Origin of the sequence: Gluconacetobacter tumulicola, assembly GCF_014174215.1 — a bacterium.
Lineage (GTDB): Bacteria > Pseudomonadota > Alphaproteobacteria > Acetobacterales > Acetobacteraceae > Gluconacetobacter > Gluconacetobacter tumulicola.
Genome location: NZ_JABEQL010000023.1, coordinates 1 through 57,246 on the forward strand (window position 1 = coordinate 1; position 57,246 = coordinate 57,246).

The following is a 57,246-nucleotide window of genomic DNA, read 5'->3' on the forward strand; positions in this document are numbered from 1 at the left end:
CCGCCCCGCTCAATCATCTCCTCGACGCACACCCAACGCCCAAACCAAGGGTGCCAGGGGTAGAGAACCTCCCGCTCGTCGGTATTATGGGTCTTGCAGAGTAGCGCTCTATAACGGGCAGCGTCCGCACTCGGCACTGGCTGGACGCACGCCCGATGAGGCGTATCATAAGGTGCCGACGCCATCTGGTCCGGGGTTAACCCCGGCCCAGATGGCCAACAGCAACGCCGTCAGAAGGGCAGCATGACAATAACAGGGTATAGCTTATTCATCCCCAAAAGCTGTCCGAAAAACGGGGCCACCTCTATGCAATGCGGGTTTTCGTCACTGGAGCAACGGGCTTCATAGAGTCTGCCATTGTTGATGAACTGGTCGCCGCCGGCCATGAGGTGACCGGGCTTGTCCGCTCGATGGAGGCGTCCCAAAAGCTCGAAGCGCGCGGGGCGAAAGCGCATCGCGGCACGATCGAGGACCTGGACAGTCTTCGCAGCGGCGCGGCTGCTGCCGATGGCGTGATCCACACAGCCTTCTATCACGCCTTTTCGCACGCGAGCCTGCGCACACGGCTGCGCGTCATTCTCGGTGGAAGCCCCTCGAACATCGTCAAACGGTTCATGGAGGCTGCGGTCGAAGCCGATCGGCGCGCGATCGAAGCGCTGGGCGGTGCTCTTCGAGCCGGCAGCCGGCCTCTGATCACAGCCTTTCCAACGATGGCGATGACACCCGGTCACGCAGCTGTCGAGACAGCGAGTGCGGATTCCCATGCGGTTGGCGGCCTCAGAGCGAGATCCGAAGAGGCAGCTCTCTCCTTGGTTAAACGCGGTGTCAGGGCCATGATCATTCGACTGCCACCCTCGGTCCATGATGAGACCAAGCAGGGTCTTGTTACGCAGCTGATCGCCACCGCTCGCAAGACGCAGCTATCGGCCTATGTCGAAGACGGTAAGAATCGCTGGCCGGCGGTGCACCGGCTTGATGCTGCGCACCTCTTCCGCCTCGTGCTCGAAAAGGGCGAGAGTGGCGCCCGCTACCACGCCGTCGCGGAAGAAGGCCTGCCCTTTCGCTATATCGCCGAGGCTATTGGTCGCGACCTCGGCGTCCGAGCGGAAGGATTTTCGTTTGCCGAGGCCGGCAAGCATTTTAGGTGGCTTGCACACAAACGTGTACTCGATCTCGGTTGCGGTTCGGGATTATTGACGCAGAGAGTGGTGGCAGCGACGGCCTTGCGACATTGTTGTTCTTCAGCACGGCCAGGACGTCGTTGATCCCGATATGGTACCGGTTCAGTGCATCCGGATCGAGCAGGAGCTGATATTCCTTGGTTAACCCGCCGAAATTGCTGACCGCCGCCACCCCTGGGATTTGCATCAGCGTCGGGATGACGACCCAGTTCTGGATGTCCGACAACTGCATCAGGTTCAGGCTGCTGGAACCCAGCGTGTAGCGGTAGATCTCGCCGGCGGGCCCGTGACCGGGCCAAGGGCCGGGGTGACGTTGGGCGGCAGGTTGGCCTGGGCGATCTGTTCGGTCACGCGCTGTCGCGCGAAATAGCCGTCTGTCCCGTCGCGGAAGATCAGGGTGATCAACGACAGGCCGAAAGTGCTGCTGGACCGGCTGTCGATCAGGCCCGGGACGCTGGCCAGTTGTCGCTCCAACGGCGTGGTGATCTGCTGCTCGACCTCCGCGGCAGCCAGGCCGCCCGCCTGCGTCGTGATCATGACATTGACGGAACCGAGATCCGGATATGCCTCGACCGCGATATCCCGCCACGCCAGGGTAACGAAACAGGCCAGCAGTGCCATGATCATGAAGACGATGCGGCGCTGGCGCAGGCACAGCCCGACGCAGGGCGATCGTCCTCAATTCTCTATGCACTGTCCTTTGACCATCTTCGATGGAACCATAGCCACGATGACGGGTACCTGCGAATCCATCCTTCGAGATGGCGGTTGATCGCCGACATAATTGAAATTTCGTCTTCCCTCTGGTCATCGGACAAATTGATCTGGAGTGCGGGTTCGCAAATAAGACGAAAACGTGCAGGACCGGTTCGTACGACGCTGACGGGAACGATGTTTCTATCAAAGCGTAATGCGAAATGCGCAATGGCGGGTGCGGTCCATGCCGGCCTTCCAAAAAAAGGAATCTTTATTCCATCGTTCATTTTTTGGTCGACCAGAAAGCCAACCGTACCACCGGCGGACAAATGTGCGATAATCGCTCTGGCACCATGACGACCCTTGGGGAACATTTTGCTTCCCCGGCCGGCACGTTTCCTGATGTCCTGAATCAGCCCGTCGATAACGGGGTTCCTGGTCCTGCGGTACACTCCACCCACTGGCAAGCCAAGTGCGCCGGCGATCGGGAGGATCATTTCCCAATTTCCCAAATGCGCCGAAAAAAATAGTGGTGGATTTCCCTTGCGCCATGCCTGCTCGATAAACTCTTCTCCGACGATCTCCCAGCCTGGGCCATCCTGTGTACGGACAAGGTTCGGCAGATGTGGAAACTCGGCAACGAGGCGGCCGAGATTATCCCATGCATCACGCATGATGGCGTGTCGGGAGGATTCGGCCATCTCCGGAAATGCGATTTTAAGATTATTAAGGGCCACATGGGACACTGCGAGGGTAGGACCGATGGCCCGTGCGAGAATGGCCCCGAAGTGGGAACACATCGTGGGCTCCAAACATTGGAGCAGGCGAATGGCGCCGCCCAATGCCAGCCCTTGCAAACGCTGTAGCGACCGGGTGACGCCGACATCGCTCATTAAGGTCATGATTGGTCACGCGTCGCGAAACGCTCTTGAACATCTCGGCCCCCATGATGATTGCCGCATATGAGACGATAATTGACTGGCATCCAATTGCCTCATTCGGTTAGAGTTAAAGGACGTCAAGAGTAAAGCGGACGAATCCGCGGGAGACGTCGGATAAATTCTCATCAAGGGGCCTCACCATGACATGGCGCGTTATGTCATGGTGGCATGTCCTGGAATCGTCCTGAGGTCAGTTAAACGATTTCTGAACTCTGTATTATGAATATTGCATTGTGGGATGCATTGGTATCTTGCGATATATACGGTTATTGAAAGGAGTATATAAATACAAAAATATTAGATCAGCGTTCATTATTTCATGGAGATGACATTCTGATTCGCAGCGGCGGCGAGGTCGTCAGGTTTAACTTTTCCCTGGATACCCTCTTGTATGAACGCCGCTCGGTGTTGAGTCGTCATTGCGCGCAGGCTTGCATATTCGTCGAGAGAATTCCTTTCGACATCATCGGTTACGGCGAGGGTGTCCGCCCTTCCGTCCACGACACCCAGGCCAGATGATGCGCCCCTGACCACGGACACCACGCCCGCGCTAACGAAAGTCGTCGGATTCAGGACAATTCCCGCGAGACTTCCCGTGGCATCACGTACATTGGAAAATCCCATAAGAGGCAATTGAACATCCGGACCAGGTCCTATGCCCCAGACACCAAGTGTCTGGCCGAAGTCGGCGTTGTGGTATGGCATTCCCCATAGCTGGGCAAAATCGAAGATCCCGAGGACTCCTACCGTCGAGTTTATGGTAAACCGTTCAAGGGTATTCCAGGAGCGGCTGAAGTTTCCCTGCAGGACATCATTTACAAGTACCTTCGGCTCATTGAGATTGGTGGAAAAATTATGAACTCCATGTTTGACGCTGCCAGGCACATTGGCCGCATATGTCCGCGCCACCGGACGCAGCACATGATGATCGACGAAGAGATTCCCGCCGAATACGGTACGATTGGTCGGCTCGGCCGGATCATTCGCGGCGAGGTCATTTTTATTGTGCGCGCACCCGGCGACGAACATTGCTGGAACGAAAAACAAGATATACTTGGAAGATCTGACTTGTGGTACCTGCATGACGAACCTGTTCCTTCGGATTATGTTTGCGCCAGTGCGTCGTATCCTTGGCACTCTACCGGATCGCATCCAGTTTTTGATGTCAGCTTTTTTTCAAGAAAGGTGTATTGTGTAAGCTCCGACATAAAACTGAAGCAACCTTGACATCATTTTGGGACAACTTCCTGCTAAAAGGGGCGCATGACGAACATGACCCACCTTCTGATCGTAGACGATGACGAAGAAATCCTGTCGCTTCTAACTCGCTTCTTCGAAACTTACGGGCATGAGGTCAGCGTCGCTAGCGGCGGACGTGAAATGTTCGCCGTATTGGAGACGGCATCGATCAACCTCGTTATTCTTGACCTTATGATGCCCGGCGAGAATGGCCTCGAACTCTGTGCGGAACTGCGCCAGAAATCACAGGTTCCCATCATAATGCTGACCGCTGTTGATACCCCGACCGACAGGGTCGTCGGACTTGAACTTGGAGCCGACGACTACATTACCAAACCGTTCGATCAGCGTGAGTTGCTGGCACGAGTCAAGGCAGTCTTGCGTCGCATAGAGCCGATGCGGCAGCTGACAACCCAGACACGACCCTTGCTGTTATTTGGTTCCTGGCGCCTGGACATTGCACGCCGGGAATTGAGGACGGCAAAAAATATACTGATCCCGCTGTCCGGGCGGGAGTTCGATTTGCTGCTTGCGTTCGCCGAGCGCCCCCATGAGGTCATGAGCCGCGATCAACTCCTCGATCTGGCCCATGGGGAGCGCCATGATGCCTTTGACCGTTCCATCGATACTCAGGTAAGCCGGTTGCGACGCAAGCTTGAGCCGAATGCGAAGGATCCAGCTATTATAAAAACCGTTCGGAGTGGCGGATATATATTCACTTTGGACGTGCGGCCGGGATGAAGAACTTGCTCATGCGTGATACAATTGCAAAACGTCTGGCCTTGACCGTCCTGCTCGCGGTGTCGGCCTCGGTTTGCTTGTACATATTCTTCATCAATACCGCGGGGGTTTGGGCTGGGCCGGATTTGAGCGAGACGGGACTGGAAGGGCAGGCGGCAACGCTGGTACGGATATATTCGGCTATTCCGCGTGACCTGCGGTCCCAGATCGCCGATGCGGCGACAAATGATGTGTTCAGGGTGGAGTGGCGTCCGGACATTCCCTCATCTCCCAGGGAAAGCGCCTCGTCATCCGTCCAGGCTGCGATGCGTCGCCTTCTCAATGATCCCGAGCGTAAAATCGTGCTTCATCAGACACCGCTCTTCGCACGAACCATTCCGCACGACAGGATTTTCGGCACGGACGCCTACGGTATGGCCATATCTCTTTCCGACGGATCCTGGCTGATCTTCAAGCTGCCGAAACGGCGATGGGGTATGGGGCCCTGGATGCGCTATACTCTGATAGGCTGCTTCGTCCTTGTTTCAACAAGTGCGGTTTCATGGTTAGCCGCACGAAATCTCGTTCGCCCGTTCGAGGTCTTTACCATCGCGGCCCGCCGTTTCGGCACAGATCCAAACGCACCGCCGATGATCGAGCGAGGTCCAAGAGAGCTTCAGGCGGCGATAGCATCGTTCAACGCGATGCAGACCCAGATTCGTCGATTCATAACGGATCGTACGAACATGCTTGCCGCTATATCACATGATCTCCGGACGCCATTGACACGGGTACGTCTGAGGGGCGAATTCATTAATGATCTCGATCAACGGCACCGACTCTTTCGCGATGTCGACGAGATGCAGACAATGATCGACTCGGCGCTTGCTTTCTTTCGCGATGAGACGTTGGCCGAGCAGTCCACGACCTTCGCACTGACGGAGTTGCTGCAAGTGATTGTAGATGACCTTGTCGATCAGGGTCGTGACGCGAAGCTTAATGAGGCAGAGCCTGTTGTCTATAGCGGCCGGCCAGTTGCTCTCAAGCGGGCATTTGGAAATATTATTGAAAATGCTTGTGCGTATGGAGAGGAGGCTGTGGTTTCCATAGAAGCGAGCGACCATGGAACCATGGTTGCCGTCCGGGATCGGGGACCAGGTATTCCGGAAGACCATATCGGGAAGGTCTTCTCGCCTTTCTACCGCGTCGAGCTTTCGCGCAACCGCAAAACAGGTGGTGTCGGATTGGGGTTAACATCGGCTCGCGCCATCGTCCATGCCCATGGAGGCGAAATTAAACTGCTCAATCACGAGCAAGGCGGCCTACAGGTTCTCATTGTTCTTCCGTAGGAAGATGCGGGTCGTATTCAGAGGAGGCCGTTATGCGGAAACATTCTTCCCGTCGAGAAGTTTTCATTACATTCATCGGCATTGCATGTCTGACGGTAACACGTTCGGCATTTGCAACCGATTCCGCGCTTTCCGCGAAGATGTTCGTGAAGACGCTTGGCGGTCAATTGGTCGACATTATTAACAGCGATATGTCGCCTTCAGAAAAGAAGACGCGGATCCGCCCGTTCCTGGATAGGATGGTGGATGTGGATGATGTCGCCCGCTACTGTTTGGGCACATATTGGCGGACTTCGACACCCGAACAGAGGCGGCATTACCTGGATCTGTTTCATGCAATGTTTACGAATTCGATCGCCGACAAGCTTGGTGATTATCGCGGGGTGACGTTCAGTATAGGTCGCGCTTCACCCTCCGGTGAAGACATGGCTGTGGAGACAGTTATTGTTCGCCCCAACCAGGCCAGCGCCAACGTCCTGTGGATTGTCAATCAGGCGAGTGGCGGTCCAAAGGTCGTGGATATGATCGCTGAAGGTGTCAGTCTACGCCTGACGGAGAGACAGGATTACGTCTCCTATATCGAGCGCAATAACGGCAATATAGATGCGCTGATTCGGGCTCTGACACGCCAGATCGAGCGGCATGGATAATCTGATGGCCGTACAACGCGAATGCTTAGATGTTTAGTACCGGGATTTGATGGTGCGGATTTTGTATGAACCGTGATGGTTCTTTTTCCCACTGCTGGCAAATGAATTCATATGGAGTGAGGCCTCGCAGCGTTTTGAGCCTTCGGGCGAAATTGTAGGCAGCGACGAAATCGGTGAGGTGCTGGCGCAACTGGTCATGCGTTTCGTAGTAGAAGCGCTTGACTGTTGCCTCCTTGATTGTGCGGTTCATGCGTTCGACCTGACCATTCGTCCATGGATGTCGAGGCTTTGTCAGACGATGCTCGATATTGAGATCAGCACAGGACAGTTCAAAAGAATGGCAACGGAACAGGACGCCGTCGGCCCGCATGGCCTTGATATCTTCCGATGTCCATCCATTGCCAGCCGGATCGGTGAAATGTGTGCCGTTATCAGTCAGCACGGTGTGGATGCGATAGGGGACTGCAACGGCCAGGGCGCGCAGGAAGTCACCGGCGACGCGACGTGTTGCTCTCTCGTGCAGTTGGGCGAAAGCAAATTTCGACGTCCGGTCGATCGCCACAAAGAGATAAAGACGCCCCATTTCGGTGCGGACTTCAGCGATATCGATATGAAAATAGCTGATCGGACAGGTCTTGAACTTCGACCGTTTCGGCTTGTCGCCTTCGATATCGGGCAGGCGCGAGATGCCGTGGCGCTGAAGGCAGCGATGCAGCGAAGAGCGCGTCAAATGCGGGATCGTCACCTGTAGCGCGTAAAGGCAGTCGTCCAGGGGCAATAACGTATGGCGGCGGAACGCCAAGACGATGGCTTCCTCCTCAATCGATAAGACCGTCGAATGACGTGCCCCCCTTTTTGTATCCACTCAAAAGGAGACTTCCCGTTCTTTTATGGCTTGGGGTTGATGGGATGGCAAGTGTCTCGGGGGCATGCCCCCGAGACACTTGCCTGGCTACCTGATCCGGCGTCCTGCCATCCAGTTGGGAATGGGGACGCACCGTATTGTAGTCTTCCCGCCAATCAGCCAGAACTTGTCGGGCATGGCTGAGGGACGTGAACAGCGTTTCGTTGAGGCATTCATCCCTCAAGCGGCCGTTGAAACTTTCGACAAAGCCGTCCTGCTGCGGTTTCCCCGGAGCGATATAATGCCACTCGATCTTCATCTCATCGGCCCATTTCAGGATGGCATGGGATGTGAACTCCGTACCGTTGTCGCTGACAATCATGAGGGGTTTGCCATATCGTTCCACCAGGGCCGTCAATTCCCGCGCCACACGTCCCCCTGACAATGACGTGTCGGCAACCAATGCCAGGTTCTTGCGGCTGAAATCGTCGATAACAGCCAGAATGCGGAATCGGCGACCACAGATCAGGGCATCCGAGACAAAATCCAGGCTCCAGCGCTGCCCGGGTTCCTGGGGGATGGTCACGGGAGCGCGCGTTCCCAGCGCCCTCTTGCGGCCACCCCGATGGCGGACTTTCAGACCTTCCTCCTGGTAAAGGCGGAACAGCTCCTTGTGATTGGGGCTGAACCCTTCCCGCGCCAGAAGACAGCCCAGGCGGCGATAGCCAAAGCGGCGTCTCTGGCACGCCAGATCCCGTAGACGTTGACGCAGGGCAGCATCGTCCGATCTGGTGGAAACATACCGCGCAACACGCCTGGCAAGACCAACAAGGGCACAGGCACGGCGCTCACTCAGGGCCAGAGCCTCCTGAATATGTCGGACCGCCTGCCGCTTCGCGACAGGCGTCACCACTTTTTTCCAACGATCTCCTTCAGCGCCGCGTTATCCAGCATCGCATCCGCCAGAAGACGTTTCAGGCGGCTGTTTTCATCTTCCAGCGCCTTCAGCCGTTTGGCCTCGGACACCTCAAGGCCACCATAGCGGGTCTTCCATTTGTAGAACGTCGCATCACTGATCCCGTGTTTGCGGCAAAGATCAGAGACCTTCAACCCAGCCTCCTGTTCCTTCAGAACCCCTATGATCTGCTCTTCCGTAAAGCGACTGCGCTTCATCCGTCCGTATCCTTCTCGATCGGACTCTACTTTTAAATGGTTACATTTCCGGGGGGCACGTCACGTCGAGCGCGCGATTTCGGCCCGGACAGATGGAGTGGTGCGGGCTTGCGGATGGATCTGGTGCATCAACGATCGCTCCAGGGGTCAGCGTCAAACCAGGGGGCGTAGGCAGCAATAGCCCATGATACCTCATCCCAATGACGTCTCACAACCTGCCAGCTAGGCGGCCAAGCACTTCAAGTTTACGCCAAACAACGGCAAACGGGTTGTGCCGATCGAATTCACCGTCAGTCCCGGCGCAGATTGCCGGTTGGTGTTCGATGTCAAATCCGGTAACGGGGAGCCTGGCCGTCTCACCTTCGAGCTCCAGACAATGCCGGGCGAAATCTTGAATGAGATTTCGCTGCGCGGAGAGAGTGCGAGAGGTTATCGCAGGCGGGGCGGCTGTCCACTGCGCCAATCGCAGCGAGACAGAAAGCCCATGGCCCGCAGGCCATCAGAAGGTTTCCCTCGGGAAGCTTTCACTGCCATTGAGAAAATTCGTCTTCTGTCAATGCAAGTTTCGTCATCCGACCCTCGGTCGCAGAACGTTGTGCCGCGTCGATGACGGCCATAACGGCGAGCGCATCTCTGGGGGACACGGGATTTGGCCCCTGTCCCCGTATGGCGCGTGCAAGGTCACGATAGAAGGTGATCTGGGAGCCCATGGGCGACGAGAGCGTTTCCTGCCGTCCATCTCCGTGGAAAACGGTCAGCGGATCGTCGTCGCCACCGACCCCGTCGGCGTCTGGCGCCATGCCTTCCTTGAAACGATCTTCCTGAACGTCGGCCTCTTGCTTGAGAACGGAACCTGCATCCCCGTGAACGAGAAAACGCGGTACGCCCCCTTTGGCGACGAGACTGCCACCAAGCACCACCCGCAAGCCCGGATAGCGCAAAATAGCCTCAAACCAGTCGTCGGTCTTCGCGCCGGAACGCAGGGTTGCGATCTCTGCCGTGACAGCTTCGGGCAAACCGAAAAGCTGCACGGCCTGATCGACGAGGTGTGGCGCGAGATCGAACCAGAGGCCGGAGCCATCGCCACTCGTCTCACGCCAGTTCCGATTCGGTACAGAAACAAAACGTATCATCCGCGACGCCAGTTCGACAACGCGACCGATGTACCCCTCTTCGATAACACGCCTGATACCCAGAAAATCGCTGTCCCAGCGTCGGTTCTGGAAGACCGAAACGCTCTTGCCATGTTCGTCTGCGATGCGGAGAATCGACCTAGCCTCTTCGAGAGACAGGACAAAGGGTTTGTCCACCAGAACGTGTTTTCCTGCGCACAGAGTCGCTTCCGCCAGAGGGCGGTGCGTCTGATTGGGCGACGCGATGACGATCAGGTCAAGATCGTCCCGTGCGATCAGTTCATCCGCGCTGCCGACGCCTTCGACGCCGGGCAGATCCGCCCTCACCTGTTCCGGGCGTGAGGATGAGACAGCTACCAGTTCCATGCCGTCCGTGGCCAGAATCATGGGTACGTGAAAAGTTTTCGAAACGAATCCGTAGCCGACTATGCCAGTCCTGACAGGTTCATTCGCCATAACGATATCCTTCCCGTTTTCAGCCAAATTCATCGTCGTATTTCGCCGGCCTATAACGTAAAAGCTGCCCGGAATCGTTCGAGCGCCTTCTCGCTGTCCTCCGATGCCCAGGCTTCCAGACCGATCGTCCCACCATAGCCGAGCCGACCCAGTTCGCGCGCGATCGCCGGGTAATTGATTTCTCCGGTTCCCGGTTCGCAGCGTCCCGGCACGTCGGCGACCTGTATTTCCCCGATATAGGGCAATGCTTCCCGAAGCAGGCCGATCAGGTTCCCCTCCCCGATCTGGGCGTGATACAGATCGAGCATCAGGCGACAACCGGCTCGGCCCACGCTTCTGACAAGGGCCAGACAATCTTTCGCCTTGCCGAACGGCACGCCGGGATGGTCCACCGCTGCGTTCAGGTTTTCAAGGACAAAAACCACGTCGTTCGCTTCACCGAGATCGGCGAGCCGATTGAGAGTGTCACGGGCCCTGATCCACATTTCCCCGGTTTCGCCCCAACACGGGGTGACAGGAAGGCCCTGCGCGTTCAGCCCTGTTCCATGCAGGTTCAGACGGGGAATACCCAGACGTCTGGCGACTGGGATCGAGCGTGCGGCGGTCGCCAGAAGTTCTTCGGTGCCGGCCTCGTCGGCAAGACGCCCGTGGATGTAGCCGGTCATCGAGGAGAATGTCGCACCGGTACCGGCAAGCGCATCTATGTCATGCCGTGTCCAATCCCAGATCTCGACCATGAAGCCCAACGCATCGATCCGGCGCACACGCTCGACGAAAGACAGTTCCTGGAAAAGCATTTCCGCGCAGGCGGCCAACGAAAACGAAGGTATCGATGTCATGGCGTATAAACCTTCATACATACATGAACGGACGGGACGGTCCGGATTTTGCCTCGTCAGAAAAATCCTGAAGCAAAGCCGACACACGGCATCGTAATGCGAGCGATCCTGTAGCGGAGACTACAGGCGCGGCGCATACCCTTTGAGGATGGCGGGCACACGCGTTTGCATCGCCATCCTGTCTGGTTCCCGATACTGAATGTCAGCGGCGGTGGCGTCGACCATTCGTCTCGCGTCTGTCGGATGGAGGAGCGGATGATCGGGACCATTCTTTCCGTTTCTCATCAGCGAGTCCGAACGGTTCCGGGCATAATCGCTCTCAATAAGGCAAATGCGCCTGATCGGGGTCCATCGAGAATTTCCATTCCCGACGAGGTCCGCCCATCACATTCAGGTAATAGAGATCGAAGCCGTGCGGAGCGCCAACGGGGTGGTATCCTCGTGGAACGAGAACGACATCATGGTTTGCGATCGCCATGGTTTCGTCCAGCGAGCCATCCTTGGTGTAGACGCGCTGGAGCGCAAAGCCGCTGCCGCGTTTGAGCCGGTGATAATAGGTTTCCTCAAGGTAGGTTTCATGAGGAAAGTCGTCCGTATCGTGCTTGTGCGGAGGATAGCTCGACCAGTGTCCGCCCGGCGTTATGACCTCGACGACGAGCAGCGTTTCCCCCGGGGCGGTGTCGGGGAGAATATTGCGGATGAAACGCTGGTTCGTTCCCGTTCCGCGCGAGATTTCTCCAACCTCTTCGGGCAGTATGGCGCGGGCTGGGAATTTCCCGGTGGCGGGCGACCGGCACACGGCGAGTTCGATCGGTGTTTCAGCCACGACGCTCCATGCGCTGCCTGGCGGCAGATAAACAGACCATGGGAGACCATCGAAGGGGCTCATCCGTTCCCCCATGAGACCGAAATTCTGCCCTGCGCCGCTGATGCGTGCCTTGCCGCTTATCAGAACGAGGCAGGCTTCCATTCCTTCCGTAGCGCCTTCGGTTGTCTCGTTTTCCTCAAGCGAACGCACCTCGAAATCGATGAATTTCCATCCAGCACTTTCGGGAGTCACGGTTACGATCCGCTTGAGGTCATCTCGTGGGTACGGATGAACAAGAAGGTTCGATGTCATTGCCTGTGTCCTGTCTGAATTAAGACATCATGAAGGTAATTTCGTCCCATACGGGCGTACAGGAGCGGCTGGGCCAGATCTGGGTCCTGCTCGGCTTCGAGCACGATCCAACCGGAATACTCCGGCAGTTCGCGCATGATTCGTGCAAAATCGATGCACCCGTCCCCCGGCATGGTGAATACGCCGGAAAGCACGGCGCGCAGAAAGCTGTAATCGGCCAGATCCGCCTGCGCCCGCTTCAGCGGCCGGACATCCTTTCCGTGCAGATGGCCGATGCGTCCCGCATAACAGCGCGCGAGTTCCGCCGGGTCGGAGCCACCCCACAAAGCATGCCCCGCATCGAGCAGAAGATTCACGGACTCGCCCGTGCTGTCCATCAACCTTGCGATATCCGCCCGATCCTGCACGATCGTTCCCATGTGATGGTGGTACACCAGCGCGATGCCATTGTCCTGAAGGTATGTGCCGAATGCCGTCAGACGTTCCGCGAAATGACGCCATTCCCAATCGTCGAGAACGGGACGCGTCGACAAAGGCGCGTTGATATCGCCATGGATGGCGTTGGATGTCTCGCAGACGATGCAGACGGTGCATCCCATGCCCTTGAGAAGGGCGAGGCGTGGCTGGAAATCTTCGATCTCCTTCTCCACGCTGTGAGTCAGGAGGTTGCAGGACCACCAACCGGATATGAAGTCAAGTCCGTGCGGTTCCAGGGCCGACTTCATGCCATCGACCGTCCGGGGGAACTTGTTTCCAAGTTCCATTCCTTCGATCCCGGCACGCCTGGCCTGACTTAGACAATCCTGTAGCGACGTTCCCCCGCCGATCGACGGGAGGTCGTCGTTGCTCCAGATGATGGGATTGGCGCCAATACGAATAGCCATGATCTTCGACACTTAGTTTGCAAGGCGCTGCACAAGCCGCGCCTTTTCATAGGCTGCGCGCGCAGCATTCACCTGTTCGCGGGAGGACACTTCCGGCACGGCGACATCCCACCATGCGCTTCCTTCCTTTGTGGCAAGCATGGGATCTGTATCGATCACGATCACGGTCGTGCGATCTGCCGAACGCGCCTCGGTGACCGCTGCGGAGAGTTCGGCAAGGCTGGCAACTTTTTTCGCCCGCGCGCCCAGACCGCGGGCAAGCTGCACGAAGTCGATCTCGGGAGACTCAACCTGATAGCAGTCTTTCCAGAGATTGTTGAACGATGCGCTCCCGGTGTAATTCTGCAGTCGGTTGATGCAGCCGTAACCATGATTGTCGAGCAGCACCACGGTCATCCTCAGGCCGAGCGATATGGAAGCGGCGATCTCGGAATTCAGCATGAGGTACGAGCCGTCCCCCAGCATCACGATGACCTCTCGCTCCGGGTGTGCGAGCTTGACCCCCATTCCACCGGCAAGTTCGTAGCCCATACATGAAAAGCCGTATTCCATGTGATAACCGCCGGGCTGTTCCACGCGCCAGTGTTTCTGCAACTCCGCAGGGAGTCCGCCAGCTGCGCAAACCACCGTGTCGGTCGGTTCGGCCACAGCCTGCACAGCACCGATGACCTGTGCGTCGGTCGGAAGCCCGGAAGTCCCCGGAGCCTGATAGCGCGCGGAAATCTCGTGCCAGGATGCGCGTTCCCGTTCGGCCTTCCCGGTCCATTCCGATCGTGCCGCCCAGTCACCCAGCGCGTCCGAAAGCGCAGCGAGGGAGATCTTCGCATCCGCGATCAGTGGCACGGAGGCATGTTTGACCGCATCGAAAGGCTGCACGTTCAGGGCGAGTATCTTGAGGTCCGGATTCTGGAACAGCCCCCAAGATCCGGTCGTGAAGTCCTGAAGGCGCGTACCGACGGCAATCAGAAGGTCCGTCTCTTTCGCCATTGCATTCGCCGCCGTGGTTCCACTGACGCCGATCCCTCCCATACCGAGCGAGAACGATGTCGGAATGGCGGAACGACCGGCCTGCGTCTCGGACACCGGCACCCCTGTTCGGGCACAGAATGACACCAGATCGCCCTCCACCCCGGAATAGAGCGTGCCGCCCCCCGCGACGACCAGCGGCCTGCGCGATTGTCTGATCAACGCGATGGCCTCGTCCAGCTCTCGCACATCCGGTGCGAGACGCCGCACACGATGAACACGCTCGGCGAAAAAGCTTTCCGGGTAATCGAACGCTTCAGACTGCGTATCCTGACAGAGCGACAATGTCGCCGGCCCGCAATCCGCCGGATCGGTCAACACGCGCATGGCCTGCTGGAATGCCGGGATCAACTGTTCCGGGCGCGTGATGCGATCGAAATAACGTGACACGCTGCGGAAAGCGTCGTTGGCGGTGGATGTACCGTCGGCGAAATTCTCGATCTGTTGCAGGACGGGGTCGGGAATACGACTGGCGAACACATCGCCCGGAAGCAGGAGGAGCGGCAGCCGATTGACGTATGCCACAGCCGCTCCGGTCACCATGTTCAGCGCTCCCGGCCCGATGGAACTTGTGCAGACCATCGCCTGCTGCCGACGCGACGCCTTGGCGAAAGCGGTTGCGGCGTGAACCATCCCTTGCTCGTTATGCGCGCGCAGCGTCGGCAGATAGTCGCGATGCTCGTATAGCGCCTCCCCCAGCCCGGTGACGTTGCCATGTCCGAAAATAGCCCAGACGCCCTTGAAGAACGGTTCGATTCGTCCTTTGATTTCCGTCTTCTGGGCCATCATGACCCGGACCAGGGCCTGCGACATCGTCAATCGGATCGTTTTCATCGTCATGATCCCTTCAAGCCGTCTCTGTGATCTTCAGGCCGTTCCAGGCATCCACGAACGTGCGGAAGCGTCTGGCCATTTCCGCCACGGCGCTTTCGTCGTCGATCTCGCCGGCAAGCCATGCCCGGGCAGGTTGCACGAAGATCGTGCGTCCGATCGCAAAACCCTTGACCCATTTCGTCACCGAAGCCGCCTCGAAGGCGTCGATCAGATCCTGCATCGGCGCATCGAGGCCAAGGATCATAACGCCCCGACAATGCGGATCGCGCCGCTCGATGACGTCACCTATGGCAAGCCAAGCTTCTGGGTCTTTCTGACCTTCGAGTTTCCACCAGTCCGGCTTGATTCCGATATCGTAAAGTCGTGAAAGAACCTTTGAAATGGTGTCCCGCCCGAGCGATCCATGTTTGCCTGCAATGATTTCGATCAGGATTTCCCGCCCTTCCTGTCTGCAGGCATCGTAAGCGCGCGACAGTTCACGTTCCTGACGTTGCTTGAGTTCTTCAGGATCGTCCGGATGATAGAAGCACAGACACTTGATCGTCTGTTCCGTCGGCCATTCGACCAGATGGGCTCCGAGGCTTCCGCCGCATTCAAACTCCAGCGGACGCGAACCTGTCTTCTCGATCGGACGGGCAATCCACAGCCCTTTGTGAGACGCCTCGAACAATGCGTCTTGTCCATAGCGACCGTCCATGAACACGCCGAAGCCTGGCCGCCCCTGGGCGACGCGCGCTGCGGCTGCGATGGCCAGAGATTTGAACTGGCGGATTTTTTCGAATGGCGCGCCCGCGTCACGGGCGATATCTTCGAGTTGCAGGCGATGATCGCAAGCCAGCGCCATGATCGGCGTCGCCTGTTCGCAACGTGTCGTGACCCAGTGGAGGTGGTTCAGTTCCCGATCCCGACGCAACTCCTTATGGGGGCTACCTTCCTTCAGGAAATACTGAAGCTCTTCCCAGCTTGGAATTTCTGAAGAGCAAAGGAGCCGCGAGACGGCAAAGGCACCGCAGGCATTGGCGTAGGTGCAGCAGTCGGAGAGCCGCTCGCCCCGCACCCATCCGCGCAGGAAACCGGACATGAAGGCGTCACCGGCCCCCAGCGTGTTGTAGACTTCGATGGGGAAGCCGCTTCCTTTCACGCCGCCTTCGAGACTTGCGGGAATTTCTCCCTCGAATACAACACAGCCCATCGGCCCCCGCTTGCAGACAATCGTGCCGTTCGAGATCACCCGGATTGCCCGGATTGCCTCCAGCGTGTCCTCGCTTCCGCCGGCGATGTGCAACTCCTCCTCGGTGCCCACGATCAGATCGCAATCCGGAAGAATCTCCGAGAGATGCTTCGTCACTTCCTCGGAACGGACGTAACGTGCCTCGCCATCCCCGATGGCGGCCAGGCCCCAGAGATTTGGGCGATAATCGACATCGAAAACGACCTTGTGGCCATGTGCTTTGGCGATCCGCATGGCCTTACGTTGCGCGGCAGCCGAGTGGGGGCGGGAAAAATGGGTTCCGGTGACGACGATAACTTTCGCGGACGCGATGAAATTCTCGTCGATGTCGTCTTCACACAATGCCGCATCCGCACAGTCTGTACGGTAGAAAATCAGAGGGAAGCTCTCACGGTCGCGGATTCCCAAAATCGCCAAAGCTGTCAGACGCTGCGGATCGGTGACGATTCCATCGGTCGCCACCCCCTCACGCACCAGTTGCTCGCGGATGAAACGTCCGAAATGCTCGTCGCCCACCCGCGTGATCAGGCCCGAGCGCAGGCCAAGCCGCGCCGTGCCGATCGCAATGTTCGCCGGACAGCCACCGACGGCCTTGCTAAAAGTTGCCATATCCTCGAGACGACCGCCAATCTGCTGGCCATACACATCAATCGAGGAACGCCCTATCGTGATAACGTCAAGCATCGGAGTGTCCTTGCTCCTATCCGGCATCTCTGCCGCATGAGGGAATTTATGTTCCATATTATGGCATAAAAAGGAATTACACTTCCACTTCCTGATTTGGGAATTCGTTCACGCTCTCCCGATTGTGAAAGCGCGGAGTTGTTGCAAACGATGATAAGTATGTCTCAATATATAAGTGAAAACGAAAGTTTTCGCGAAATAAATAATGGAAATAACGAAATTACTACAAAATCACATTGCCCCGATCGACGAACGACGTGCCGGTCGGGGCTGGATTACTCGTTTAGTGAACCGGTTTTCCGGCTCCGAGTTCACCTGTCAGAAACTGCGCGCGGCCACGACCGAACGACCAGTGTGCGTCCTGATTTTCCACCACGGACACCATCACGTCCGAGGAGGCAATTCCACATTCCGCTTCCAGTCTTTCCGTCAAAAGTTTGTAAAAAAGCGCGATCTTCTCTTCACCACGGGGGCGACTGAACATCTGGACCAGAACCACCTTTTCGGTGCGCGGGATATCAAGCCCGGTATCTTCCACAATGAAGCGAGAAGGTTTGTATTCGCTCACCAACTGGTAGCGATCCCGGCGGGGCACGGAAAACGCTTCGAGCATCGCTTCGTGGGCGGCATCCAGCAACGCCTTGATTTCGTCATCCGTGCGGCCCCCGAGCACATGAAAGTGAAGAAGCGGCATGATTTTTCGTTTTCACAACACTAAGAACGTATCGTTTCGTCAAAGACTTAACAGGCAGGCCTTCGACCTGATAAGACTATGGGTAGCTAGGAATCTCCTCAAGCCAACGCCATTTTCACCGAGAAGGAGGTGACACCCAGGAAATAGAACATAAGTTCCTCTTCCTGTCACCTTAAAGAATTATACTTCCATAACAATATAATGTTATTATCACATTCAGATCATCTCTTTGAACGATCTTACGATGCCGTGACGATTGGTCATATAACCGAAGATCGGGCATTCTGAATTCGCACATACATCGCATCGCGCGGCGACGCGACAGTTCTGAGGAGACATCATTGGCGACCGGAAATACAGGCAGATCGCCGCACGCGGGCGAAGACACACACACTGTCACAGACGAATACGACGCGTTTCATCAGCAGCTTCGCGCTCGTTACGACGGCCTCCCGCCTCGTCTTCAACAGATTGCGGATTATATTTTGGCCCAGCCGGAAGATATCGCCCTTGGGACAGTCGGAAGCCTCGCGGCAGGCGCAAAAGTACAGCCATCGTCGGTCGTGCGCTTTGCGCGGACTTTCGATTTCAACGGCTACTCCGAGATGCAGGCGCTCTTTCGCAAAAAATTGAAGAGTCGCACCACCCCTTATCGCGATCGCGTCAACTCCCTTCATGCACAGAATGGCGCGCATGTCGGAGCGATTACGATTCTGGACGGCTTCTGCCGGGCTGCCAACGAGTCTCTGGATGCTCTTCGCCATATCAACCCCACCAGTCTGGAGCGGGCCATCGGCACGCTGGCGGCGGCGCGCTGCATCTATATTCTAGGTCTTCGCCGCTCAATGCCGGTCGCGCGTTACATGTCTTATCTTCTGACCAGACTCGAGATCCGCCATCACGTGATCGGCCTCGAATCAGGGATGGAGGAGGATACGATGACGACGGCGACATCACGGGATGCCGCCGTCGTCATCAGTTTTACCGACTATGCGCAACGAACGATCGAGTTGTGCTCGGCTCTCGAGCGTCGGCGTGTTCAGGTTGTCGCACTGACAGACAGCCCCGCCAGTCCTGTCATTCCTCCGTCCGGCCTTTGGCTGGAGGTTACAGAGGCGGACTTTAAGGGGTTTCGCTCGAATGCCGCGACGATGGTACTGATCATGGCGCTCGCCACATCCGTCGCCGAACGCCGAAAATAGGCGCGAGCGTCCGCCGGTTTTTCTGCCCCTCTACGTGTAACTAGAGCACAATCCGATCAATTTGGTTCATATCCCGCGGCGGCGAAGCAGGCAGCGGCCTGGCTGTGACAGACATCGTCGATTGCACCGCACACCGCGTCCTGGAGTGCATCGAGGGTTCGGGGGCGCCACTCGTCTGATCCATGCCTTCATCTTGGCGAAGATGTTTTCGATAGGGTTGAAGTCGGGACTGTAGGGCGGCAGGAACAGCAGGCGGGCACCGACTGCCTCTACAGCCTCCCGCGCTTCAGCACTCTTGTGTGCCGGAAGATTATCCAGAATGACGACGTCTCCCGGCGACAGTGTTGGAGCGAGCACCTTGCGAGCATAGGCGGCGAACCATTCGCCGGCCATTGGGCCGTCCAGCATCATCGGCGCGGTCATGCCGGACAGGCGCAGTCCACCGATGAACGTCGTGGTTTTCCAATGCCCATGGGGCACAGACATCCGACAGCGCGTGCCACGACGTGACCGTCCCCGCAGACGGGCCATCTTCGTCGAGACGGCGGTTTCGTCGATGAAGACCAGCCGGGCCGGATCAAGGTCAGGCTGCCTGTCGAACCAGGCCTCGCGCCGCTCTGCGACGTCGGGCCGTGTCTGCTCGCTGGCGTGCGCCGTTTTTTTTAACGGTCATGTCGTGACGGTCAAGGCAGCGCCAGATCGTGCTCGGCGCGAAGCGGACCCCATGTTCCGTAGCAAGTTTCTCCGCCAGTTCGATAAGGGAAATGTCAGCCCTGGCTTCAATCGCAGCCAGCAGGACGCCCGACCAAGCCTCGATCCGATGGGAGCGACGATCGCCACCCTGCCGCAGCGCGTGCTCCCGGCCGCTCGCACGCCATTCCGATACCCACCGGATCACGCTGGAGGCAGAGACACCAAAGCGCTCGGCAGCCGCCCGGCGGGTCATGCCAGAGGAAACCGCAGCAATGGCTCGCCGCCGCAGATCAGACGATAGGGCTCGGGTCATAATCGCCGGCCTCCATCCATCCCGGCAATCAGGATGAAGCAGATTTCGCCCAATAACGGAATCCTAAAATGACCCAGTTAGGTCAGATTATGCTTCAAATCCGCCACGGGCATGTTACGGCCTTTCAGCACCTCTCCTGATTACGTACCCGACGTTTTTGGCGAACCGTTTTCGCCTGCGGGTGGATGCATCACCTTCCTCCCGGCCATTCGCACCTGCCCTCGATCTCCGAGAATCGGTCGCTCTTTTGGTTGTTGGTATGGCAATTTTCGGGCCATTTCGCGAGCCGACATCATTATGTTACGAGAGTATCAAAAATGCGCGATTTCAGCAGGTCGAATAACGGAATCTACGTTCTTTTTGTTGCCGAATGCGGGAATATATGTTCTTTTCCTTTTCAGTCACCGTCCGGCACAGTTGCTGAATTGAGGGATGGGCAGGATGAAAAGATGTGCGATCCGATGATGCCGAGCATTCGCTATCTGCCTGTGCATGACAGCAACGGACGACATCGTCGCTGTTCGGCCCATGCTCGATCGTTCCCTAGTTGAACCGACCTTGGGAGAGACAAGCCTCGTGCCTGCTTTCCGGAGCCAAATGCAATGAAATCGATCTCCGACATTATCGTGGTAAAATCCGAGAGACACGATGTCGCCTACGTGTTGAGGATATGCGCCGTCGCAGCACTGGGCGGCATTCTCTTCGGCTATGACACCTCCGTTATTTCCGGCGCGATCGGGCCATTACGCGATTACTTCCATCTTTCCGCCGCTGAAACCGGATGGGCCGTCTCGAACGTCGTCGTTGGATGTATATTCGGAGCACTTGCGTCAGGCTGGCTCGCCCATCATTTCGGGCGCCGCCTGACCCTCTTTTTCTGTGCCCTTCTTTTTTCGGCCCAGTCCGTGGGCGCGGCACTTGCACCGACATTTTTCTGGTTCGTAATTTTCCGCCTGATCGGCGGCGTCGCTGTGGGCGTCGCTTCGGCAGTGTCACCGATGTATATGTCGGAAGTTTCTCCAAAAGACATGCGCGGTCGTGCGCTGAGTATGGAACAGTTCGCCATCGTCTTCGGGCAGTTGGTGGTTTTCATCGTGAACTATCTCATCGCACGCAGCGCGACAGAGACGTGGCTGCAAACGCTGGGATGGCGCTGGATGGTGGGATCGGAAATCGTCCCGTGCATCCTGTTCTGCGCCACGATCTTCCTCATTCCCGAGTCACCGCGCTGGCACATGACGATAGGCCGGGAGGAAGACGCAAAGAAAACACTGACGCGCATATCCAACGAGCAACATGCGCTCACGCTCATGTCGGAAATTCGGGAATCCCTCAGTGCGGAAGGCACCCAGACGAATTTTAGCCTTCGGCGCCTGTTCGCCGATCGCAATGCGCGCTGGATCGTTTTTATTGGCGCGATGATCGCTGCGTTGCAGCAGGTCACAGGCATCAACGTCATGATGTATTATGCGCCGATGGTTCTAAAAAATGCCGGAAGCGATATGCGCGGCGCGCTTTTCCAGACGATCTGGATCGGTCTCGCACTTCTGATCGGCAGCGTTCTCGGCGCGTGGATCGTGGACCGCAAGGGTCGTCGTTTCCTGATGCAATTCGGCTCCATCGGGATGATCCTGAGCCTGCTCGTCGTTTCATGGGCGCTCTATATGCAGACGACCGGGCCACTCGCACTGAGCGGTATGCTGTTCTTCATGCTGATGTTCGGCCTTTCGTGGGGACCTGTCGCCTGGATCCTTATCTCTGAAATCTTCCCCAACCGCTTCCGCGCCATCGGCATGAGCATCGCCGTCGCATCGAACTGGGTCGCCAATTTTCTGGTAGCACAGGGCTTCCCGATGATCAGCGAAAATGAATGGCTGAAAAGCCACTTCCACGGTGCGTTCTCAATGTGGCTCTTTGCGGCTTTCGGTGTCTTCGCCATGTGGTTCGTGCTCCGCTTCGTGCCGGAAACGAAAGGTATCTCCCTCGAAAAAATCGAGACCACAATGATGGGTGCGCCCCTTCGGCAGCAGGCGCAGCCGGTCATCACACCTCAAACCGCTGCCAAACCCCGGTAACGACCCAGGCGAGCACGGACATGAGCGAAGACGATCTGGATCGGGAGTTTCTGCGCCTCTCCCGCATCCTGACCAAACGAGAAGTAATCGACCCCACGACAAGTGCGCGTTGCCGGCGCGCACTTCTGGCAGCAGATCCCGCGATAATCGATCCGCTGCATAACCTGATTACGGTCACAACACGCGAAAACTTCACGAACGTGGATGAGTTCGAGAAATTTTCGCAACGACATCCCGAATTACGCCTGACGGCGCTTGCCATCATTCGTGCGTGGTATCTTGGTTATGCCGGAACTCCGGCGCCTCTCGACCAGGGAGATAACGCGCAGTTCGTATCATACGAACGCGCCCTGATGTTCGAACCTACAAGGGATGCGACGGTCATTCCGACATATGCCCGAGGGGGCACCGACTATTGGCGGGAGCCACCTAATGGCATCGCGCACGATAAAGAGAGTTCCACTTGATGACGACCCACTACGATGCCGATGTGATCATTGTCGGCTCCGGCGTGATTGGCAGCAATATGGCGCATGTCCTCGCCACGCAGGGTAAATCCGTCATTCTTCTCGAGGCGGGCGTATGGATTCCGCGCTGGAAGATCGTCGAGAATTTCCGCACCTCTCCACGCAAGATAAACAGAAACGACCCCTATCCAAGCCAGCCATGGGCGCCGAACTCCTATTCGCCGGGTTACGTCGAGAATACAGGCTCGTTCTTGTTTCGCCCCGGAATGCTGCGACTTGTGGGAGGAACAACGTGGCATTGGGGTGGGGCGACATGGCGCTTCCTTCCCAACGACATGAAGCTGAAAACACTCTATGGCGTTGGTCGCGACTGGCCCATCTCCTATGACGATCTGGAACCATGGTATGCTCAGGCCGAGTATCGCCTGGGCGTGTCGGGCGCGGACGATCAGGACCAGTCAGGACAGCACGGCGCCCCCTACCCGCCTCGTTCGACTCCATATCCCGTCAAAGCCGAGGCACAGACGTATTATTTCCGGCGCCTCAAGGAGCGGATCGGGGCTGAGGGCTACGAGTTTCTCCATGAACCTCATGTCCGGACAAACCAGCCGTGGGACGGTCGTCCTGCCTGCTCCGGAAACAACAACTGTATGCCGGTCTGCCCGATCGGCGCGCTTTACTCCGGGGATGTCCATGCCCGACATGCCGAGAAAGCGGGATGCCGGGTGCTGACGGACTCGACGGTGTTTCAGATAGAAAAGGGCGCGAAGGGCCTTATTGAAGCGGTGCATTGTCGCAGTTCGAAAGGCGTCGAGACCCGTCTTAAGGCACGAACATTCGTTCTTGCCTGCAATGGTCTAGAGATTCCCAAGCTCATGCTGGTCTCGGATGTCGGCAATTCCTCCGATCTCGTCGGACGGAACCTTATGGATCATACAGGGATCGGGTTGCAGTTCATTGCCGACGAACCTCTCTGGCCCGGCCGTGGGCCAATCCAGCAGGGAGGTATCTTCAACTGGAGAGACGGTCCGTTTCGCGCCCGTCATGCGGCCATCAAACATGCGATCAACAACGCCGTTCCCAATCAGGAAGTGGCCAGAATTCTCATAGACCGGGGTGTCGTCGGGTCAAAACTCGATCACGATATCCGCCATATGGCCGCGCGCTGGGTGGAATTTTCGACCACGTTCGAGATGCTGCCGTATTCCGGCAATCGCATCACCCCCTCAACGACACGCAAGGACGCTCTGGGCATTCCGACAATGGTCGTTCATTACGATACCGACGACTACATCGCCGCCGGCGCGGCAAAAGCAAAAGAGGATTTTGTCAGATTTGTGAAAATCATGAACGGTACCATCATCGATGACAATACCGGCTGGCAAAACCGGGATCATTTGATGGGTACGGTCATCATGGGTGACGACCCCGCACATTCCGTGGTCACGCATGAGGGGCGCTGCTGGGACCACCCCAATCTTTTCATAGCGTCCACCGGCGTCATCCCAGCCTCAGGCGTCGTCAACCCGACACTGGCTGCTCTGGCAATCGGGCTGCGCACGGCCGATATCATCGCACGGGAGACCTGAGAGATGAAACGGCTTCTCATTGCGACGATACTTCTCGCCGCCTGTCGGCCCTGTACCGATGCACGCGCCGCGGATTCAGTGATCGCACGAGGCGCTTATGTGGCGCGCATGGCGGACTGCGCCGCATGTCACATGGGTAATGACGGCACGCCGTTCGGCGGTGGCCATGTCATCGAATCTCCGTTGGGAAGCATTGTCGCCCCCAACATCACGCCATCCCGGCAATTCGGCATCGGGAACTGGACGGAAGCGCAGTTCGCACGTGCCGTGCGCAGGGGGCTATCACCGGATGGCCATCTTTATCCCGCCATGCCCTACCCTGCCTATGCCGGCCTGAGCGATGAGGATATTCACGCACTCTATGTCTATCTGAAATGGTCGATCGTGCCTGTCGAGCACGGGCCGAGCGTCGAAACGGCGCTTCCCTTCCCCTTCAATCTCCGCACACTGATGGTGGGATGGAACGCGCTTTACGCGCGAGGCAAGCCCATGAAGCACGCCGATACGGCCTCCGGCGGCTCGAAGCGCGGAGAATATCTCGTGACCGTCACAGGCCACTGCGGAAGCTGCCACACACCACGCAATATTCTTTTGGGAGAGGATCAGTCGCGTCAGTTGGCCGGAGCATCTGTCGGCGGCTGGTTCGCGCCCAATATCACCTCCGACCCGATAAGCGGGATCGGCGGATGGAGCGAGGATGAACTGGTCATCTATTTTCGCACCGGCGCCGTGGTTGGCAAAAGCCACGCGGCGGGCGGTATGGCGGATGCCATCGAACACGGACTGAGCCATCTTGACGACGACGATCTGCACGCTATCGCCCGACATCTCAAAAATGTCCCACCCATTCGTGACGCCAATACCACACAACCGGCCTACGGCGTTGCATCGGCACGCCCCGCCCCGCCCGAACCTGTCGATTTGGGTGTACGCACACCCGACAGTCTTACCGATGCGACCGATACTGACGGAGCGCGCCTTTATACGGCCGCATGTGCGGCCTGCCATCAAGCCAATGGCGAGGGAACCGCAGATCAGTTCTATCCTTCGCTTTACGCCAACACTGCGACCGGTGGCCCAAACCCGCAAAATCTGGTCATGGCTATTGTAAAAGGCGTTCGACGCTCCACACATAGCGGTTTCGCATCAATGCCGTCTTTTGAGCATGAATTGACTGACGATCAGATTGCCGCGGTGTCCAACTATGTTCTGAACAGGTTCGGCAACGCATCCCTTTCAGTGAGCGCCTCGGATGTCTCTGCGATCAAGGCCGGCGGAGAAAAGCCGTTACTGCTTCGTCTGATGGGGCGTCTCGACATAGCCGCAATGGCCGGAGCATTGGGCTTTGGCGGGCTTGCGGGAGGCGCTGCGATCCTGCGCCGGAAGGAGCGCATAAAAGCACAATTCGCCCCTTCTCCCGAGCATCTGCCGGAGCAGGGCGAGCACCTGACGCCACGATGAAGGGGTCACTACACGAAAGTGCGTTTTACGTACGCTAAGGGAGAACCTATCGTGAGCACGGGCGAGCGCCATCATGCGGCCAAGAGCGATGAAGGCGTGCGCAGCGGACGGCGCTGGTCCGGAGCGGGGAGACTTTCCACATTCCAGCGATAATCGCCAGTGAGCGAGATATGCTCCCATCCCAACGGGCGATGTGGCAAGAAATGTTCTCCGGGATCGATAGCGCACCGATTTCCCATGGAAGTGTTCGGCATGGCGACAACTGACTATCTCGCAAGGCGCGCGGAAAAGGAGCCATTTTGACTTGATGCCGGCAATGGCTGCTATCAGCGTGGCGCTTCCCAAATGCAAACTGGCAGGAAGTTCCCCGCATAGCCGTCATCCCGACATGGCTTTCGTCGAGGGAGTTTACGCATATCCTCGGCTGCGCCCCCTACCCTGCCCTTTGTCTACTGCGCCCGCTTACGCCGGAGCACGCCCATTTACGCTTGCGTATGGAGCAGATGGTTGCGGGTGTCAGGCACCCCGATTTGAACCCACGGGTGCCAATGATAGGCGTGTCATGTGGGGTGCAACAAAAAAAACCCGCCAAGTCAGTGACTTAGCGTGGTTTTTGTGTGATTTTATGGTTGCGGGGACTGGCTCTGTTCAGAACTTGCGCGATCCCCAAGTTGAAGTGGTTGCGGGGACACGCAGCCTCCGATACCGACAGTCACTTCTCGTATTTCCTGTTTAAGCAAGCCACTATATCAATCAGCAAAAGAATACCAGGTAATGGTGTAGAATCTGCAGATTTCTACGCCACATTGAGCAGAGACTTTACAAAAAAGCATTCATTCCATAAAAACCCAATCGATCTTCAAACAGCTTATCAAACATTATTGCGCTGTTCATGGCGCCAATCGGACATAACTCAATATTCTGTCCGATTTTCCAATTAATATAATAAATTCCAAATAAGATTTGTTATTATTTTTTATAAAATAATATAGTTCAATAACATATTCTGCGTGTTCGAAAAAAAATCATCATATATCTAGAATTTCGAATTTCATCTCGTTGGATATTTCTCTAATATCAATATTTTCGTTTGCACAAAATTCAGCAAGGTCTATCCATAAAGGCCAACCACTGGGAAGGTCGAAAAGAAACGCCCCATAAGGTGGGTTTATCCCTTCACAGGAAATTTCTTCAACAGCACCAAGACGATAATGGCGCATTTGAGAAAATATTTGATTTACCTGTGAACTGCTTAAATTGAAGACGCTCTCGACATCCTTCACTGGCATGAACTCGTAGGCACCCTCTCTAGGTAAACCAAATGTTTTTGAAGCATACTGCATACGATAGGCTATTTGACCCAAAAAATGTCTTGTTTCCAATGGTATTCTATGAAAAGTTTCTATATAAGAATTTAACTCTTCTATATTTTCTCTTAATTCTTCTGAAGAAAGGCTCCACTTTAAAGATTGAGAGATACGGGCCAAATTTTTAACACCGCTTGGTGCAGAAGATGAAGTCCAATCTTGGATAGATTGCAGCATTATGTACGATGGATCTGAAAAACGCCTTTCATGATTTTGCTTTATTTGCCTCATTGCCGCAGTTGGAAACTGATTTACGTCATCTGTTATTTTATGATGCGCATGACACATCAATAACAAATTTGATTCGTGTCGTCTCTGTTCATTAGTCATATGAGGATTAAATCGTTCTCCTCCTTCCAGTGCGCCTTCTATATGGCAAATCTGACCAACAAACGTACCGTCCGCAGTCATCATGAGATGACTACAGTTTGGAAACGCGCACAAATTTCCAGAACGAAGAAACAACATTCTTAGGGTTTCCGGAACGGGTTGAAGACGTTTGACTTTTTCCAACATTTCAAAAAACACTCTTCCATGAATCTATTATATGTTTGGATATATTATCACAGGGTGACACCATTGTAACATCGAGACATAGCCCCCAATTCAAAACATGACGTTCAATTAATCAGGGCATACGAACGCCACTCAGCCGAAAGAGCCAAATAAAGTTGCCCGCAAAAGATGGAGCAAGCTTACAATGAGCATCCTGAGATGACCCTACGCACGATTATGATTACTCCATTGGAATAAAATAAAAATTCATCTAAAAAGATATGTCATCATCTAAATCAAAGGAACTTTCGTCTGTCGGTGTATCCATCGCTACGTCAGCATTTCTGCCTTCCGCAGTTTCAATAGGTGCCGTAGAGGCGGACCATTGGCGAGAGACTTGTCCCCAATCAACGTGACGGGCGCTTTTGCCTGTCCACACATTCCAAAAATCAGGGTCTGACGATTGCGGCTGATGCTCTTTGGCCAGTTCATCAATTTCTACCAAGACAGGAATAGGAGTTGCCCATCCTAGAAGAATTGCTTGCTTTGACGGCAGGCTTGGAAGGTCACGTAAGAGACCACCGACATTATCAGGTACGAGACGAGCAACAAGATTTTGATCTGAATCGTTCACAATGCGATGTAGGATAAAAGTGTTACATTGTGCCAGCACAGTAGCCGACAATTCAGATGGCCTCTGAGACGAAAGTACCAATCCCAAACCGAACTTTCGCCCTTCACGCGCAATACGCTCGAAAATCTCTCGACATAGCTGGCTCGGACTGGATGCCGGTCCTTCGTCTTCTTTGCCACGCCGAATAAATGTATGAGCCTCCTCCAACACGAGAACAGTCGGCAGCGACAATCCATCAGGATGCAGCCGCCGATAGCGTTGTAGCGATTCAAAAATCACTCGCGCTAGAACAGCGACGACGACATGCACCACTTCTGACGGAACCAGCGACAAATCAATGACCGCAAGCGGCCCATTCCGTGCCCCGTCGTCACCGACGTAGCTTTTCAACCATTCTTCGAAACTCGTCGGTGGCTCTCTGGCGATAACACCTCCAAGTCTGTGATCCGCAAGCATACTCCGAATGCGTAGACCGAGAGTACTGATGAAAGCCGCGAAATTTCCACCTTGTTCGGCTGCGAGGTGATCCAGATGTTCCGCAAGTAGCGTCACGTCAAACGGAACAGGCGCGTCTTCACTGATTCCAGCAGCTACACCTGATACATCTGGAAACGCGTCAGTGACTTTAGTAATCGACGCACGAACGGTCTCCAAATCAGATACAAGAAAATCGTTGAAATACTGCCCCGATCGTCTAGGGTCGACTACCGCAGCAACCTCAGTCGACAATGTTTGAAGCAACGTTGATGATGGCAGGTCAACAGACGCAGCAAAGCGAGTTGCGTCTTCCTGAACGCTTAATAATAGCCTCGCACAATCAAACCGCGCCCCTACTGCACCTGCAAATGCGGTACTCCCGATATTGAGCATTGCCGCAATACGACCACTTGATACGAGCAGATGCCGTTTAATGACCGCTTCACGGGGTACATCTTCGTGGTGCCCGCTTTTGAGCTCCCGCAGGCCGCGCAGAAGAAGTGGACGCTGCGCGCCTGGCTGGGCATGCGCAACAGCCGTCCATTCGTGCCCACTCCACAGCCAAGCAGGAACGTCCAGTTCCTTCTCAGTTCCCTGTACAGGTGGAACCCGGAACAACCGAAGCTGATCACCGCGATCGACAAATGCCTTTGCGTATTCTCCATTTGGATCAAGAACGATGAAGCGAGCATTGGGCTGACCTTCACAGCCAGCATCCGTCATCGCCTTTTCACTAGCATCGAGCGACCAGCGAATCAGACCAGCGACCGTGCAAGATTTTCCGCTTCCTGTATTGCCTAGTACAGCAAGATGCCTGCCAAACAGCTTGTCGGGATCGACCTTGATTTCAGCGCTCGCCGCTAGGGCGGAAGTTCCGATGCGAACACGACGATCAGTCTCCTTCGCGCCAACAATAGCCCCGACCTGTTCTGGCGTTGGCATCAACACTTGATCGCCAACGGAAGGAAAAGCAACGACGCCGCGAGACAGTTCGAATATCGTCTGCTTCGATACACGATCACGACGAGAAGTGAGCGTGCCAACTGGTGATACGCACATTTTTCGAAGCGGGAACGGAAGATCGATCAGACCAAAATCCTTCAAGCCTGCACGCTTTGGGTATGGCGAACGCTCGATCCCGATCCACGATATATAGGCAACCGTAGCGCCTGCCTCATTAGGTATCAGCACATAGCCATTGAGACGTGGAAAAGCAGCAGGAGTCCCAGTATTGAGCGCAGTAGCCTGCGGAGCGTCAAGTTCGAGAAGGATACGAATTTCGTCGGGGGACACGGACTCCACCGTGCCAATCACCAAACCAGCAATTGCCTCGATTGGTGTTGTCATGTGGACGATCCACAGCCCGACAACGGATCAAAGACCTCTCCAGGTGGCGGCTCTTCCGGTGCCGACTGATACTCTGGCGGACGATGTTTCATCAACTCTGTCATACGACTTGTAACGTAATCGAGTGTTGGTTTCGGAAGATAATTTTCTATCAATGTAGTGAGATCGCCGAAGTGTGGACCTATCAATAGCGAAACTTGTGCCTCACGGGTGCGCGCCAAAAAACTTTTCAGGCGATCATCGGCATTATACGCGAACACTACGAGATGCGTAGATGGGATCGTCAGCATGTCGAGCAAGACACGGTTTATGTGATCGTCACCGAAGCCATAACCATATGTAACGGCAACAGCGTTCGGCCTACATGTCGCTGCCGCAAAATCGCGAAACAGTTCAGCATAGGGATATTGAGTCGTCTCAACATCCTTGGCTGGGTTGGGATAAATCATCACGGTATCAACAGGATTATGTGGAAGGTCCGTGTGATCGGCAGGAGCACCAAATGGTATGCCTTTTCGGAAAATCTTTCGATCAGCCCTGTCAAAAAACCAATCCAGAGAACCATGCAGCTTTGTGAGACGGATGACGCCCTCCATGAAGCGAGGTTCACCCCTAATGCCCGGCGGATTGTAATGCATATCAACTTCGACACGAGCAGAGCGGAATACGGGCGTCAATGCTCCAACAAAACGATCAATGATACGAAGTCCTGCAAGATCGCATCCATGCTCGATCAGGCGATCATAATTTGTTGTGAAAATATGTAATCGCTCGCGGGATGCTGCGCGGCTAGCAAAGCTAAGTAGAAAAGATTGAACAACTCCCTCGGCAATGATGCGCTTCGTCGGATCACCATTGATTAGCCCAGATTCCGTTGCAAGTAAGGACTCAAGAAACGATCTAAGTTGCCTATCCATCGCGTTTTTAAGGGCTTCAGCTTTCGTCGCATCAATAACCTTCAACCCCTCGTACACCGCGAGCGCAGCACGAAATTGATCTTCTATATTCGCAACACCACGCCCCATAAGTGCGGCTTCTCTGGCGGCATACGCATCAATCTGAATGTCGAATTCGCTTCCGAATGCGACCTGCCCCATTCCAGTGGTTGTCGCTCCAGCTACGTAACCAATAGCAGTTGTAAAGCCGCTCCCAATCAACAGATTCAGGTGCTCTGCCTGAAATACGGCAGACAGCCACGGCTCGATACGCTTCCGTGCCGATGCAATAAACTTGTCGAGTTCATCATCATCTGAAGGCAGGTCATTCCATGACGCGGAATGGCTTCCGACGCGATAAATGTGCTTATCGGAGAGCTTCATAATTCCTCGCTACTGTGATCGAGCAGCCTCGGCTGCAATATGCGCGGCGAATGACGCCACGAACGATTTCAAGCTGGTGAGATCCGACATGTCTTCATACACACCGGTCGTTACGGCCGAGCGCGGCGATGCCAGAACACATGCGGCGGTATAGAGGCTTTCAAGCACAAGCTTTTTGCAAAGAATGTCGTATCGATCGAGATAGGAGGCACCCCTGAACTCTTCGAAAATTGGGAAATGCCGCGAAGATTCACGCTGAGAGGGTCGACGTGACTTGTCAGCGTCTTCCACCATCACAAGCCAACCTACGAAGGGGCGGGCTGTGTCAGTACCAAATGCGCCTTCGCGATAGGCCGTCCAAAAATCGTGTGCAGTGCCTATGGCTTCTTCGGCGCGATTGTTCGCGTTGTTTCCGAATGACGGGCCAACGTGACTCTTCATCTCGACTGCTGCAATCAACCTGCCATCAAGAATCACGAGGATGTCCCAGAGCTTTGTTGGGCGGAAAAAGCCCGGCAGTGTTAGAACACTGCGCCGACGATAAATCTTAGCATGTGCCAGCCCATTTGCCTGCACAAGGTCGATTATCAATGCTGTGAACCCATCCATCGTGTTACCGGCAGTGACCGCGCCACGCTCACCAGTATCTACGGTTCCAGCTTCAATCTTGGCTTCAAGTGCTTTCTGACGATTACCCCAAAATGCCATCGTTGCATTACAGGCTTTCGCCTCGTAATCCGTTAAATCTAGACCCATTACTTTTCGTCACCCTCAAGTGTAACTCTGTCCTGAACGGACAATCCGTATAATTCAAAAGCGAGTTTGTTGCATGCCTCAGCGTCGCCCGCTTTAGCTGCCTTTTCGAGAGCTAGTCGCATCTTCGGAGAGACGTCCTTCCATTCAGGCAAGCGAATGCGCCTCAGATATTGCGCCTGAAACCGAAGGTACCCGCCGCGCATGCGCGTTGAGTAGGTCGCGACAAACAGCCTCGCAATGCCGGAAAGAAGCACCGCCTGAAGAGCGCGCATTTCCCAAGTGTCCGACGTAATAAAATACAGATTATGGTGGGGGTAGAGACTGCCTTCTTCGTAAACAATGTGAGGTGCCCCCTTAATATCGGGAATAAGTAACTTGGGCGTGCAGACTAGTTCGGGGTAAATCCTATCGATAGTCCGATACCAATTTTCCGGAGCTTTCCGGGCTACATGCCGCGCAGCAATTTGATCGCGCCGCGCATTAAGATAACGTTTTAGCTTCGGAAATTGGTCGAGCTTCACAAGCTTACCATCGTCACCAAATGGATTGACCACTCCAAGACCACGCCATTTTACATATCCGTCTATGATATCGCGCGTCATCACGAGCGGCAACTTACGACAGGCCTCCACATCAAGCCCGTCAAATTCTCCGATAAACGCTTTGTCTGCTCCGGTCGCAACGCCAATACCGACTTTGCACCCCACATCCTCGATAAGGGGAAATTTTGACTCGATCTTACGCACCAAAGCCAGGCGATCCGAGGATTCTATAATCCAAGGCTCTGAACCCGATGTAAAAGACTCCAATTCCTTCACGCCGGAATCCGACGAAGGCTTTTGCGCCGAGCCAAGAATAGCGGAAAGTTGTGCTAAAGAACTTTTAGAAATATCCGGCCTATGGGCGATGCGTGTCTGCGCACCTCTCTCACGGCCAATAATAGTGATCGCGGGATATGCTACAACATCTTGATGAAAAGCTGGAGTATTCACCATATCGACATAAATACTGAGGTGGAACCCGTCCGCGACCATCGCACGAAGGGGACCGCCGTAACGATTCTTCATCCAACGATCAGCGCAGATAAAACCGAGTTGTCCCTTTTTCTCCAGCAGTCTCAATGAGCGCTCGATGAATGGAATATAGATATCAGCACGGTCATAGATGGTTTGATAACGTGCGCGATATTCCGCCATGAGCACGTCAGGGATAAGTTCCTGCCGCACATATGGTGGGTTACCAACAACCATATCGAACTTGCCCGAAATGGGCATGAGCAGAAAATCACCTTGCACGAGCCACTGATCGGCAAGGTTTTGGGCATCTCTCTGCCCAATACCGGCCGCACGCAATTTCTGGACAACAAGGGCATGGGTTCGATCAAATGATGCTTGGTGAAGTTCCACCGCCCGAATTGCGTCTATCAGAGAATTGAGCGCAGTTCCACTCCGCTTCCACGCGATGAGCAAGCGGTCAATTGACGGAAGAAGGAAATCGCCAAAACCGAAAGATGGCTCCAATAACCGAAACGTGTGAAGGGGTGCTGAGGCATCGTAGCCAACGAGGTCGAGAATGAATTCAACGACTTCGCGCCGCGTGAAAATCGCTCCACGCTTTTCAATGCCCGCATTTGCCATCGTATCCAGTGCTTCAGTGACTGGGCATAAATCGGGGAGAGATGGCTCACGCAGTACGGTCGCAAGATTGATCTTCGCCATTAACTTCCTTGATGTCCGTTTTGCCGTCGCAAGCCTGAGTCTCTTGTGCCCGATCGGAAGCCATACGTCGATCAGTTTCGGTCAAACGGGCGCGAACAAAAAGAGATCAGTTCGGCGTGAGCGCGAGTGCGAGAGCCACGTCCGCTCAATTTCTGGTTGACAGACATATTGAACATCCGACACCAGCGTTATCTGCAAGTTGGCCTGCCCGTATTCATTTACCGACAACCCGTGATGGGCTGGTTTGCCGCGCCTTGGAGAAACCTCGATCGGCAGCAATAAACCGCACCAACATGGGTACAATAAGACGCACGGGATCGGCGGCGGCCTGCCCGGTCTCGCGACTGAGGATGTCAGCGTAAGCGACAAGATCACGATGTAGCGCGGCGGGCAACTCCAGCGTGACCTTCACGGGCTTGTCGTCCTCAATCGGGCCGAGCTTCAGCTTCGTCATGGGCGGAATTCCTTCTCTTTCCAAGTCTTGAGGATAAGGTCGCGATTCAGAATTAGCGTGAACGGCAGGCCGGGCCTGTCGGTCAGCGTCGGCTGAATATTCAGACTGCGGTCGATCAGACGGTTACCGACCATGGAGAAACCGTTGCTGGCCCCTGAACGGATGGCCTGCATCAGGTTGTTCTCGTTCCATGACGTGCCAGCTTCGGAACCCACGCTGAGAAGAGTCGTCACGAGGGCAGCCTTGAAAAGCTGGCCCCAGTGATTGTCGACCTCGTCAGACAGGCCGGACTGGCCGATGGCGTCACCACCGGGGAGCTTCTCCAGCACGAGGCTCTCGCCGTCGGGGTATATAAGCCGCGTCCAGATGATCTGCGTGCGCTGCTGCCCGAAGGAGATCCCACTGTTATAGGCTCCGAACAGCCTGCTGCCCTGCGGGATCAGCAGATAGCGGCCGGTCGGGCTATCATAGACGTTCTGCGTGACGTGCCCCACGATCTGGCCCGGCAGGTCGGAACTGATCTTCGTGTTCAGTGCACCAGCGATCACCGTGCCCGCCTGGAGGACATAAGGTGAGGCAGGCGGCGCAATGTGGTCCGGGCTGGTCGTCGCGCGATCAGGCTGCCCTTCCAGAAAGGCGAGGCTCCCAGCCTGTGGCCCGGTCGTGGTGGACGCCCGCCCCTGAGTGGCAGGAGCGCCCGGCGCGGACGGCATCGTCTGTTCGCCGGCGCGGTCACGTTCCCCCGTCTGCACGAATAGCCGGCTGGCGATCGCGGCCTCGACCTCCTGCGCGACACGGCGATCATCCCCGCCTGATGCGGCTTTCCCCTGTGCCTTCAGGATGGTGTGCCCAAGGTCACCGGGCAGTGCAGGACCGAGCTTCGGGACGCCACTGCCGACGTAGTCTGAGGGCAGCCCCGCCAGCCCATCGGCGGACGGACGCACATCCGTGTCCTGGCTGGCGGCCGGTGGCGCTTTGTGGTTGCTGTTCTCCAGCGCGTAGCCGAGTGCCAGACCAATGGCGAGCATGCCCGCACCGCCGAGCGCCCAGACCACGGTACGGTTGAGCCTTACCACGCGCGGCCGTTCGGCCCTCAGACGCAGATCGGGCGGTGGTGATGCGGAATTTCCCCCTGTTGCCGGAACCGCTGGATTTTCGCCCGCTGTTGGAACCTGCCTAGTCATGTCCGCCGTCCATCGGTGCGGACGATGCGCACGCGCTGCTCGCTGTGTTTATCCCCGAGCCGCAATTCGGCGGCGGCAAACAGGCGATCGACGATCATCCAGTTCTGCCTGACCCGGTAATTGACCAGTTCCGCCCCGCCATCGGCCCCCAGCACAAAGAGTGGCGGCAATTCCCCCTGCCCGATCCCGGACGGGAACGCGATATAGACCTTGTGGCCGTCATCGAAGGCCCGGCCGGGCAACCAGGGGGGCGTGCCCCCTTTCACCGGCTGGATGGCATAGCGGAAATTCAGCGCGTTCAGATCCAGCCCCGCGTCCACGGAGGCGGCATCATCGGCGGCACTGTCCTGCCGGTGCAGGGCGATCAGATCATCCTCGGGATAATCCCACGATACCGACGCCATATAGGTCGCGGGCGTGGAGCGCAGTTCCGCCAGATAGGTGCGCCGATCCGTGTTGACGATCAGATTGGTGGTGAGGTCCGGCCGCGTCGGCTTGATCAGGATATGGATGCGTTTTGTCGCCCCTGCTCCGCTTTCGGTATCGCCGATGATCCAACGCACCGTATCGCCGGCGGCAACCGGCCCGGTGCCCACCAGCTTTTCACCCTTCTGGAGCATGATGTCGGTAATTTCGCCCGGCGAGGCATAGACCTGATAGAGGGCACCCGGAGAATAAGGATAGACCTGCACCGCGTTGATGAACCCGGCTCGCGTGGGCTGAATGCGCGCCGCCAGATTGGCCTGTGTTACACGCGTGGTCGGATCGGCAACTTCGGGGGCCGGATGTATGACGCGTCGTGAGGGCAGCGGCTTGAGCTGCCCCGGCAGGGGAAGTGGCTGCGGGACTTCGACGACCTGTACCGGTTTCGGCGGATCCGGCAGGCGCGTGGCCTGAACAGCGTCATCATAGCGGATGACGGGCGGATGGTAATGCTGCCCGCATCCGGCCAGGGGCAGGACAAGCAACGGCAGGACACGAAGAGCGCAACGGATCATTGGCCCAGCTCCTTCGACCAGTTGATGGCGGAGACGTAGATTCCGAGGGGATTTTTCCTGAGATGGTCGGCATCGCGTGGCGTGCGCAGAACGATCGAGACGATGGCGGTCCAGCGTTCGGTGCCGGTAAAAGCGCCGTCACGGTAATGGCGTTCGGTCCAGGCCACCCGGAAGCTGCCGGACGAGGCCCGGATCACCGAAGCGATGTCCACCTCGACCTGCTCGTGCCCGATGCGCGAGAACGGATCGTTGAGGCGGGCATAGTCGTTCAGGGCCTGCGCGCCCGACGTGGTGGTGAAATCATAGGCGCGGAGCCAATTCTGCCGGACCACCACGGGGTCCGACGACAGGGCGCGCACGTCGTGGACGAACTGCGCCAGATACCAGGCGATCTGCGGATCGGCGGGCATATAGCCCGCTGTCGCCGGGGCTACGACCTGCGCCTGCCCCAGCCGGTCCACCTGCACCACCCACGGCGTGATGGTGCCACGCATAGACTGCCAGACCAGGCCAACCCCGAGACCGGCGGACAGGAACAGGGAACCGAACGCCATCAGCCGCCAGTTACGGGCCTGGATACGGGCGGAACCAATGCGCTCGTCCCACACCTGCACTGCCTTTTGATACGGTGTCACCGGTTCGGGCGTGGTCCCATAACGTGTGGTGGAGCGACGGAACATCATTCTTTCTCCGAGAGATCGATGGAAGCGGATCCGCCGCCGCCATCGGCGGAGCGGATGACATTGGCGGCCTCGGCAGCATGGGCGGCAGCATTGCGGCGCTTCATCTTCCGCGCCCAGCGGGGCGGTTCGCCGGAACCGCCACCATCTCCACCAGCCGGACCCTCACCGGTAGGGCCGCCACCCGTGGGGCCACCCCCTTCTCCAGCAGGACCACTGCCACCAGAAGGTGCCGGTCCGCTATCTCCGCCTTCGCCGCCCTCTCCACCGCCCATCCCGCGTGCCGCCCAGCGTCCGCCGGCGGCATAGCTTTCCCTGAGGGATGAACCGGCACGTGCGGCCGCTCCTTTGACGGCATTCGTGGCGTTCCCGCCGACGGCCCGGCCCATGCCGCCAATCCCGGCGGCCATGCTGCCCGCACCACCTGATGCGCCTGCGGCTCCGGCCGAATAGGCGGAGGTCGCCGCCCCAGCGATTGCGGCCCCACCGCGCGCGGCGGCAGCGGTCGCACCAAGGGCAGCGGCACCGCCAGAGGCGACGGCCCCCACACCGGCCGCCGCAGCAGCACCCATGGCGCCAACCGCCATGCCGGTCCCGACGGCTGCACCAGCCCCAAGCTGCGGTGCGCCGGAGATCAAGCCACTGGCGATGCTGCCGCCAAAAATGGACAGGCCGACAATTGCAAGGGAGGCCAGCACCACCGAGACGGACTGCCCGATCGTGGGAACGTCGCTGCCGTAGGAGGTTGAGAACTGGGCGAACATAACGGACGCGATGGCGGAAATGACCGCCAGCACCATGATCTTCACACCGGACGATACGACATTGCCCAGCACCTTCTCGGCGAGGAAAGCCGTACGATTGAACAGGGCGAAGGGGATCAGGACGAAGCCTGCCAGCGTGGTCAGCTTGAACTCGATCAGCGCCACGAAAAGCTGCACGGCGAGGATGAAAAAGGCTGCCAGCACGATCAGCCACGACAGGCACAGCACGAAGATCTGGATGAAGTTGGTAAAGAAGGCGACAGGACCAAGGAGATTGTGGACAGAGTCCAGAAGCGGCTGCGCTGCCGTAAATCCGGTCGAGGCCAGTCGGCCGGGCCGCAGGAAGTCACCCAGTGCGAGATTCCCGCCTCCGACCTTCAGACCGAGAGTCGCGAAACTGTCAAAAACAATCTTCGAGAGCGCATCGAAATCGTTGATGACCCAGGCGAAGAAGCCGATATAGAGCGTCTTCTTCACCAGACGCTGGATGATGTCCTCATCCGCCGCCCAGGCCCAGAACAGGCCAGCCAGCGCCATATCCAGCACGGACAGTGTTCCGGCCAGCGAGATCACATTCCCCTTCACCAGACCGAAGCCCGTATCGATGGTGGTGGTGAAGGTGTTCAGAAAGGTATCGATAACGCCGACATCGTTCATGGCCATGGTGGTCAGTTCCCGCTACTGCCGAACATGGACACCGAAGTCGGGCTATAGGCGTTATATTGGGAAAAATGCTGATACTGAGCTTCGCTCTCGGCTTCGGTGGCAGCATTTCGCGCCCGCTCCAGCGCCGAGGCCCGCCCGTTGGCGGCGAGTTCGGCCTGGATGTCGGAAAGCTGGCGGGATTGCAGGGCCAGAAGCTGGTTTCCGGCCTGCGCGGCCTGCAACGCCCCGGTTGACGTCTGGCTGGCAGAGACAAGCTGGGTCATGGCGGAACTGTCGGAGGGGATGTTTCCCACCACCCGCGCCTGAAGTTTCAAGGCATCCTCAAACCCGCCGACGGAATTCTGCCACCGCGTCTGCGCCTGGGAGAACAGGGCGCTGTCGGACATGCCCGAGGAGACCGACGTATAGGACTGCTGGTATTGCTGCTCGACGGACTGGACGCTGTAGGCGATATTCTGCGCCTGCGCGAGAAGTGCAGTCGTCTGGGAAATCGTCGATTGCAACGTTGAGAGTGTCGACAGTGGCAGTGTGGCGAGGTTCTTTGCCTGGTTAACCAGCATCTGCGCCTGATTGGCCAGCGAGGTGATCTGATTGTCGATCTGCTGGAGGGTCCGGGCCGCAATGAGAACATTCTGGACATGGTTTGCCCCGTCATAAACCGCCCACTGGGCGTGAGCCGGACGCAAGGAAGAAAACGCCCCGCCGACAGCCAGCATTGCAGAAGTGAGAAGGACACCTAGGCGGAAATGTTTTTCGCTCTTACGACCGAAAAATTCAGTCCAAAGCGGGAAAGATTTTTCCGTCATGGCATGCCCTCCGATTGACGATCGTCACGCAGAAGATCGGCTGCCCACGGCACACCACGCGCCTCGAACCACACTGGTAAATATCCTGCACGCCCGTGCTCCGCCAGCACTGCATCGATCAGGCGGTGGTCATCCTTCCCGGACGCTGCGCACAGGGCGAGCGCCACCGGTCCCAGCCCAAGCTCGAACAGCCGGTTGCCGCGCTGAGTCTGGCAATAATATTCCCGCTTCGAGGCCGCACGGGCAATGATGGCGATCTGCCGGTCATTCAGCCCGAAATCCCGATAAATCGTGGCTATCTGTGGTTCGATCGCCCGTTCATTGGGCAGGAAAATCCGCGTGGGGCAGCTTTCCACCACCGCTGGCGCGATGCGGGAATTGGCAATATCCGACAGGGACTGCGTGGCGAAGATGACGCTGGCGTTCTTCTTGCGCAGGGTTTTCAGCCACTCCCGGAGTTGCCCCGCGAAATCCCCGTCGTCCAGCACCAGCCAGCCCTCGTCGATCACCAGCAGGGTCGGACGGCCATCCAGACGGCCTTCGATGCGGTGGAACAGATAGGACAGCACAGAAGACGCCGCGCCAGAGCCGATCAGGCCCTCGGTCTCGAACACCACGACATCGGCATCGCCCAGCCGCTCGGCATCCGCGTCGAGCACCCGGCCATAAGGACCACCGAGGCAGTATGGGGCCAGCGCCTGCTTCAGGGCATTGGACTGGAGGAGTGCGACCAGACCTGAGATCGTGCGTTCATGGCTGGGCGATGACGCCAGGGAGTTCAGGGCCGACCAAAGGTGAGACTTCACCTCCGGGGTGAGCGTTACCCCTTCACCGACAAGGATCTGCCCCAGCCATTCACCGGCCCATTTCCGTTCGTCGGGGTCATCAATCCGCGCCACCGGCTGAAGGGAGACGGTGGAATGCCCATCGCCCTCGTCTGTCAGCCCACCGCCGAGATCGTGCCAGTCTCCGCCCATCGCTAGCGTCGCCGCCCGCATCGAGCCGCCGAAATCAAAGGTAAAAATCTGCGATCCCGCATAGCGGCGGAACTGGAGCGCCATCAGCGCCAGCAGCACCGACTTCCCCGCCCCTGTCGGTCCCGCGATCAGCGTATGACCTACATCGCCAATGTGGAGGCTGAACCGGAATGGCGTGGCACCCGCCGTCCTACCGTAGAACAGCGGCGGAGCCTTGAAATGACCGTCCCGTTCAGGCCCCGCCCAGACAGCAGAGAGCGGAATCATATGTGCCAGATTTAGTGTCGAGACCGGGGGCTGACGCACATTGGCATAGACATGACCGGGCAAGGAGCCAAGCCACGCTTCCACGGCGTTGAGGCTTTCCGTCATGCAGGTGAAATCGCGCCCCTGAATGATCTTTTCCACGAGGCGCAGCTTCTCGGCCGCGATGGAGGCGGAACCGTCCCAGACCGTGACGGTGGCCGTGATATAGGCTTGGCCCACATCGTCAGCGCCGAGGGACTGTAGGGCCAGATCGGCGTCGGCCGCCTTGTTGGCGGCGTCGTTGTCCACCAGCACCGACGCCTCGTTGGTCATGACCTCCCGGACAATGGCTGCAATACTCTTGCGCTTTGCGAACCACTGCCGACGGATTTTCGTCAGCACCTTCGTGGCGTCCGTCTTGTCCAGCAGGATCGCACGGGTGGACCAGCGATAGGGCATGGCCAGTCGATTCAGTTCGTCGAGGATTCCGGGAAAGGTGCGGCTGGGGAAACCCGTTATGGTCAGGGTTTTCAGATACGCATCGCCGAGCTTCGGTTCCAGACCGCCAGAGAGCGGCTGGTCCACCAGCAAGGCGTCCAGATGCATGGGAATTTCTGGCACCCTGACCCGCTGGTTCCGGGCCGAGATCGTGCTGTGCAGATAAGTCAGGGTTTCGCCGTCATCGAGCCATGCCGCCTCAGGCATGAACCCGTCCAGCAGGGCCAGCATCCGATCAGTGCGGTCCACGAATGCATGGAGCACGCCATGCGGGTCCGGCCCGTCACGCTCCCGGCCCTCATAAAGAAAACGCTCGGCACGGCCTGACGATTCCGCCGGTGGTAGCCAGACCAGGCTCAGGAAATACCGGCTCTCGAAATGCGCCCCTTCATCCTCGAACTGCTCCCGGCGTTCGAGATCGACCATCTGGCTGGCCGCGTCGGGGAAATCGCTCTCGGGATAGAGCGTCGCCGGCATCCGCTGTGCTTCCACGAACACGGCCCAGCCCGAGCCCAGACGGCGCAAGGCATTGTTCAGTCGGCCGGTGACCCCAACCAGTTCCGCTGGCGTGGCACTGTCCAGATCGGGACCACGGATACGGGCCGTCCGCTGGAAGGAACCGTCCTTGTTCAGGACAACGCCTTTTCCGACCAGCGCGGCCCATGGGAGAAAATCCGACAGGAGGGCGGCACGGTTGCGATATTCGCCAAGGGACATCATCGCCCTGCCCTCCCTATGCCCGGAGCCAGGCGGGATAGCGGAGATGCCGCCGCCCCACCTCAATGAAGAAAGGATCGCGCTTCGCCCCCCAGACCGCGAGCCCATGGCCGACGATCCAGAAGGCAGCCCCGATCAGCCACAGCCGCAGGCCGAGCGCGATCGCTGCCGCCAGCGTGCCGTTGGCGATGGCGACGGCACGGGGTGCCCCACCCAGCAGGATCGGGTCGGTCAGCGAGCGATGCACCGGGACATGAAAGCCCGACACCGCGTCATCGTCATATCCCGCCATCAGATCAGTGCTCCGCCCGAGAAGCTGAAGAACGAGAGGAAGAAGCTGGACGCTGCAAAAGCGATGCTGAGTCCAAAGACAATCTGGATCAGACGGCGGAACCCGCCGGATGTTTCCCCGAAGGCCAGCGTCAGACCGGTCACGGTAATGATGATGACCGAGATGATCTTGGCGACCGGCCCCTGCACGGATTCCAGAATCTCGTTCAGGGGCGTTTCCCACGGCATGCTGGATCCTGAGGCCCAGGCCGATGACGCGAAAGCAAGCGACAGCAGCATGGAGGTTCCGAACACACGCAGATCCGGCACATGCCGGTCAGAACGTGCGACAGCGCCCACAATGGCGCGCAGACGTGAAGGCGGCATCATGATGATTCTCCATTGGCAGAGCGGGATGTTTCGGGAGAAGAGTGGCTGACCGGACGGATGCGATAGGCGCCCGTCACGGGATCAAGGCCATCGATTTCCGCCATCTCAGACAGACGGCGTGCCGTGCCGCGCCCGGACAGGACCGCGATGACGTCGATAGTTTCGGCGATCATGGCGCGTGGCACCGTCACCACCGCCTCCTGGATCAGCTGTTCCAGCCGATACAGGGCCGCCAGCACCGATCCGGCGTGCAGCGTGCCGATGCCACCCGGATGGCCGGTGCCCCACGCCTTGACCAGATCAAGGGCTTCAGCCCCACGCACCTCGCCAATCGGGATACGGTCGGGACGCAGGCGGAGACCAGAGCGGACGAGGTCCGACAGCGTGATGATGCCTTCGCGGGTCCGCAGGGCAATGAGGTTGGGCGCCATGCATTGCAGTTCGCGCGTATCCTCGATCAGCACGACGCGATCACCGGTTTTCGCGACCTCGGCCAGCAGGGCGTTGACCAGCGTCGTCTTGCCGGTGCTGGTCCCGCCTACGACCAGGATATTCTTCCTGTCCGAGACCGCATGACGCAGGAAATCTGCCTGTGCATCGGTCATGATCCCGGCTTCAACATAGTCATCGAGGGTGAACACGGCGACGGCCGGTTTGCGGATGGCGAAACTTGGGGCAGTTACAACGGGGGGCAGCAATCCTTCGAACCGCTCACCGGTTGGTAGTTCGGCCGACACACGGGGTGCCGCTTCATGCACCTCCGCCCCGACATGGTGGGCGACCAGACGCACGATCCGCTCGGCATCCGCTGGCGTGATGGTTTCGCCCGTGTTGGCCATGCCCTCTGACAGCCGATCGATCCAGAGTCGCCCATCGGGATTGAGCATCACTTCGACGATCGCGGGATCGGCAAGGTGCCCTGCGATCGCCGGTCCCATCGCCGTGCGCAGCATGGAAATGCCGCGTGTCTGACTTTCCGAATTATGGTGAGAAATTGCCATCTGGTCCCCGCACGAACGGGACCAGAACAGATGGTCCCCACACGGGGATGATTAAAAGAGGCCCATTTCGGCTCGATTCAACAACTATCGCATACCATGCGGTCATCGCGTGGAAACGGCGGCGATCGGCGGGATTGACGAATCCTTGCGGCAACCCCACGCAATCTGACGATTACTGGGGGTCTTCACCACCATTGCGCCGCATGTCGATGTCCCGCGACAGTTCTCTGAGAAACCGATCTCCCGTCGCCAGCTTCCGCCCGAGCGATTGCAGGAAACCCTCGAACCGCTCGACACCTTTTGCCCTGGCTGACGCCTGGGCACTGTCAGGCAGGGGTGGAGTGACGGTCAGCCAGAAGCGGATGAAGAGTGCCAGCGTCTCGCCCATAATGGCGAGGTCTTCATCCATTCCGGCGACCTGGCGGTCGATCCTGTCCATACGACGGGCGAACACCGCTTCCAGCCGCTCCGATGCGTCGGCCGAGAGAAAGGACGCAACAGCGGCCTCAATCACCGCCGATTTCGAGACATTGCGCCGCAGGGCCAGCGCTTCGACCTGCTTCAGAAGCTCCGGCTCGAAATACACATTCATGCGGGTCTTGCTCGACATGGGCATCCTCACAGATCAAGGCCATCGGCCGGGTCCATTGTCGCCTGACGGACGACCGAGCGGGCCTGCTGGCGTATGGTGCGTGCCTTGGCAGCATCGACATCCGGCTCGTCGTCGAGCACATCGAACTCCTGCATGCCCGGAGGCTCGGGCGGCACGACGTCCTCATGCTCCGGCAATTCCGGTTCGCGGCGGATGCCGGCATTGGCTGAATCGCCATCAGCGCTCGTGCCGCCATCCGGTGCCGGCCCTCCGGATGGAACCTCCACCTCCTGCGCCGACCAGTCATCGGGCGGGAACGTGGACGGGCGTTTCGTTCCTGTCGCGGGTGGCGGCAGGACACGCTCCATGAACCGCGCGTCCTCATAATAGCGCGCTTTCTTCGCGCGAACGGGTGCCACACCCGCGACCAGCAACAGTTCATCGGTCGGCGGAAGCTGCATCACCTCACCGGGCGTGAGCAGCGGTCGTGCCGTTTCCTGCCGCGACACCATGAGATGCCCGAGCCAGGGCGATAGCCGGTGCCCGGCATAATTGGTGGAATCACGCATCTCGGTCGCGGTGCCGAGCGCGTCCGACACCCGCCGGGCGGTGCGCTCGTCGTTGGTGGCAAACGCGACGCGGACATGACAGTTGTCGAGAATGCTGTTGTTCGCACCGTAAGCTTTTTCGATCTGGTTCAGGCTTTGCGCGATCAGGAAGGATTTGATCCCATACCCCGCCATGAAGGCCAGCGCACTCTCGAAGAAATCCAGCCGACCGAGGGCGGGGAACTCATCAAGCATCAGCAGCAACCGATGCCGATGGGCCGAGACATGCAGATCCTCCGTCAGCCGCCTGCCAATCTGGTTCAGGATCAGGCGGATCAGCGGCTTGGTGCGGGCGATGTCGGATGGCGGCACGACAAGGTAGAGACTGGCAGCTTGGCGGCCGGACACCAGATCCGCCATGCGCCAGTCACACTGTGCCGTCACCTTCGCCACCACGGGGTCGCGATAAAGGCCCAGGAACGACATGGCGGTGGACAATACACCTGACCGCTCGTTGTCGCTCTTGTTCAGCAGTTCGCGCGCCGATGAGGCGATGACGGGATGTACGCCCGCCTTGCCGAGGTGCGGCGTGGACATCATGGCGCGCAGAGTCGCCTCCACCGGCCGCTTCGGATCGGAGAGGAAATTGGCGACACCGGCCAGCGTCTTGTCCGGTTCCGCATAGAGGACATGCAGGATCGCGCCGACCAGCAGGGAATGCGAGGTCTTCTCCCAATGGTTGCGCCGGTCCAAAGCACCTTCGGGATCGACGAGAATATCGGCGATGTTCTGGACGTCGCGCACCTCCTTGTCGCCACGCCGGACCTCAAGCAGCGGGTTGTAGGACGAGGATGCCGGATCGGTCGGGTCGAACAGCAGCACGCGCCCGTGCCGGGCACGAAATCCGGCAGTGAGCCCCCAGTTCTCGCCTTTGATGTCATGCACGATGGCCGAACCCGGCCAGGTCAGCAGCGTCGGCACGACCAAGCCGACGCCTTTGCCCGAACGGGTCGGCGCAAAGCATAGGACATGCTCGGGGCCGTTATGCCGGAGATAGTCCCGATCCCACCGGCCCAGAACCACGCCGTCGGGGTCGAGCAGTCCTGCCTGCTTCATCTCGGCAGCATCCGCCCAGCGGGCCGAACCATACGTGGCGACATTCCGGGCTTCCCGCGCCCGGAGGATGGACAGGCCGATGGCGACGACGCTGCCGATAATTCCACCGGACGAGGCGATGTATCCGCCCGTCACGAAAATCGACGGGGCGTAGGCGTCGTAGAAATACCACCACCAGAAGAAGGCCGGCGGATAGTAGAACGGCCAGCCCGCCACCATAAACCAGGGAGCGCCAAGCTGGGGCTGAAAGCCCAGGCGCCAGGCCGTCCATTCCGTGGCACTCCAGATGGCGACGAAGACGATCAACAGAACGAGGGCGACCTGCCCCCACAGGACACGGCTTCCGGACATCGGGGCTCCAATCGGCTTGGGGAATGAAACCGATCAGAGAAGGGGCGACCCAGCGGCAGGCAATATATAATGAGTCGCGATCGTACCGCCGGATACCATGGCGAAGAAAAAGGACGGTCAGTGCCGGGTTGCGCGGGCGTCGATCACGGCCTGCTCGAGAATCTTCCGGTAACCGATTTTCGTCATCCACTGTGCACGGGCAAGATGGCTTTCCCAACAGATGCGCGTGCGCTCTCCATCAGCCGGGTCGCGGTGCAGCACGATCCGCGCCACCTCCGTCCAGTCGGCCCGATCCGCCTCGGCGTCGAGCAGGCGGAGATAGGTGATGAAATGCACTTCGTCATAGCTCGTGATCTCCGGCACGGTCGGCGCCAGGTCATCGACATCGGGGTCCAGTTCGGGTTTTGCTGTCATCCGACAGCCCTCCAGCAGGATTGCAGTCAACTATATCCTAAAATGGGATAATCCTAAATCGGGATTATCGGAACAGCTCCCCTCCCCGCCAGAGAGCCGTTCCGCATGAAGAAATCCCTGCGCACACCCCGGCAGCTTTTGCTGCAATCGCTTCTTACAGAAGCGCGCAAGACCGGGGGTATGACGCAGGCGGAACTGGCCGCCGCACTTGGCAAACCGCAATCCTTCGTCGCCAAATACGAGAATGGCGAGCGACGAATCGATGTCATTGAGTTCGCTGACATAACAGCCGCCCTTGGCGTTTCCGGCGCCGATCTTCTCGTTCGTCTCGCACCTGGCGCAGAAAAGCCCCCGCCAGGGGGCGAGGATACCACGGTCCAGGACGAATAGGAACGATCATTCCTGGAATGATCGTTCCGACGCAGGTCTCGATGATGGCATGGACCTCAAGGAGGTCATGGCGGTCAACCTGCGTCGGATGCGTCATGACAGGGACATGACGCAAGAAGAGCTGGCCGATCGCGCCGGCCTGAGCACCCGCTATATCGGAGCGATCGAACGCGCGGATGTTTCGGCAAGCGTTACGATCTTGGGAAAGATTGCGGAGGCACTGGACGTGGAACCGGGGGCGCTATTGAAAGCTGTCCTGGCCAGCCCGCGCTGACCGGCTGAGGGGAAAAAACGCCCTCAGTCCTTCCACGCGGTGCTGTCCTTCACGACGACGGCGAACATATCCGCCAGTTCGGCCAGCGCAACGCGGCGCACGGTTTCGGCCGCGATCGTTCCGCCCAGCGGATCAACGACATCACGTGCGGCAATGGCGTCCGCCACAAGGGTCACGCGCAGACCGTATTCCTCCGCCGCCGCGCGGGCCGTGGTGGACACGCAGACACCCACCGTATCCCCGGCAATGACGACCTCATTCCGACCTGTCTCCTTGATCCGGTCCGCGAGCCCGGTGCCGATAAACGCATTCGCATGGGTCTTGAACAGAACCGTCTCCCCTTCGCGGGGCGTCACCTGGGGCAGGAAATCGCGATACGGACTATCGCTGGCGAAGGCGGGAGCACCTGGTCCTGCGTCATGGGCGATATGGATGACCGGCACGCCATTGCGACGCGCAAGGGCAAGAAGCCGCCCGGCCTCATCCGCCGCCGCATCGACATTGGCAAGTGGCACCCGTCCGTCGCGATATTCGCGCTGGATGTCAATCAGGACCAGCACCGACCGGCCAAGCGGCGACGGGCTGTCGTCGAGACCGTAGATCTGGCGGAAGGTTTCAAGGGTCATGGGGATTTTCCTCCTGATAATAGGCTATTTTGACAGCCGGCGCTTCATCAGGGTGCGCCGCCTGTTTCGTGATGTCCCGGTGTCTTGACTGGAAACGAGGATGGCATGGTTTGAGCCTGCATGGTCCAACCATCCATGCGACTCATATGCGTGGCAAGGTCCAGAAGCTTACGCAGCGCAGGGCTGCGGTTCTGAGGCGACCAGACGGCGCTGAACCGGGCCTGTTCGTTTTCGTCATCGATCGGACGGAAGACGACACCGGGAAATGGCACATAGCTCCCCGCCTCGTGGGTCAGCGTGATCCCCTCTCCTGCGGCAACCATGTGCATCAACGTATCCCGCCCTACATTGCGCCGATGGAGGCGCAGCGATCGTCCATGTTCAGCCACACGCCGGACGATATGTTCGAGAACCTGCGGCCCTGCGCCGCCCTGCCGCACAAGGAAGTTCTCTGCCGCAAGATCTGCCCACGCAAGGGATTCTAGCCTCACAAGCGGATGTGCAGCAGGAAGAGCGATCACCAGCGCCTCGTTCCAGAGATGTCGGCAATGGCAATCCGGCACATTGGCAACATTGACGATGAAGGCCACGTCGAGTTTGCCCTCGCGGATCATGGCAAGAGTATGTGAAGACGATCCTTCGACGATGCTCTGTTCAATTGCCGGATGGGCTGCGCGATAGCGCTGGCGCAGATCAGCGAGGAAACCGGTTGCAATCGAACCGTGTAGCCCGATCGTGAGCCGCCCCACTGTACCATCAGAAATTGCGCCTGCCGTCCTAACGGCATGATCGATCTGCTCTATCCCTGCGGAAACCTCTGCGACGAAACGGTGTCCGGCCTCGGTCAGCCGGACACCGCGATGACGCCGCTCGAACAGGACGATGCCCAATGTCTCTTCCAGGGCCTTGATCCGGGTGCTTACGCTCGATTGGGCAACACCGAGCGCGTTAGCCGCATGTCGGAAATTCAGATGCTCCGCGACGACCAAAGCCTGAACAAGAGAACGCAAAGGAAACTGTGCCCCCAAAGACGTATATCGGGCTTCAGCTCTCTCGCAGCGCCTCATTCTATTTTCTCAAGACCAAATGAATTAAAGCACCTGAATTGCCATAATGAGGAGGAGATTTTGTCATTACCCTTCTCCCTGCTGCCGGTTTTCAGACTTTCTTGAAGCCGCAATGAAGAAGCCGACTAGGCCCAAAAGTCCACCGAACAGGCTCACTCCGATCCAACCTGCATAAGCATAGATCATTGTGGACAAAACGGCCCCTATGGCACTGCCTAGCGAATAGAAAGCCATATATGCGCCGACGATGCGGCTCCCCACCCCGCGCGCGTTTGCTAGGATGAGACTCTGGCTGGTGACGTGAATCGCCTGAATGGCAAAATCCAAAAGCAGAACACCGATGATTAGGGACCAGATCGAAAAGGGCAGTCCCGCGATAAAAACCCATGAGACGACTGCCAGGAGGAAGCATAGGATCGTCGTGCGCCGTGCGTATCCATGATCGGCCCAGGCGCCAGCCCTTCCTGCGCCGAGCGCGCCCGTCAGCCCGGCAAAGCCGAACAGCCCGATTTCTGTGTGGGGAAGGGAGAACGGCGGCGCGCTCAACGGCAGGACGAGCGGCGCCCATAGCGCGTTGAACATCGCGAAGATCAGAAATGCCATGACTCCGCGCCCTCGCAGGATCGGCATGTCGCGGTAGAGCGAGAGAGTCGAGCGGATCAGCGCGAGGTAGGACAGTTGTGCCTCTGGAGCCTCCTGTTTCGGCAGAACTGCAGTGAGTGTAACTGCCATCACGACCGTCAGCACGGAAGAAACCGCATAGACCGCCCGCCAGTCGATGAGATCGGTCAGAGCACCGGCGATGATGCGCGCGCACAAGATTCCGATCACGACGCCGCTCGTCACCTGCCCAACCACCCGGCCACGTTCGGTGGGAGCCGCCCGGTTTGCGGCATAAGCCACCAAGGTCTGCACGAGAACGGAGAGCAGTCCGACCGCGAAGAGGCTGATGAGCAGGAAGACAAAGGATGGTGCCAGCGCGACGCCTGCCACCGAGATAGAAGCTGCCACTCCTTGCCAGAGGATGAGACGACGAGATGGCAACAGGTCACCGAGCGGGACGACAGCGAGCAACCCAAATCCATAGCCGATCTGCGTCGCCGTGATCGCGCTGCCGATCATGCTGGGGGCGACGTGAAAATCCCGAGCAATCTGATCCAGGAGCGGCGCCGAATAATAGACATTCGCCACGCTCAGGCCGCACGCTGCTGCCAGCAACAGCACGATCACCCCGCTCAAAGGAGGCTGAGAGGAGACGCATAAAGGTTGTTCTGAAGGGGGCAGGAGCATCAATCGGACTCCATTAATGGTTCTATAATAGAACCTATTGAATGGAATCCTGTCCAGTCTTATTTTAGGACCAAGTTCGGAAAGGAGCACCGCATGGTCAAACGGGTCAGCATGAAGGCGGCCGACTGCCCAGTCGCCCGGTCTCTTGATGTGATCGGCGATTGGTGGTCCTTGCTGATCGTTCGCGATGCGTTCGATGGCGTGCGCCGTTTCGGCGAATTTCAGAAGAGTCTCGGCATCTCGAAGGGAATCCTGACCAGCCGACTCCTTGCTCTTGTGGAATTTGGTGTTCTCGCCGTCGAGCCGGCTTCCGACGGAAGCGCGTGGCAGAATTACGTGCTCACGCCAAAAGGCGAAGGGCTGTTCCCGATGATCGTAGCCCTTCGCCAATGGGGCGAGGTGTTCTGCTATGAGAAGGGAGAGGCTCATTCGATCCTCATAGAACGCAAAACTGGAAAATCCCTGGCGCCGTTGCGTGTCCGTTCTTCGTCCGGCCGAGTGCTGGACGCACGCGATACCTTGGTAAAGAAAATATCTTGAGAAATATTGACTGATGGAATCCTCTATTTCATTGAAACGATGAAATAGATTCATGCCTCATTTCTCGATCGCGAAGTCGATAGCGACGATGCCGACCGTGTCGTAGCGTCCCATTGCCTCCAAGACCGGGGTTATTCGGTCAAGCTCCACGGTTTGGCTCACCACCTTACCAGGGTCGAGAACGCCAGCCTCACACATGGCGAGCATCGTGTCATAGCGATGTGCCTGAAGCCCGAAAGCACCAAAAAGTCGAAGCTCATTGAGAAGGATGATGTCGATCGGAAGTCTCACGTAGCCAGCTTCGACACGGGTCGTATGACCAATCTGCACATGACGACCACGCTTGCGCAGCGACAGAACTGAATTGAGGCAGGTTTCCTCAATGCCCAGTGCATCAATCGAAACGTGAACGCCGCCACCGGTCAATTCACGAATGGCCTCGACGGGATTCGCTTCACGAGGATCTACCACGATGGCCGCGCCAAGCTTTCTGGCGGCATCGCGTGCATGTGGCGAAGGATCGACGGCAATGACCTTAGTTCCAACCGCAGCTGCGATCTGCACGGCCGATAGACCCATGCCGCCACATCCATAGATCGCCACCCACTCGCCGCCTCTTGCGTCCGCCTGATCAACAACAGCATGAAAGGCTGCGATATAGCGGCAGCCAAGGCTAGCAGCGGCAAGCAATGTCATACTTTCAGGAACGCGCACAAAGTTTACGTCTGCGTGGCGGACCATTGAATACTCTCCGAACGCTCCCCAGAAAGACACGCCAGGAACAAGAAGATGGCCTTCGTCGCAGATATGCTGCTGTCCATCTCGGCATTGCAGGCAGGTGCCGCACCCGGGATTCATCGGATAAACGACGCGATCTCCAGGTTTCCATTGGCGCACGTCAGCACCAACCTCCTCAATGATGCCGGCGAACTCATGCCCGAGGACAAAAGGCGGTTTAATCGAGAGGCCACGCCAAGCCCAATCGTCAGTCCATAAATGCCAATCGGTACGGCAGATGCCATTCGCTCCGATCCTGACAATCGCGCCATCCGGCGGACATTCAGGGTCGGGAATCGAACGAACAACGAGAGGTTTTTGCAGTTCCTCGACAACGGCGGCACGCATGTCTTTCTCCATTCCTTAGTGACCAACAAAGAATGGAGGCTTGCCTTTCGATGTCAAGCAAATTATTTGTCGTTCGACCAACAATGGAGATCCAACATGGCCGGACGGCCGAGAGAGTTCGACCGGGACGCCGCATTAAGGAAGGCACGCGACGCTTTTTGGTCGCGCGGTTATGAAGGTGTCTCGATGGCCGATCTAGTCAACCTGTTAGGATTGGCTTCGGCACGTATCTATGCCGCCTTCGGATCGAAGGAATCGCTATTCCGTCAGGCGATAGCACTCTATGACGCAGATGAAGGTGGTTTCGCCACAAGAGCGCTTGCTGAAGAGCCTACGGCAAAGGCCGCATTCCGACGTATCCTGATTGAAGCAATCGAAACCTACACGAAGCCGAATCATCCGCGCGGATGCATGGTCGTTTCCGCCGCTACCAACTGCTCAAGCGAGAATGACAGATTACGGGAATGGCTTGCGGCGTTTCGCTGCCGTCGCACAGCTTCGCTCGTCGAGCGGTTGGAGAAAGCCGCTATTGACGGCGAGCTTCCTCCTGATGCTGATCCGCAGGCTCTTGGAGATTATTTTGCGACGGTTCTCCACGGCCTTTCTGTTCAAGCACGTGACGGCGTGCCGAAAGAGCGATTGCTGGCCATCGTTCCCACAGTCATGCGAAGCATCTAGTAAAACTCGTCGGGCCTTCATTAAATCTCTATCCCTCTCTGCCGTCCCACGTTCCACGACACCGATCCTCCCTGCACAACGCCTGTCACCTCCTGACCGAGGTGGCGCTCGATCACAGGCCGCCACGGGACCAGCGTGAACTCATGGGATTTCTCGACAATGGCGAATTTCCCGCTGGATAGCTGGGCGGTGCCGGTGAACGTGCCACTGACCGTCTCACCATCAGCAACCACCCGAAACGGCACGGATTTCGTTGCCGCCAGCTCTGCCCCAACACGAGCAACCTCCCGCTCCTGAAGCGTGGCGATCAGGTTACGCCGATAGCTGACACGCCCATCCGGTCGGCGGACAGCATCACCCTGCTCGATCAACCGCTCCCGCCGCTGTTCCATCGCTTCGCGCACCTGTTCCCCGAAGCCGGCAGGCACCAGATCGGACACCGCACCTCCGACCAGCCGCCGGTCGAGCCAGGTCGCGCCATCCGCGCCGATCTGCCTGTCGAGGTCGAACGACGACAGGACACGAATATTGGCCCTGCCGCCCCTCCCCGCATCGTGGGCAGCAGCACGGGTGGCGAAATCCTCGGGAATACGCCACTGGTCGGCGTCGATCCTCTCGACGATCCCGGCCCGGCGCAGGGCCTCCAGCCGCCGGACATGGGAGGCGACGAAACCGTCATAGTCGCCGCCCGGCACGCGCCCCTCAAACCGGGCCTGTTCCAGATGACGGCTCGGCCGATAAACCCCTCCCTCGGCCATGCTGGCAATCGCGCGATCGGAGGGACGCCCGGCGCTATCAGGCGGGCCAATCTCGACGATGCTGCCAATCCGCGCCTCCGCGACGCGGACCGCATCCATGCCGGAAACGTGGTGCGTGCGGCCATCGATCCCATCGACCACCAGCGTCAGTTCTTCGCCCAGTTCGTCCGACAGATGCTTGTCGATGACGCGACCGACGATCTGCGTCGCCGGTGCTGCATCATGGATCGCGAAGCTCATCGGGTCGCGCTCGGCGCCCTCCGCTCGGAGTGCCTTCTGCATCGTGCGGATGATGTCGCCGCGCTCGCCCATCTCGCGCAGCGTCGGCTCCAGCCGCTCGCTCAGTTCCCACACGCCGGGCGCATGTTCCGTGGCGAGACCCATATCGCCCAGCTTGCCAAGACGACGCAGGCGGAGCGTCCGGTCCGCCTGGACGCGCGGATCATCAGGCTCGTGGCGCAAGTCGAGAAACCGGTCATTGGCTTCCCCGAGCATCGCCCGGTCGATGCGGGTAAAACGATCCTGGCCGATTTCGGCAACCAGCTTGCGGCGCTGCTCGATCTCCGTGACGGGGCCGAGTTCCAGCGTCACCAGTTCGCTCGCCCGTTCGCGGATGCCGTTGGCGAGATAGTCGCCGTTGATGACCAGATCCTCGCCCAGCTCGTCACGGCCGTTGACGACGACATGCACATGCGGATGGCCGGTATTATGGTGGTTGACGGCCACCCAATCGAGCTTCGTGCCGAGATCGGCTTCAACCTGCGCCATCAGGTCGCGGGTATAGTCCGTCAGGTCGGCAAGATCCCCGGCATCCTCCGGTGAGACGATGAACCGGAACTGATGGCGGTCGTCACGCCCACGATCGAGAAAGGCTTCGCCATCGGCACGGTCTTCCGTCCCCGAATAGAGCCGTCCCCGCTCGCCATCGCGGGCGGTGCCGTCGCGCTGGATGTAGCGGAGATGGGCAGCGGCCTTGCCGTTTCGGCCTGCTCCACGGACGGAACGGGATTTTACGATGACACGACGGCTCCCCGGCCGACGATGGCTCCAGCCATTCGAGAGGTTCCGGGCGCGCACGAACGTCGCCCCCCTTCCACGTCGCACGCCACGCCCGGACGCGATGCTTCCCTCCCCCTTCGGGGAACGTCCGGGACCGCCTCCTCGGAGACGTCCGCTCCCACCGCTCGCCGCCTGCTGCTGGCGCGTAACCGTCCGCACCCTGGTCAGGAAACTCCTGGCACGACCGACCTTCGGCGTGTCGGCGCGGATACGGCCCGGCCTCGGGCGGAAGAGGTTGTCGTCGCCCGCGTTCATGGCCGCCGATCCGCCCGAAACTGCCACAAACAGACAGGAGTGCCGCGAAAAACGGGGCGGAAACTGACTTCGCCGCCTGTCGCGGCACCATACCCCCTCAAAGGGGGTGCCACCCAAAACAATGTGCAGACAAGGGCTTGCCCTGCGGATCGGACCCATGGGGTGCCGTCCGCTTTAATCTTGCGCTCCCTCTTCTGCCCTCTTTTCGTCCCTCCGCCCCCTGCCCTGCACATTGTCATCATGGCCGCGATCCCATGCCGCCACGCACCATGAACAGGCCCTCCGATCGCGGCATGATCCCCGACATATCTCGCGACAATGACGCCACCGCGCTGCGATCCGGCTGCACGATAAAGAGCGGCGCACGGGTCCAGGCAAACCGATCGGCCGCCGCGAGCATGACGGGAGCATCGCCGCCACCTCCGATGAGCGGCGCAACGGCAGCGACATAAGCGCGTGTTTCCGATGGCAGCGGACGCCCTGCCAGAGACGCCTCGTAGCGATCGGGACCGGCATTATAAGCAGCGAGAAAACCCGGCGAACCGTAGCGGTCATGCAGTTCACGGAGATACGCCGCGCCCGCCAGAATGTTGTCGCGCGGATCATTAGGATCACGGCCGAGATGATGACGGACACGCAGTTCCGCCCATGTGCCGGGCATGATTTGCATCAGCCCCATCGCCCCCGCCGACGAAATGGCACCCGGATCACCAGCACTCTCAGCGCCCATCACGGCCCTGATCCATGTCGCCGGAATGTCGAAACGCCGTGCAGCATCAGCGATCTCGGCAGCATACGGGACGTCGAATGTCTGCGCCGACACAGCGACTGGCAGCATGGACACGAGACATCCCGCTGCCAGCAGACACGCAATCCGGGTCTGATTGCGCATGGTATCAGTCCCGTCCATCGCGCTTGTGGGGGCGGCTCCAGTGCAACGACCAGATGCCGCCATCACTGCCATCACGGAACAGATTGGCGCGCACCGGCTGCGGCAGGATCGGATCGTCGATCAGCAGGGCAACGTAATCGCCGGCACGCTCGCCCGTGCGTTTCCAGCCGGCACCGATCTCGGGACCGTCCTCGTCATCGCGATGGATGCGATAATCCGGTGCGTTGTCGGATTCCGATTTCTCGGCCGACACGATGACGATCTCATGAGAACCAAGGAAGGTCTGGATGCGTCCGGCAAAACCGGTCTTGTCGCGCGTGAAGCTACCGATCTGCGGCATGGGAAGTCTCCGTAGCGATGTTGGGAAGGAACTGCATGGGCCTATCAGCGAACAGGTCATGCCAGACGAAATGGCCATCGCCGCGCACGTCGGTGTAGAGCGGCGTCGCCCGGCCGATCAGGGTGGCGCGCGGGAGCGGGCCGAAATAGCGGCCGTCCAGGCTGTCGCGAACGGCTGGGTTCATGAGAAAAATCTGATCTGGTGCGATGCGGCGGCAGCCCTGCCAGACCAGCAACATACGCCCGCGCCGGTCACGCTCCTGCGCCTCGCCGAGCCACACACCATCCACGGTGACGGTGCGCCCGACACGGCACACCTGTTGTCCCGGCAATGCCGCCACAGACTTGAGCAACGGCACACCCCACCCGATATAGCCGCGTCCGACCATGAAGTCGGCTAGTGGTTTCGGTGGCCTGACGGCGACCAGATCACCGACCTTCAGCCCATTCGGTGCGACAAGGTCGTAGAGACCGAGCGGCGTGCTGGCGGAGGCATTCCAGAGCAGCTTCACCGGCACGGGGACGATGGCAGCAACGGCCACACCCATCGCGGCGAAATACGTCGCCATGACATAACCGAAGCGGGTCATGGCACGATCTCCCGCCGTCTGAGCCAGGCCCGATGACGTACCATCGTGTAGACGCGCGGCGGCTCACCCGCGTTCAGCCGGTTGCCGACATGCCGCCAGTGATCGGGCGAAACCGCGCAGGCGTCGATGCCGGCCTTTTCCACCGCATCGATATGACGGAGAACCTGTTCGACCTTCGGCCAGCCCGCGACCCGCAGCAGGATTTCACCGCCCGGCCGGACGAAGGGCACTGTCTGGCAGGGTTCTCCCGATGCCACGGCGCGCAGGATGTCGATGCGTGACGCGATCGTGCCGAAATCGTTGGCCGCCCAGCGGACGAAAGCAAAGACGCTGCCGGGATGGAAGGAGAAGATGCGACGCCGACGGTCGAGGATCTGCTCCTGAGCCTCATGGCCGAACCTGATCCAGTTCTCGACGCGCTTTTCGATGTGGGTCAGCTCGACATGGGTCAATGCGTCGTGTGCGAATGGCAGGGCGTGGCCCCGCGCACGGGAGGTTGTGGAGTTGGTCATGGCCCGTCTCCCGCTATGGGAGTCGGACCGCGCCTATTCGCATTGCACGGCCTGTCGGCGGCACCGGCACCACGGTCGGCATCCGGTCGCCCCAACATCAAAAAGTTAGATTCTAAGTTAGACTCTAAGTTAGGAGCGCGATTCCACGTTTCAGGCCAAAGACTTAACTGGGGTTCGTGCGCCTGAAATCCCGATAGTGATGCGCCCGAAGTCCCGATAGTCCCTGCGCCCGAAATCCCGTGTCCGTCCACAGCGTCATCCACAGGCACTGTGGATAAGTTGAGAGGGCGAATATGCAGCAGGTTCCGCCGCCCTTCGCGCCGGATCGTGAGGCGATAACCGGGAAGCGACTGGCGGGCGGCGATGCGGCGCAGGTCGAGCGCAAAATCGGAGACACGCGCCAGGCTGCCGGATTTTTCGTGGAGATGGGCGATCTCGAACAGCCAGCCCTGCGGCTGGTGTCCTGCATGTTTGCGGGCGACGCGGTAGAGCCAGCGTTCGATACCACCGGTCAGACGGAAATAGGCCGGGTCGATGGTCAGGACCAGTGACCGGTCGATGACTCCGCGATA

At 58.3% G+C, this 57,246-nt stretch carries 52 protein-coding genes and 4 pseudogenes (1 of these 56 only partly in view); 14 read left to right on the top strand and 42 right to left on the bottom strand.

All coding sequences use genetic code 11. From position 1 onward, the window contains the following. Nucleotides 1-109 precede the first annotated feature (109 nt). Together HLH29_RS14615 and HLH29_RS19700 are read left to right on the top strand one after the other, a co-directional pair. Nucleotides 110-247: pseudogene (locus HLH29_RS14615) on the top strand (IS3 family transposase); the annotation flags it as partial. A gap of 64 nt (nt 248-311) precedes the next feature. Next, nucleotides 312-1,265 carry an SDR family oxidoreductase gene (locus tag HLH29_RS19700; protein WP_182968098.1) on the top strand — a complete coding sequence of 318 codons (954 nt, stop codon included), beginning with the start codon at nt 312-314 and terminating at the stop codon, nt 1,263-1,265. A 19-nt stretch (nt 1,266-1,284) separates the two neighbouring features. On the opposite strand, the pseudogene HLH29_RS20010 reads toward HLH29_RS19700, so the two are convergent. From HLH29_RS20010 to HLH29_RS14635, 4 genes and pseudogenes are all read right to left on the bottom strand, one after another. Then, nucleotides 1,285-1,413: pseudogene (locus tag HLH29_RS20010) on the bottom strand (hypothetical protein); the annotation flags it as partial. 5 nt (nt 1,414-1,418) lie between these two features. Further along, a complete protein-coding gene (locus tag HLH29_RS19470) occupies nt 1,419-1,808 on the bottom strand; it encodes an efflux RND transporter permease subunit (RefSeq protein ID WP_182968172.1) in 390 nt (129 codons plus the stop codon). 59 nt (nt 1,809-1,867) lie between these two features. Beyond that, complete coding sequence (locus tag HLH29_RS14630; protein ID WP_182968101.1) at nt 1,868-2,779, bottom strand: lysophospholipid acyltransferase family protein; 912 nt, start codon at nt 2,777-2,779, stop codon at nt 1,868-1,870. Between the two features lie 351 nt (nt 2,780-3,130). Next, complete coding sequence (locus HLH29_RS14635) at nt 3,131-3,901, bottom strand: MlaA family lipoprotein (RefSeq protein ID WP_182968103.1); 771 nt, start codon at nt 3,899-3,901, stop codon at nt 3,131-3,133. A gap of 189 nt (nt 3,902-4,090) precedes the next feature. Between HLH29_RS14635 and HLH29_RS14640 the strand changes: the two genes are divergently transcribed. The 3 genes from HLH29_RS14640 to HLH29_RS14650 are packed head-to-tail and all read left to right on the top strand — an operon-like array spanning nt 4,091 to nt 6,776. Then, nucleotides 4,091-4,798 carry a response regulator gene (locus HLH29_RS14640; protein WP_182968105.1) on the top strand — a complete coding sequence of 236 codons (708 nt, stop codon included), beginning with the start codon at nt 4,091-4,093 and terminating at the stop codon, nt 4,796-4,798. Next, nucleotides 4,795-6,126, top strand: coding sequence for an ATP-binding protein (locus HLH29_RS14645; RefSeq protein ID WP_182968107.1), 1,332 nt, complete (start codon nt 4,795-4,797; stop codon nt 6,124-6,126). Before HLH29_RS14640 ends, HLH29_RS14645 begins: the two co-directional genes overlap by 4 nt. A 32-nt stretch (nt 6,127-6,158) precedes the next feature. Next, nucleotides 6,159-6,776, top strand: a complete 618-nt coding sequence (locus HLH29_RS14650; RefSeq protein ID WP_246374276.1) for an MlaC/ttg2D family ABC transporter substrate-binding protein — start codon at nt 6,159-6,161, stop codon at nt 6,774-6,776. Nucleotides 6,777-6,801: 25 nt separating this feature from the next. On the opposite strand, the pseudogene HLH29_RS14655 reads toward HLH29_RS14650, so the two are convergent. From HLH29_RS14655 to HLH29_RS14695, 9 genes and pseudogenes are all read right to left on the bottom strand, one after another. Continuing rightward, nucleotides 6,802-7,623 (bottom strand): annotated as a pseudogene (locus HLH29_RS14655) (IS481 family transposase); the annotation flags it as partial. Next, nucleotides 7,595-8,793, bottom strand: a protein-coding gene (locus HLH29_RS14660; protein ID WP_182968109.1) for an IS3 family transposase whose coding sequence is annotated in 2 segments (ribosomal slippage) — nt 7,595-8,535 and nt 8,535-8,793 — 1,200 coding nt in all. Because the reading frame shifts where the segments join, the coding sequence is not laid out codon by codon here. The gene HLH29_RS14660 and the pseudogene HLH29_RS14655, both read right to left, overlap by 29 nt. A 524-nt stretch (nt 8,794-9,317) precedes the next feature. After that, on the bottom strand, nt 9,318-10,415 hold the full coding sequence (locus HLH29_RS14665; protein ID WP_246374277.1) for an oxidoreductase: 1,098 nt from the start codon (nt 10,413-10,415) through the stop codon (nt 9,318-9,320). A 17-nt stretch (nt 10,416-10,432) separates the two neighbouring features. Further along, on the bottom strand, nt 10,433-11,221 hold the full coding sequence (locus HLH29_RS14670; RefSeq protein WP_182968111.1) for a TIM barrel protein: 789 nt from the start codon (nt 11,219-11,221) through the stop codon (nt 10,433-10,435). A gap of 319 nt (nt 11,222-11,540) precedes the next feature. Further along, complete coding sequence (gene iolB / locus HLH29_RS14675; protein WP_182968113.1) at nt 11,541-12,341, bottom strand: 5-deoxy-glucuronate isomerase; 801 nt, start codon at nt 12,339-12,341, stop codon at nt 11,541-11,543. Further along, complete coding sequence (gene iolE, locus HLH29_RS14680) at nt 12,338-13,225, bottom strand: myo-inosose-2 dehydratase (RefSeq protein ID WP_182968169.1); 888 nt, start codon at nt 13,223-13,225, stop codon at nt 12,338-12,340. The genes iolB and iolE overlap by 4 nt, the downstream gene beginning before the upstream one ends. Nucleotides 13,226-13,237: 12 nt before the next feature. Continuing rightward, a complete protein-coding gene (gene iolD / locus HLH29_RS14685; protein ID WP_182968115.1) occupies nt 13,238-15,091 on the bottom strand; it encodes a 3D-(3,5/4)-trihydroxycyclohexane-1,2-dione acylhydrolase (decyclizing) in 1,854 nt (617 codons plus the stop codon). A 7-nt stretch (nt 15,092-15,098) separates the two neighbouring features. Further along, nucleotides 15,099-17,000 (bottom strand): bifunctional 5-dehydro-2-deoxygluconokinase/5-dehydro-2-deoxyphosphogluconate aldolase, encoded by a 1,902-nt coding sequence (locus HLH29_RS14690; protein ID WP_246374278.1) that lies wholly within the window; start codon nt 16,998-17,000, stop codon nt 15,099-15,101. Between the two features lie 283 nt (nt 17,001-17,283). After that, complete coding sequence (locus tag HLH29_RS14695) at nt 17,284-17,694, bottom strand: tautomerase family protein (protein WP_182968117.1); 411 nt, start codon at nt 17,692-17,694, stop codon at nt 17,284-17,286. A gap of 341 nt (nt 17,695-18,035) precedes the next feature. Between HLH29_RS14695 and HLH29_RS14700 the strand changes: the two genes are divergently transcribed. Next, nucleotides 18,036-18,896 carry a MurR/RpiR family transcriptional regulator gene (locus tag HLH29_RS14700; RefSeq protein WP_182968119.1) on the top strand — a complete coding sequence of 287 codons (861 nt, stop codon included), beginning with the start codon at nt 18,036-18,038 and terminating at the stop codon, nt 18,894-18,896. Between the two features lie 56 nt (nt 18,897-18,952). Here the strand turns inward: HLH29_RS14700 and HLH29_RS14705 are convergent. Then, nucleotides 18,953-19,902: pseudogene (locus HLH29_RS14705) on the bottom strand (IS630 family transposase). A gap of 602 nt (nt 19,903-20,504) precedes the next feature. On the opposite strand from HLH29_RS14705, the gene HLH29_RS14710 reads away from it, so the two are divergent. Genes HLH29_RS14710 through HLH29_RS14725 form a run of 4 tightly spaced genes read left to right on the top strand, consistent with a single transcriptional unit; the run spans nt 20,505 to nt 25,494 of the window. Next, nucleotides 20,505-21,977, top strand: a complete 1,473-nt coding sequence (locus HLH29_RS14710; RefSeq protein ID WP_182968121.1) for a sugar porter family MFS transporter — start codon at nt 20,505-20,507, stop codon at nt 21,975-21,977. A 20-nt stretch (nt 21,978-21,997) separates the two neighbouring features. Continuing rightward, entirely contained in the window at nt 21,998-22,444 is a 447-nt protein-coding gene (locus HLH29_RS14715; RefSeq protein WP_182968123.1) for a sugar dehydrogenase complex small subunit, read from the top strand. After that, nucleotides 22,444-24,033, top strand: coding sequence for a GMC family oxidoreductase (locus HLH29_RS14720; RefSeq protein WP_182968124.1), 1,590 nt, complete (start codon nt 22,444-22,446; stop codon nt 24,031-24,033). Before HLH29_RS14715 ends, HLH29_RS14720 begins: the two co-directional genes overlap by 1 nt. A 3-nt stretch (nt 24,034-24,036) precedes the next feature. After that, nucleotides 24,037-25,494: a c-type cytochrome gene (locus HLH29_RS14725; RefSeq protein ID WP_182968126.1), complete on the top strand. Its 1,458-nt coding sequence runs from the start codon at nt 24,037-24,039 to the stop codon at nt 25,492-25,494. Between the two features lie 1,028 nt (nt 25,495-26,522). Here the strand turns inward: HLH29_RS14725 and HLH29_RS14730 are convergent. From HLH29_RS14730 to HLH29_RS14815, 18 genes are all read right to left on the bottom strand, one after another. Further along, a complete protein-coding gene (locus HLH29_RS14730; RefSeq protein ID WP_220791533.1) occupies nt 26,523-27,377 on the bottom strand; it encodes a hypothetical protein in 855 nt (284 codons plus the stop codon). A gap of 250 nt (nt 27,378-27,627) precedes the next feature. Next, the gene (locus tag HLH29_RS14735; protein ID WP_182968129.1) at nt 27,628-29,814 is read right to left on the bottom strand and encodes an ATP-binding protein; all 2,187 of its coding nucleotides are present in this window, start codon (nt 29,812-29,814) and stop codon (nt 27,628-27,630) included. Next, nucleotides 29,811-31,133, bottom strand: a complete 1,323-nt coding sequence (locus HLH29_RS14740; RefSeq protein ID WP_182968131.1) for an SIR2 family protein — start codon at nt 31,131-31,133, stop codon at nt 29,811-29,813. Before HLH29_RS14740 ends, HLH29_RS14735 begins: the two co-directional genes overlap by 4 nt. A 9-nt stretch (nt 31,134-31,142) precedes the next feature. After that, on the bottom strand, nt 31,143-31,889 hold the full coding sequence (locus tag HLH29_RS14745; protein WP_182968133.1) for a PaeR7I family type II restriction endonuclease: 747 nt from the start codon (nt 31,887-31,889) through the stop codon (nt 31,143-31,145). Beyond that, nucleotides 31,889-33,607 carry an Eco57I restriction-modification methylase domain-containing protein gene (locus HLH29_RS14750; RefSeq protein ID WP_182968135.1) on the bottom strand — a complete coding sequence of 573 codons (1,719 nt, stop codon included), beginning with the start codon at nt 33,605-33,607 and terminating at the stop codon, nt 31,889-31,891. The genes HLH29_RS14745 and HLH29_RS14750 overlap by 1 nt, the downstream gene beginning before the upstream one ends. Nucleotides 33,608-33,821: 214 nt before the next feature. Continuing rightward, the gene (locus HLH29_RS14755) at nt 33,822-34,061 is read right to left on the bottom strand and encodes a DUF2274 domain-containing protein (RefSeq protein WP_182968137.1); all 240 of its coding nucleotides are present in this window, start codon (nt 34,059-34,061) and stop codon (nt 33,822-33,824) included. Further along, a complete protein-coding gene (locus tag HLH29_RS14760) occupies nt 34,058-35,245 on the bottom strand; it encodes a TrbI/VirB10 family protein (RefSeq protein WP_182968139.1) in 1,188 nt (395 codons plus the stop codon). Before HLH29_RS14760 ends, HLH29_RS14755 begins: the two co-directional genes overlap by 4 nt. Then, on the bottom strand, nt 35,242-36,243 hold the full coding sequence (gene trbG, locus HLH29_RS14765; RefSeq protein WP_182968141.1) for a P-type conjugative transfer protein TrbG: 1,002 nt from the start codon (nt 36,241-36,243) through the stop codon (nt 35,242-35,244). The genes HLH29_RS14760 and trbG overlap by 4 nt, the downstream gene beginning before the upstream one ends. Beyond that, entirely contained in the window at nt 36,240-36,923 is a 684-nt protein-coding gene (gene trbF / locus HLH29_RS14770) for a conjugal transfer protein TrbF (protein ID WP_182968171.1), read from the bottom strand. The genes trbG and trbF overlap by 4 nt, the downstream gene beginning before the upstream one ends. Continuing rightward, nucleotides 36,923-38,350, bottom strand: a complete 1,428-nt coding sequence (gene trbL, locus HLH29_RS14775; RefSeq protein ID WP_182968143.1) for a P-type conjugative transfer protein TrbL — start codon at nt 38,348-38,350, stop codon at nt 36,923-36,925. The genes trbF and trbL overlap by 1 nt, the downstream gene beginning before the upstream one ends. Before the next feature lie 5 nt (nt 38,351-38,355). Beyond that, entirely contained in the window at nt 38,356-39,159 is an 804-nt protein-coding gene (gene trbJ / locus HLH29_RS14780) for a P-type conjugative transfer protein TrbJ (RefSeq protein ID WP_182968145.1), read from the bottom strand. Next, complete coding sequence (trbE, locus tag HLH29_RS14785; protein WP_182968146.1) at nt 39,156-41,600, bottom strand: conjugal transfer protein TrbE; 2,445 nt, start codon at nt 41,598-41,600, stop codon at nt 39,156-39,158. The genes trbJ and trbE overlap by 4 nt, the downstream gene beginning before the upstream one ends. A 13-nt stretch (nt 41,601-41,613) precedes the next feature. Next, nucleotides 41,614-41,889, bottom strand: coding sequence for a VirB3 family type IV secretion system protein (locus HLH29_RS14790; protein ID WP_182968147.1), 276 nt, complete (start codon nt 41,887-41,889; stop codon nt 41,614-41,616). Further along, nucleotides 41,889-42,257 carry a TrbC/VirB2 family protein gene (locus HLH29_RS14795; RefSeq protein WP_182968148.1) on the bottom strand — a complete coding sequence of 123 codons (369 nt, stop codon included), beginning with the start codon at nt 42,255-42,257 and terminating at the stop codon, nt 41,889-41,891. The genes HLH29_RS14790 and HLH29_RS14795 overlap by 1 nt, the downstream gene beginning before the upstream one ends. Then, nucleotides 42,254-43,210, bottom strand: a complete 957-nt coding sequence (gene trbB, locus HLH29_RS14800) for a P-type conjugative transfer ATPase TrbB (protein WP_408871982.1) — start codon at nt 43,208-43,210, stop codon at nt 42,254-42,256. Before trbB ends, HLH29_RS14795 begins: the two co-directional genes overlap by 4 nt. A gap of 220 nt (nt 43,211-43,430) precedes the next feature. Beyond that, nucleotides 43,431-43,874 carry a ribbon-helix-helix domain-containing protein gene (locus tag HLH29_RS14805; RefSeq protein ID WP_456305430.1) on the bottom strand — a complete coding sequence of 148 codons (444 nt, stop codon included), beginning with the start codon at nt 43,872-43,874 and terminating at the stop codon, nt 43,431-43,433. Nucleotides 43,875-43,876: 2 nt separating this feature from the next. Beyond that, complete coding sequence (locus HLH29_RS14810; protein ID WP_182968151.1) at nt 43,877-45,865, bottom strand: conjugal transfer protein TraG; 1,989 nt, start codon at nt 45,863-45,865, stop codon at nt 43,877-43,879. 117 nt (nt 45,866-45,982) lie between these two features. Further along, on the bottom strand, nt 45,983-46,279 hold the full coding sequence (locus HLH29_RS14815; RefSeq protein WP_182968152.1) for a DUF2285 domain-containing protein: 297 nt from the start codon (nt 46,277-46,279) through the stop codon (nt 45,983-45,985). A gap of 105 nt (nt 46,280-46,384) precedes the next feature. Between HLH29_RS14815 and HLH29_RS14820 the strand changes: the two genes are divergently transcribed. Both HLH29_RS14820 and HLH29_RS14825 read left to right on the top strand, forming a co-directional pair. Continuing rightward, nucleotides 46,385-46,669, top strand: coding sequence for a helix-turn-helix domain-containing protein (locus HLH29_RS14820; RefSeq protein WP_182968153.1), 285 nt, complete (start codon nt 46,385-46,387; stop codon nt 46,667-46,669). Nucleotides 46,670-46,736: 67 nt separating this feature from the next. Beyond that, nucleotides 46,737-46,943 carry a helix-turn-helix domain-containing protein gene (locus tag HLH29_RS14825; protein WP_246374279.1) on the top strand — a complete coding sequence of 69 codons (207 nt, stop codon included), beginning with the start codon at nt 46,737-46,739 and terminating at the stop codon, nt 46,941-46,943. Nucleotides 46,944-46,966: 23 nt separating this feature from the next. Here HLH29_RS14825 and HLH29_RS14830 read toward each other — a convergent pair whose 3' ends face one another. From HLH29_RS14830 to HLH29_RS14840, 3 genes are all read right to left on the bottom strand, one after another. Continuing rightward, nucleotides 46,967-47,569 carry an isochorismatase family protein gene (locus HLH29_RS14830; protein WP_182968154.1) on the bottom strand — a complete coding sequence of 201 codons (603 nt, stop codon included), beginning with the start codon at nt 47,567-47,569 and terminating at the stop codon, nt 46,967-46,969. Between the two features lie 47 nt (nt 47,570-47,616). Continuing rightward, nucleotides 47,617-48,636 carry a LysR family transcriptional regulator gene (locus HLH29_RS14835; RefSeq protein ID WP_182968155.1) on the bottom strand — a complete coding sequence of 340 codons (1,020 nt, stop codon included), beginning with the start codon at nt 48,634-48,636 and terminating at the stop codon, nt 47,617-47,619. Between the two features lie 66 nt (nt 48,637-48,702). Beyond that, entirely contained in the window at nt 48,703-49,926 is a 1,224-nt protein-coding gene (locus tag HLH29_RS14840) for an MFS transporter (protein WP_061471206.1), read from the bottom strand. 93 nt (nt 49,927-50,019) lie between these two features. Between HLH29_RS14840 and HLH29_RS14845 the strand changes: the two genes are divergently transcribed. Then, complete coding sequence (locus HLH29_RS14845; RefSeq protein WP_182968156.1) at nt 50,020-50,466, top strand: winged helix-turn-helix transcriptional regulator; 447 nt, start codon at nt 50,020-50,022, stop codon at nt 50,464-50,466. Nucleotides 50,467-50,523: 57 nt separating this feature from the next. On the opposite strand, the gene HLH29_RS14850 is transcribed toward HLH29_RS14845, so the two are convergent. Continuing rightward, nucleotides 50,524-51,591 (bottom strand): zinc-binding dehydrogenase, encoded by a 1,068-nt coding sequence (locus tag HLH29_RS14850; protein ID WP_182968157.1) that lies wholly within the window; start codon nt 51,589-51,591, stop codon nt 50,524-50,526. Here HLH29_RS14850 and HLH29_RS14855 point away from each other — a divergent pair. After that, on the top strand, nt 51,562-52,269 hold the full coding sequence (locus HLH29_RS14855; RefSeq protein WP_246374280.1) for a TetR/AcrR family transcriptional regulator: 708 nt from the start codon (nt 51,562-51,564) through the stop codon (nt 52,267-52,269). The two genes, HLH29_RS14850 and HLH29_RS14855, sit on opposite strands and share 30 nt — an antisense overlap. Nucleotides 52,270-52,289: 20 nt before the next feature. Here HLH29_RS14855 and HLH29_RS14860 read toward each other — a convergent pair whose 3' ends face one another. The 6 genes from HLH29_RS14860 to HLH29_RS14885 all read right to left on the bottom strand — a co-directional run. Next, nucleotides 52,290-54,500 (bottom strand): relaxase/mobilization nuclease domain-containing protein, encoded by a 2,211-nt coding sequence (locus tag HLH29_RS14860; RefSeq protein ID WP_408871981.1) that lies wholly within the window; start codon nt 54,498-54,500, stop codon nt 52,290-52,292. Nucleotides 54,501-54,579: 79 nt separating this feature from the next. Beyond that, nucleotides 54,580-55,233 (bottom strand): lytic transglycosylase domain-containing protein, encoded by a 654-nt coding sequence (locus tag HLH29_RS14865; protein WP_182968159.1) that lies wholly within the window; start codon nt 55,231-55,233, stop codon nt 54,580-54,582. Between the two features lie 4 nt (nt 55,234-55,237). Continuing rightward, on the bottom strand, nt 55,238-55,573 hold the full coding sequence (locus HLH29_RS14870; protein WP_182968160.1) for a DUF736 domain-containing protein: 336 nt from the start codon (nt 55,571-55,573) through the stop codon (nt 55,238-55,240). Next, complete coding sequence (locus HLH29_RS14875) at nt 55,557-56,162, bottom strand: S26 family signal peptidase (protein WP_182968161.1); 606 nt, start codon at nt 56,160-56,162, stop codon at nt 55,557-55,559. Before HLH29_RS14875 ends, HLH29_RS14870 begins: the two co-directional genes overlap by 17 nt. Beyond that, the gene (locus HLH29_RS14880) at nt 56,159-56,674 is read right to left on the bottom strand and encodes a DUF2840 domain-containing protein (RefSeq protein ID WP_182968162.1); all 516 of its coding nucleotides are present in this window, start codon (nt 56,672-56,674) and stop codon (nt 56,159-56,161) included. Before HLH29_RS14880 ends, HLH29_RS14875 begins: the two co-directional genes overlap by 4 nt. Beyond that, nucleotides 56,671-57,246, bottom strand: the 3' portion of a protein-coding gene (locus tag HLH29_RS14885; protein WP_182968163.1) for a replication initiator protein A. The gene runs 555 nt beyond the window's last position; the window shows 576 of its 1,131 coding nt (coding positions 556-1,131); its start codon lies beyond the right edge, outside the window; the stop codon is at nt 56,671-56,673. Before HLH29_RS14885 ends, HLH29_RS14880 begins: the two co-directional genes overlap by 4 nt.

Coding starts and splice junctions, on each gene's coding strand:
- HLH29_RS19700 (WP_182968098.1), top strand. CDS start 312: ATGCGGGTTTTCGTCACTGGAGCAACGGGCTTCATAGAGTCTGCCATT.
- HLH29_RS19470 (WP_182968172.1), bottom strand. CDS start 1,808: ATGATCATGGCACTGCTGGCCTGTTTCGTTACCCTGGCGTGGCGGGAT.
- HLH29_RS14630 (WP_182968101.1), bottom strand. CDS start 2,779: ATGACCTTAATGAGCGATGTCGGCGTCACCCGGTCGCTACAGCGTTTG.
- HLH29_RS14635 (WP_182968103.1), bottom strand. CDS start 3,901: ATGCAGGTACCACAAGTCAGATCTTCCAAGTATATCTTGTTTTTCGTT.
- HLH29_RS14640 (WP_182968105.1), top strand. CDS start 4,091: ATGACCCACCTTCTGATCGTAGACGATGACGAAGAAATCCTGTCGCTT.
- HLH29_RS14645 (WP_182968107.1), top strand. CDS start 4,795: ATGAAGAACTTGCTCATGCGTGATACAATTGCAAAACGTCTGGCCTTG.
- HLH29_RS14650 (WP_246374276.1), top strand. CDS start 6,159: ATGCGGAAACATTCTTCCCGTCGAGAAGTTTTCATTACATTCATCGGC.
- HLH29_RS14665 (WP_246374277.1), bottom strand. CDS start 10,415: ATGAATTTGGCTGAAAACGGGAAGGATATCGTTATGGCGAATGAACCT.
- HLH29_RS14670 (WP_182968111.1), bottom strand. CDS start 11,221: ATGACATCGATACCTTCGTTTTCGTTGGCCGCCTGCGCGGAAATGCTT.
- iolB (WP_182968113.1), bottom strand. CDS start 12,341: ATGACATCGAACCTTCTTGTTCATCCGTACCCACGAGATGACCTCAAG.
- iolE (WP_182968169.1), bottom strand. CDS start 13,225: ATGGCTATTCGTATTGGCGCCAATCCCATCATCTGGAGCAACGACGAC.
- iolD (WP_182968115.1), bottom strand. CDS start 15,091: ATGACGATGAAAACGATCCGATTGACGATGTCGCAGGCCCTGGTCCGG.
- HLH29_RS14690 (WP_246374278.1), bottom strand. CDS start 17,000: ATGCTTGACGTTATCACGATAGGGCGTTCCTCGATTGATGTGTATGGC.
- HLH29_RS14695 (WP_182968117.1), bottom strand. CDS start 17,694: ATGCCGCTTCTTCACTTTCATGTGCTCGGGGGCCGCACGGATGACGAA.
- HLH29_RS14710 (WP_182968121.1), top strand. CDS start 20,505: ATGAAATCGATCTCCGACATTATCGTGGTAAAATCCGAGAGACACGAT.
- HLH29_RS14715 (WP_182968123.1), top strand. CDS start 21,998: ATGAGCGAAGACGATCTGGATCGGGAGTTTCTGCGCCTCTCCCGCATC.
- HLH29_RS14720 (WP_182968124.1), top strand. CDS start 22,444: ATGACGACCCACTACGATGCCGATGTGATCATTGTCGGCTCCGGCGTG.
- HLH29_RS14725 (WP_182968126.1), top strand. CDS start 24,037: ATGAAACGGCTTCTCATTGCGACGATACTTCTCGCCGCCTGTCGGCCC.
- HLH29_RS14730 (WP_220791533.1), bottom strand. CDS start 27,377: ATGTTGGAAAAAGTCAAACGTCTTCAACCCGTTCCGGAAACCCTAAGA.
- HLH29_RS14735 (WP_182968129.1), bottom strand. CDS start 29,814: ATGACAACACCAATCGAGGCAATTGCTGGTTTGGTGATTGGCACGGTG.
- HLH29_RS14740 (WP_182968131.1), bottom strand. CDS start 31,133: ATGAAGCTCTCCGATAAGCACATTTATCGCGTCGGAAGCCATTCCGCG.
- HLH29_RS14745 (WP_182968133.1), bottom strand. CDS start 31,889: ATGGGTCTAGATTTAACGGATTACGAGGCGAAAGCCTGTAATGCAACG.
- HLH29_RS14750 (WP_182968135.1), bottom strand. CDS start 33,607: ATGGCGAAGATCAATCTTGCGACCGTACTGCGTGAGCCATCTCTCCCC.
- HLH29_RS14755 (WP_182968137.1), bottom strand. CDS start 34,061: ATGACGAAGCTGAAGCTCGGCCCGATTGAGGACGACAAGCCCGTGAAG.
- HLH29_RS14760 (WP_182968139.1), bottom strand. CDS start 35,245: ATGACTAGGCAGGTTCCAACAGCGGGCGAAAATCCAGCGGTTCCGGCA.
- trbG (WP_182968141.1), bottom strand. CDS start 36,243: ATGATCCGTTGCGCTCTTCGTGTCCTGCCGTTGCTTGTCCTGCCCCTG.
- trbF (WP_182968171.1), bottom strand. CDS start 36,923: ATGTTCCGTCGCTCCACCACACGTTATGGGACCACGCCCGAACCGGTG.
- trbL (WP_182968143.1), bottom strand. CDS start 38,350: ATGGCCATGAACGATGTCGGCGTTATCGATACCTTTCTGAACACCTTC.
- trbJ (WP_182968145.1), bottom strand. CDS start 39,159: ATGACGGAAAAATCTTTCCCGCTTTGGACTGAATTTTTCGGTCGTAAG.
- trbE (WP_182968146.1), bottom strand. CDS start 41,600: ATGATGTCCCTTGGCGAATATCGCAACCGTGCCGCCCTCCTGTCGGAT.
- HLH29_RS14790 (WP_182968147.1), bottom strand. CDS start 41,889: ATGGCGGGATATGACGATGACGCGGTGTCGGGCTTTCATGTCCCGGTG.
- HLH29_RS14795 (WP_182968148.1), bottom strand. CDS start 42,257: ATGATGCCGCCTTCACGTCTGCGCGCCATTGTGGGCGCTGTCGCACGT.
- trbB (WP_408871982.1), bottom strand. CDS start 43,210: ATGCTGCGCACGGCGATGGGACCGGCGATCGCAGGGCACCTTGCCGAT.
- HLH29_RS14805 (WP_456305430.1), bottom strand. CDS start 43,874: ATGCCCATGTCGAGCAAGACCCGCATGAATGTGTATTTCGAGCCGGAG.
- HLH29_RS14810 (WP_182968151.1), bottom strand. CDS start 45,865: ATGTCCGGAAGCCGTGTCCTGTGGGGGCAGGTCGCCCTCGTTCTGTTG.
- HLH29_RS14815 (WP_182968152.1), bottom strand. CDS start 46,279: ATGACAGCAAAACCCGAACTGGACCCCGATGTCGATGACCTGGCGCCG.
- HLH29_RS14820 (WP_182968153.1), top strand. CDS start 46,385: ATGAAGAAATCCCTGCGCACACCCCGGCAGCTTTTGCTGCAATCGCTT.
- HLH29_RS14825 (WP_246374279.1), top strand. CDS start 46,737: ATGGCGGTCAACCTGCGTCGGATGCGTCATGACAGGGACATGACGCAA.
- HLH29_RS14830 (WP_182968154.1), bottom strand. CDS start 47,569: ATGACCCTTGAAACCTTCCGCCAGATCTACGGTCTCGACGACAGCCCG.
- HLH29_RS14835 (WP_182968155.1), bottom strand. CDS start 48,636: ATGAGGCGCTGCGAGAGAGCTGAAGCCCGATATACGTCTTTGGGGGCA.
- HLH29_RS14840 (WP_061471206.1), bottom strand. CDS start 49,926: ATGCTCCTGCCCCCTTCAGAACAACCTTTATGCGTCTCCTCTCAGCCT.
- HLH29_RS14845 (WP_182968156.1), top strand. CDS start 50,020: ATGGTCAAACGGGTCAGCATGAAGGCGGCCGACTGCCCAGTCGCCCGG.
- HLH29_RS14850 (WP_182968157.1), bottom strand. CDS start 51,591: ATGCGTGCCGCCGTTGTCGAGGAACTGCAAAAACCTCTCGTTGTTCGT.
- HLH29_RS14860 (WP_408871981.1), bottom strand. CDS start 54,500: ATGGGTCCGATCCGCAGGGCAAGCCCTTGTCTGCACATTGTTTTGGGT.
- HLH29_RS14865 (WP_182968159.1), bottom strand. CDS start 55,233: ATGCGCAATCAGACCCGGATTGCGTGTCTGCTGGCAGCGGGATGTCTC.
- HLH29_RS14870 (WP_182968160.1), bottom strand. CDS start 55,573: ATGCCGCAGATCGGTAGCTTCACGCGCGACAAGACCGGTTTTGCCGGA.
- HLH29_RS14875 (WP_182968161.1), bottom strand. CDS start 56,162: ATGACCCGCTTCGGTTATGTCATGGCGACGTATTTCGCCGCGATGGGT.
- HLH29_RS14880 (WP_182968162.1), bottom strand. CDS start 56,674: ATGACCAACTCCACAACCTCCCGTGCGCGGGGCCACGCCCTGCCATTC.